Source organism: Candidatus Ryanbacteria bacterium CG10_big_fil_rev_8_21_14_0_10_43_42 (assembly GCA_002793915.1).
Lineage (GTDB): Bacteria > Patescibacteriota > Minisyncoccia > Ryanbacterales > 2-02-FULL-48-12 > 1-14-0-10-43-42.
On record PFEF01000003.1, the window covers coordinates 57,672 to 104,636 of the forward strand.

The following is a 46,965-nucleotide window of genomic DNA, read 5'->3' on the forward strand; positions in this document are numbered from 1 at the left end:
GAAGGCGCTCCGCATATTTCGTTATCTTAAAAAACCACTGCTCCAATTCCTTTTTAATGACAATGGTATCACACCGCTCACACTCACCGGCAATAACCTGTTCATCAGCAAGCACTGTTTTGCACGACGGGCACCAATTTACCACAGCTTTTTTTCTATACGCGAGTCCTTTTTTGAACATAACGGTAAAAAGCCACTGCGTCCATCGATAATAATCCGGATCATATGTTTCCAACCGTTCTTTCCAGGCAAAGCCGTTTCCAATCATTTCAAGCTGTTTATAAAAACGCTTTTCCGAAATTTTCGCCTGTGTTATGGGATGTGTTCCCACCTTAAGCGCGTAATTTTCCGAATGAATACCAAAACCATCCAAACCAATTGGCTCAAACACATCATATCCCTGCATACGCTTAAACCGTCCGTATACATCCGCTCCGGTAAATGCATACATATTCCCGACATGTAATCCTTCTGCCGAAGGATACGGGAACATCATCAAATTATAAAAAGGATTTTTTGCCGTTTTTAGATTTGGTTCATATATGCCGGATGATGCCCATTTCTTCTGCCATTTCTTTTCTGTACGCGCATGATTATATGCCACTACTCGCTTTACCGAAGACCGTTTTTTAAGAGTTTTTTTTGGCAAGGATTTTACGCTCTTTTTTGACATATATCAACGGTACCCAAAAATAAGAGTTTTGGGTACTTGACTTTATATAATAAATATGGTTTTAATACATATCATATTAATTATTCAGGAGGTGTGTTATGAAAATAAAACTACTGGCGGTAGTTTTATCGTTGACAACGTGTTTCCTTTTTTCGCACGCTTATGCCGAAGGGAAAAACAGGGCTGAAGAAATTTCTCGGGTTATAATACAGGTAAATGACCTTCAAAAAAAGAAGGATACGTTCATGAAAACAAGTCCTTCTTCTTCAGCTAAGGAGCTTGTTGCTGACATACACGAAAGAATGCTGAAGGCGAAAGATCTTACCCTAACGGCTTGTGCCAATGAAAAAACATATCATGAATGCACAAGTCGCCTAAGTACACTCGAAAGGCTCATAGCGCTGGAGAAGCGAATACTAGACGATCAGTCTCCGGCAATATAAGCCGTTAACCTAAGTCCTTCGGGACTTTTTTAGTTGTAATATTTCGGATTACATGCCAAACACCGTACGGGTATTTCTTACAAGTTGTATAAACACATCTTCTTCGGGAAGCTCTTTTATCTCCGCAATACGGCGCGCGGTGTGCTCCACATATAACGGTTCATTGCGTTTTCCACGGTACGGCACGGGAGATACATATGGCGCATCGGTCTCTACCATGATCCGTTCAAGCGGCGTTTTTTTCACTACTTCATCGTAATCATGCGTAAAGGTAAGTACGCCCGTAAAAGAAAGGTGAAAATTTAAATCCAAAAATTGCCTTGCAACATTCCACGATCCCGCAAAAAAATGGACATCCCCGCCGATTTCTTCTCCCCTTTCTTCCTTAAGTATGGCAATTAAATCTTCGTATGCATCTCGGCAATGGATCATAAGCGGTTTACCTACATCACGCGCAAGCCCCACCTGCGCCCGAAATACTTCCTTCTGCTTTTGTTTTAAATCTTCATCCATACTGTTCGATTCCTGATTTTTGCCTCTAAAATAATCAAGTCCGCATTCCCCGATGGCTACCGTTTTTGGGTTCATGGCAATTTTTTTATAAGCATTATAGTCAAATTCTTCTACGCGCGATGTAAAGCCGGGCACGGCATCTCCCGCATCGATCTCATTCTTATCAACATATGTTTCCGATAAATGAATGGGATGAAGCCCTACGGATGCATAAATTCCCTCTTCGTATTTAACCGCATATTCCACCGCGCGTTGCGAAGTGTCAATTTGTGAGCCCACTAAAATAGTCCAAACGCCTCCGTCCAACGTGCGCTTAATAACCTCATTGCCGTCGTTTTTATAGGCGTTAAAGTTTATATGAGAATGGATATCGATAAATCTTGGATTCGACATGCTGTGTTTTTACTGTTTCCCTTGTGCCACCCCCGTCCAGCGTGCCACGAGCGGCGTGAGTGGCGGCTCAATAATAAGCGTAAGTAAGATAACCCACATGCCGATAGCTATCACGAAATCAGACTGAATAGCACCGGCAGTGGATGCAATAATTAACAACACGGCGGCTATAATACCCGTTTCCCGAACGAAGCTAAGAAACAACAGATCTCCCACATAAAACACATTACTCCGAAACCATGGAATGAGAGATATAAAAACAACTAAAGGACGTACTATGAACATAAAGAGAAGTGCTGAAATAATACCCAGGGGAGCCAAGTCGATAAGAATAGCAAACGGCACCAGGGCACCTAAAATAATAAAGACAAAAGGTTTTACCAGATGATCAAGAAAATTCTCATAAAAATGGGATGCTTTTTCAGCTTCTCCGGATACGTCAGTAAGAAGTCCGCTTACAAATGCCGCAAGAAATCCCGCACCGCCCAAGCTATTTCCCACCACAAACGTAATTACGGGAACCGCCAACAAAAGAGCCGGGTCCCCTTCCCCCGTATCACGGTAGAACTTTTTAAGAATACGGAACCCCGCATACCCTATAAAAATACCGGATATAATTTGAAGTGAAAGAGCATCATACGCCGCCTTATTAAGAAGAGGTGAAAATAAGGAAAACACGGTAGTACCCGCCGTAAGGGGTACAGATACAAATGCAATTAAAAGAAATCGCGTTAAAATACTCCCGCTAATGTCGGTAAGCGCGCTTTCCGCAATAGCGATTTGCTTTATGAATGCCCGCTTAAACCGAAGGACTTTTAACGTAGGGATAATGGCTGTCGGATCGGTGGATGAAAGCGCCGCTCCTAAAATAACAATGGAAGGAAGAAGAGCATGTTCGACATATCCAAAGGATGATACGAGAAAAAACAGAAGAAAAGAAAACCCAACGGCAGAAACTGCCACTCCGACAAGAGACAGTGATGCAATCGGAAAGAACCATTTACGAAAATTTTTAAATGGAATTTCCAATCCTCCCGCAAAAAGAACAATAGCGGCAAATAACTCAACGGCAATCTGTAAGCTTGATGTCCCATTCGTAAACGGACTCAATAGCTGTTGCATGGCCATACCCGCACAAATTGCCCAAACAAACGACGGTATTGCCGTTTCTGGAGCAATACGATTTACGATATAACTTACAAAAAGCGCAATACCGAGAACAAGCGCTTGAAACTCCGTACCATCCGTAATATGAGAATCTCCACCAAGTAAAATACCTGCTCCCCAAGAAAGAAGGGTAAGAAAGACGATGAGAGTAAGGTACGGAACAAAACGCTTCATAAATTAACGTAAATGCCTGTTATGAGACATATATTATCCGATACGAGGGAACATCTGTTCCCGTTCCTTGATTGTATACTCATTTTGATCTGAAGGAATGCCTTCCTTATCCACACCAAGCATGGCACGGATAGACGCGCTCGTTTGCGGCATAAATGGAAGTAATGCATATGCCACCGTATCAATACCTCTAAGAAGCTGCCATAATACCACCTGTGTTTTTTCCTTGTCCGTCTTAATAAGCTTAAACGGTTCGTATGTTTGAATATATTTATCCATCATATGAATGATCCCCCAAACGATGTTCATCGCCTCGTTAAGACGATATGTTTGCATGTGTTCATGATACAATGGCAGTATACTGCGCTCCACCTCGTACAATAAACTTGTTCCTTCCACCGAAAGATGCTCTCCCTTTGCATGAATAAACGCAATATCAGAAACAAGAGGTGCTGTAGTAAGAAGATCATCTGCCGGCTTTGCGAGATATCCTTCAAAATACGCTTCAACCATCTTTGTAACACGACTCACCACATTCCCCAGCCCGTTTGCCAAATGAGCATTATATGCTTCCGTAAAACGATCTTCCGTAAAATCACCATCTTCAAATGTGGGAATTTCCCGCAACAAAAAATACCGGAGCGAATCAACGCCATACTTATCGATGAACGAAAAGGGATCTATGACGTTCCCCAAAGACTTGGACATTTTTTTTCCTCCCGAATTAATAAACCCATGCGCCATTACACGCTTCGGAAGCGCAATGCCCGCGGACAAAAGCATACCCGGCCATATAAGTGCGTGAAAGCGCAGAATATCTTTTCCGATTACATGCATGTCGCACGGCCAATACGTTTCGAGTTGTTTCGTATTGTTTTCGCCAAATCCCAGAGCGGTTATGTAATTTGAAAGCGCATCACACCACACATACATTGTTTGCGTATTATCTCCCGGCACCGGCACTCCCCATGATATGTCTTTGGCAGGACGCGAAAAACTTACATCTTCAAGTCCTTCATTTAAAAAGGTGAGCATTTCATTTTTACGAAAACTCGGTATAATTTCAAGCTCCCCCGATTTGATACGTTTTTTTATTTCTCCGGTATACCGAGAAAGCCGAAAAAAATAATTTTCTTCCTCCACATCTTCGGGCTCCTTTCCATGATCCTGACACACACCATCCACTAGATCTTTTTCCGTAATAAATGCCTCGTGTCCCACACAATACAATCCCCGATAAGACGCCTTATATATATCTCCCGCCTTTTCAAGACGGCGCCATAATTCCTGTGCTCCTGGCCAATGACGCTCCTGATCGGACGTACGGATATATGCCGTATGCGACGCATGCACCTTATCCGCCAATGCGGTAAATAAAGAAGCGTGCTCATCAACAAATTCTTTTGGAGACTTGCCAGCTGATTCCGCGGCACGGGCGATTTTTGCTCCATGTTCATCCGTTCCTGTAAGAAAAAAAACATCGTCCCCCTGAAGACGCCGGTAACGCGCGATTGTATCCGCCTGTAAAAGCTCCATTGCATATCCCACGTGCGGAGGTGCATTTACATATGCAATGGATGTTGTTATGTAAAATTTACTCATTATATTTTTAACGCTTTGTCGAAAAATATTTTTTATCGAGCGTATTTCCTCTAATTCTCAAATATATGCTTATCGCGAGCAACATCGTTAACGTACTCAACTATGGCGGCCGCTATAGGAACAGCAAGCACAAAACCCACCACTCCTCCCAATTTTCCTCCTATAAGAAGAGCAATAATAACCAAAAGCGGTGGTACTCCCACGGCTCTTCGCACTACGAGAGGATAAATCAAATGATTTTCCATTTGCTGAACGATAACGTAAAGAACAATAACCCACAACCCCAAAATAGGTGCTTGTATGACGGCTAGCAAAACGCTCGGGATAGCGGCCATAATAGGTCCGAAAATAGGAATAAGCTCAAATATTGCGGCAATGACCGCAAGCACAAGGGCATATTTTACTCCCAAAAGCGCGAGTCCGATATATACCAACACCCCCACCATCACGCCCAGTAAGAGTTGTCCCTGAAGCCACTTCCCTATTTTATGCTGTGATCTGCGCCATAAATCAATAACGTACGCCTCATGTTCCTTTGGTGCAATAATTTTAAGCACATTAGCAATACCATTTTCCTGTACCGCAAAATAAAAAGATAACACAATAACAAGCACAAAAGAAAGAGCGCCTCCGAACAAAGAAGATCCTAATGAAGATGTCAGCGAGAAAAATGATCCGATATTCTCATTAACGAATGTATTTAAGTTATCAGTTACGCTTTCCGCCGGCACCGATATATATTCGGGCGCATACGAAAAAATAAAACTTGCCCGCCCACGCAATTCTTCCAGAGTATCTTCAAGGGATACCGGAAAAGCCAAAGAAAAATTCTGTACCTCGTTTACTAAAGGCGGCACAATAAGATAAAAGGCAAATGCGAGCAAGGATGCCGTAAGAAAATAAACAGCAAGAACCGCAAGTACCCGCGGAAAACGAAATCTGCTTATAAAGGAATGGATGCCCGGCTCAATAGCGGATGCAATAACAATAGATAAAAGCAAAATAACAACAATATCGCGCACAACATACAAAAGCGCCAATCCCAATAAAATAAGAACTGTCTTAAAAATAGTCCATGTGGACACTTCTATTAATTTTCGCTCAATCATATCGTAAGTATAGTAGAGAAAAGGAAAAGAAGAAAGTATTGCGGATATACGTAAATTATGCCAGTAATTTCTCCATTCCTCGTACATCTGCATGCGGACCAATAAGTACTGCATTCAAATTACGCGGGTGAAATATATGAGTGGCAACAGCATTAATATCCCGCTCCGTTACACGCTCGATGCGTGCCATAACCTCTTCCGGGGTTTGCACCCGCCCATAGAACAACTCTTGCTCGGCAAAGAACGATGCCACTTCATCGGATGACTCCAGGCTAATGGCAAAATGTCCGCGATAAAAATCTTTTGCACGCCTAACCTCATCCGGCGTAACGCCTTCTTTTTCAGCCACACGAAAGGCATCCCTAATACGACGCACCACCTCTTTTGCTTTTTCATGGGGTACGCCCGCATACACGGAAACATATCCCGAATCGGTATAGGTTTGCGTGCCAGCACCAATAGTATAAGCAAGTCCCAATCGTTCACGGATGTCCATATATAGGCGCGAACTTGCTTTTCCTCCTAAAATAGATGCCAGAAGAGATGTCGCATAACGTTCTTCATCATACATGCCATATGCCCGTGCGCCCACAATCATATGTGTTTGATCCGTTTTTTTTCGCATAATTTGTACGGCCGGTGTTTTTTGTCCCTCACGTACGGGCTTTTTCTTTTTTGGCATTCCAGCGGGAAGAGACGAAAACGCTTTTTTTATCTGCTGTACAGCCGTATGCTCATCGATGTTTCCCGCCACAACCACAATAGCATTGGATCCCACATAGTAATTTTTTCTGTAATTCACAATATCTTTACGCACGAGAGAATTAAGTGACTCCTTCGTGCCGATAATATCCCATCCTGCCGGCTGATCACCATACAAAAGTCCCTCAAACAAATCATGAATATGTTGCCGCGGCGTATCGAGGTACATATTCATCTCCTGAAATATAACGCCCCGCTCCTTTTCTATTTCATCCGTATTAAACAAAGGTTCCAACAAAATATCGGAAACAATATCAAGTGCCAGCGGAAATTGCTTGGATGCGGTTTTTACCCAATACCCCGTCACTTCTTTTGACGTAAAAGCATTATGCTCCGCACCAACATCATCCAGTACACGACTTATATCGCCCGGCTCGGGACGGGACACGGTGCCTTTAAAAAACAAATGCTCTAAAAAGTGAGAAACGCCATTAATGCGTTTTGCTTCATATTTCGATCCTGTGCCAAAAAGTACCAACAGAGTAAGACTTTTTGTATCCTTCATGGGAACCGTAATTACCCGAAGGCCATTTTTAAGAGTTGTTTTTGTATATTTCATTTCGTCATGCTACCATACATTGCCAATAAAAAAAGCGGCCGGGCCGCAGAGATCACCCCCGTTTATACAACTTTCCGATAGTGACGTCATAACCGCAGTATCCGGAGATTCCAAATATTGCCGCAAGAAAAAGTAAGGGAATTACCGCCAGCCATTCGTATCCAGGCATGGTAGACCTCTTGGCAATTGGAAAACAAAGTTGTTATTTAAAAAAACAATCTCTCTTTTATCAGGTTACATAATACGGTTCAAAACTGCAACGAATACAAAACTATCTTTCTCCCTGTATTCCCTCCCTTATATATGCCGACAGTTCATCGATAGACACACGATCTTGTTCTCCCGTGTCACGATCCCGTACAGTAACGGTATCATTTTCAAGCGTATCGAAATCCACTGTAATACACCAAGGAGTGCCAATTTCATCCTGCGCATAATAACGCTTCCCGATATTTCCTCGGTCATCCCATGCCACCGCATAATTCTCGCGAAGTAAATCGTATATATCCCGCGCCCTCCCCACAAGCTCCGCTCTATTCGCCATAAGAGGAAATACCGCCACCGTGTACGGTGCTATGATGGGTGGCAATTTCAAATACACGCGCTTTTTGCCATCAGCAGATTCGTCTTCCTGATATGCTTCCAGAAGAGCTACTAGCACTGAACGGTCAACTCCCCACGTCGGTTCAATAACATGCGGAAGAAATTCCTCCTGCGTTTCCGGATCACGATATTGCAGATTCTCGCCGGAATGCTTCTGATGAGTGGATAAATCAAAATCGCCACGATACGCAAGTCCGTAAAGTTCTTTTTGTCCAAACGGAAATGCATATTCAAAATCTACTGTACGTTTTGAATAGTGCGCTCGTTCCCCGTCCGGAATTTCTACTTCCGTTATATGATTAGGATTAACGCCTAATGCCGCAAGCCACGCACGCATCTCTTTAAGCCAATGCTCAAAATGCTGTTCCCATTCCTCCTCACGGACAAAATATTCGATTTCCATTTGCTCAAACTCCCGTGTACGAAAAATAAAATTACCGGGCGTTATTTCATTTCGAAATGCCTTCCCAATCTGTGCAATACCAAACGGCACCCGCATACGCGTTGTATCCAAAACATTTTTAAAATTTACAAACATTGCCTGCGCCGTTTCGGGACGGAAAAACACCTCATTAGCTTTTTCTTCCGCCGGACCAAGAAACGTTTTAAGCATAAGATTAAATTGTTTTGCTTCCGTAAGTTCTCCTTTGCAATCCGGACACGTACCCGTATTCTCCAATTGATCCGCCCGAAATCGATGATGGCATTTTTTGCATTCAACTAATGGATCAGTAAACTCTTCCAAGTGCCCGGATGCTTCCCATACTTTCGGGTTCATAATAAGCGCGGCATCCAATCCCACCATGTCGCTTCGCTTGTGTACAAACCTATTCCACCACAGTTGTTTAATATTATTTTTAAGCTCTACACCCAACGGACCGTAATCCCATGAATTCGCAAGACCACCGTAAATATCCGATCCGGGAAAAATAAACCCGCGCCGTTTTGCCAAGCTAATAATAGTATCCATCTTATCCATACTTCAAATAGTTAACCTCTGCATCTAACATATGAGTTCCCTCAATTACTGCACAACTTTATATTCGGTACCGTCGACTAAGGGATCATCCCGAAGAGTTGTACTTACTTCGCCGCGGTTTTCCGCAATAGGCGTATCCGTAAATATATCATGTCCTTCAAAGCGTGCTTCCGTTATAAGCGCCGGTTGAGATCCGACATGATTTTGATTAGGAACAAGTCCTACCTGAAAGGAAACTTCGCGTGCCGGCCTTGTGAACCCGGTTCCGGCAACGAGAAATCCGACATCCCACATAATGCGTCCCGTATTGGAATTATATGTTATTTTTTCATTTGCCGGATTGACAACATTCTTCCATCGCACGTAAGCCGGCAAGCTCGATTCTACAACCCCGTTTTCGACATCGTTTGATACATTGGTAAGCGACCAGGTGATGGTATATGTCGTTTCCTCTCCTACGCGTGGGGGCATAGGTCCTCCGTTCGGAATAACACCGCTACGATGCAGTCCTTTACTGACAAAATCCACACGCGTTATAAATGAAGCGGAAAGACTATCGGTACCGGTAATATCAACTCCTTCGTATCCCTCGGGAACAAAGTTGGAATAAATACGTGCACGGGCAGAAACGGTAAAGTTTTTGTCTCGAATAGATTGAACACTTGGATTTTCAACCGTACCCACCGAAAACGTAAATGACCCTGACTCTCCGGGATCCAAAAACTCAAGCCGCGGATCGGTGGATGCATTAACTAAAACACGCTTATTCACGCCATCATATGAACCTCCCTCCACACTTACATTTCCGTAGTTAAACTGCTCCCCCTCCAGAATAACTTCAATCAAAGCATTTTGGACACTCACCGGCAAGTTATTCCGCCACGGTACACTAAAAACAATAATACCACCCGGCGTTATCTTCACGTTATTCTCGCCCCCCACCAACAAATCGACTGAAAGAAGTGCTTCGCGTATGTGCACATTATGTGATGCGCGGGCGTAAGTGTTCCATGCTTTTGTTTCTTCGTCAAAAATACCTATTTGTGCTTCAAAAAAATGAGAATCAAGCGGATTTCCTGTAAGAATCCCGCGCACCGTTATAGTACCCTCCGCATCAGGTTCTAGCGCTCCTATATGCCAAATGGAGTTATCGATACCGGGCGCAGGCACAGCAGAAATCATTGAAAAATTATCGGGATAACGTATTTCAAGCGATACATCCTCAAACGCGCTTTCCCCCGTGGAAACATAATCGATCGTAAGCTCAACTTCCTGCCCGTTATTTATCTCTTCTGGTACGGAAATCGTGATGCCGATCGGAGACTTATTAACCATAACGAGAGCACTCGTATCTTTTCCGAAACGAGCACTTGTGTTTTCCGGACGATACTCAAGCGTAGCATCCGCCTTTACGGAAACACCTTCGTCACCAAACACAAATGCTTCAAAACGCTCCTCTCCCTCCCCACCAGGCAAGAGCCGCCCAATGGGTATGCGTTCGCGAAAGCGACCGCGGCGCGGCGCTTCTCCAAACACCGGACGTGCGCCATCCGGATATTCAAAAATAAGCTCCACGCTTTCAAGTGCCACTTCGTTGCGGTTAGCATACCGTACTTCAAACGTAACGTGCTCACCCGCGGCAATTGTCTCGGGCGAGAGTATGGTAAGTTCAATATTGTCTGCTGATATATTCCCTTCATTATTAAGAAAAATAAACGTCGCCACACCACCAGCAAGCACAAACACAAGAAGAGTCATCATGCTCCAAAAGATTGTGCGCGTGTGACGACGCTTCTTTTGTTCTCTTCGCTCCTCTATGACGCGCGGATCACTGTCCCCTCCCCACGTACGTACTCCTCCCGAATATGCCGGACTTAAGTCCGGTTCTCCTCTTCGTTCGGGAAATGTTTCATTTGGCTTAAATAATCGTTTTTTTAAATCATCAAGTGCCATGCGAAAAATTACGTTATGTTTATGTTACTACTCAATCACTATGTATAGTATACCTTCCTTTCTTTCTTCTTTCTACTACGCGTAATCTTCCGGACGCCATACTCCCGCATATGCATATATGTCGCGCAAAAATAAACGCGTAGTTATTTCTTCCTGCCTGGTAAGAACATCTGAAGAAATGAGCGTGGGAGCATTATATAATCTGTCGACTGCTTCAGTACGGTCATCAGGCATATACCCCAAAAGTGCCACCATCTTTACCTGGAACGCATATAACAACAATGATCCCTCGCGTGTTTCGTATTTATCGCTATTTATAACCCGAAACGCTTCTTTTATAAGTTGCCATATACGCGCGTCTTGTTCCTCATCCACCATAAGATGCATCGCGATGCGAGCTACTGCCGTTGCCGCACGAAACCGGCTCATGGTATTTCGTATAGACCCGAAAGGTGTTCGCGTTTCCGCCGAAACTAACCGGTATTGTTCACGGCCCGCAATAAACGACAATGCCACATGCGTAAATAATTCCACATGACCCCGAAGTTTTGATTTTTCAAGTCGAATACCTTTAGCATATATGGAGAGCATTCCATATTTTTCCGTATATACACGCATACGGATATCAGCTTCGCCACGTGGATATACGGCAAGTACAAGAGCGTCCGTTTGATGTATATCATAAGACATTTTATGAATGAGAAATTATCTTATTCCTTCTCAATACGCACATATACACCTTTCGTCCGCAACTCTTGCATACCATCGGCATGCTCTGCAAATGAAACCGTATGCGCTCCCACAGCTTTCGCAATATCATCCACCCCTCTCGTTAAAGCCTCCATTTCTGCATCCGCATACAATACGATATGTATTGCGTCATTCGGTTGCATGCCCTCCCTTTTTCGTAAATCTTGTATGTCGCGCATAACCTCACGCCAAAGTCCTTTCATGCGAAGATTATCCGTTAACTCCGTATCCAAAACACAATCTTCCGTCATTTCGATATGTTCCGCGAGTGATTCTATATTCGTCCGCTCACGAATAATGGCTCGGAATGATTCTTCTTCCGGAAGCTCTCTTACTGTTGCCTTTGAGAGTGGCTGTCGCACTGAAATACCCGCCATGCTTCTGCTAGCAAGAATGTGCTCTATGGCTGACCGCGTTATTTTCATTTCCTGATTTGTCTTTTCATATTTCTCTCCCGGAACAGCGGAGGGCCACTCTTCCAAGTGCACCGACTCTTTTCCGTTTTCATCTTTGATATCCTGATATATATATTCAGCCGCGAAGGGCGCGAAGGGCGCCAGTATTTTTGCAAATACAAGGAGTGCATAGTGAAAATACTCCAAAGCGCACACTCTTTCTTCCGCCCCCTCCCGAAACCTATCCCGTGAATACTGCAAATATATCGTTGAAAACATATCCACAAAATCGGCAAGGAGACGCACGGCGCGATCAAGGCGGTACTGCTCCATAGCATGCATCACGTTTTTCTCTGTTTGCATGAGATTATACACAAGATACTGATCCAGTACATGAGCATTCATATCAAAAAGCGGCTCTTTTACGGTATGGGTCCGATACAGATTATAAAAGGAAACCATATTAACGAGACGTGCGATAACTTTTTTAGCCGTTTCGTCCACCCCTTTTTCCGAAAAATGAAGATCTTCGGCACTAACTGCCGGTGACATAAGAAAATATAAGCGAAGCGCATCGGCTCCGTACCGGGAAATCACCTCCATCGGATCCGGATAGTTCTTGAGGCGCTTGGACATTTTCTGTCCATCCTCCGCTAAAATCGTTCCATTTACCAATACCTGTTTATATGCCGGTTTTTCGAAAAGCGCGGTTGCCAAAACGTGTAACGAATAAAACCATCCGCGTGTCTGGTCCAGTCCCTCGGCAATATAATGAGCCGGATATCCCTTATTATTCTTCGGATCGAATATATCCGTATTTTCAAACGGATAATGTTGCTGTCCGTAAGGCATAGATCCCGATTCAAACCAACAATCAAATACTTCAGGAATACGCTTCATCACACCCCCGCACGAACACGCAAGCACAATATCATCCACGAACGGTCTATGCATATTAAGCCAACCACGCTCATCGTAGGGGAAATTCCGCACATGAAGCGGACGCAATTCTCCCTGCTTAATATAATGCCGTCTCTCGCCAAGCCATTTATCAAGAGCGCGTTCCGGCAAAACATAATCCATAGACGCCTCAAGAACCCACAATGGATCTCCGTGACTCACAATAAGAATACGCTTTCCCTCATGTTTTTTATCAATATCCCGTACTGCGTTTACCATACGCTCTTGCACATCATGTAAAGACTCCCCTCCCTTTGGCGCATTCGCAATACGGTTATGATGATCATTACCGAAATATGCCAGATATTCACGTACTTCCTTCCCCTCAAATTCCGTACCATGCCTTAGTTCCCTTAGACGTTCGTCATATACAATTTTTGCTCCCGTTATATGCGCTACAATTTCCGCCGTCTCGCGCGTGCGCACGAAGTCGGATGCGTAAATAACATCCACTCCTCCATCTTTCAGTAATTGCCGGGCTATGTTACTAATATCGTTTTTTCCTTTGTCCGTCATATGAATGGGAGCCTCGGGATCATGCGTAATTTTTACATACTTCACGTCCGAAATACCATTACCTGAGCCATCCAAATCATTACGCTCTCCGTGACGCAAAACAAAAAAAGTATTGGCTTTTGTAATACGCCTCTCTTCCAGTTCGACAAGCGAACCTACCACGTGTATGTCTTTACACTTCTCGCATCGCCATACCGGCAAGGGCGCTCCCCAATAACGACTCCGCGAAATAGACCAGTCTGGCGCCGTTTCAAGACCTCTGCCAAACCTCCCCTCCTTTAAGTGTTCCGGTGACCATACAATATCTTTATTTGCCGCAATAAGATTTTCCCGAATGGACGGTACATTCACAAACCATGAGTTTGCGGCATAATTAAGAAGCGGTGTATCACATCTCCAGCAAAACGGATACGAGTGAGTAATTTTCTTTTTTGCAAACAATACTCCTGTATGTGCCAAGTGCTTTATAATTTCTATATCAGTTTTTTGATGATCATCTTTCGGTTTCACCGGTAAACCCGCAAAGTCCCGTATATCATCCACAAAGCTACCATCTCCCTTTACATGCTGAACGAACGGTAAATGATGTTTCTTGCCCAACTGCATATCTTCATCTCCAAATGCGGGTGCAATGTGCACAACACCAGTACCTTCGTTGGTTGTTACAAAATCACCCGCATATATTTTCCAACCGTTTTCCCCATCCGGCAAATCTTTTTGTTTAATGTAATAATCAAATACCGGCTTATATGCACGACCTACTAATTGTGCTCCCGGCACTTCGTCGATAATTTCATATTCCCCTTCAATAACATCTTTTATGAGATCCTTAGCAAGATAAAACACCGGATCATCATTAGCATGATCCGTCCCGTATTCCGATGTTGCCACATCGGCGCGCCTTTGTACCTTTGCGTAGATAATATCAGGATGTACCGCAAGCGCCACATTTCCGGGCAATGTCCAGGGCGTCGTTGTCCATGCAAGCACAAAAGCGCCCTTTTCATCCGCGAGTTCAAATTGCACGGTGACAGAAATATCCGTAATGTCTTTATATCCCTGACTTACTTCAAAATTTGCAAGTGTTGTTTCGCATCGCGGACAGAGATGCATCGACTTATATCCCTCATAAATAAGTTGTTTATCGTAGAGCGTTTTAAAAATCCACCATACCGATTCCGTATACGTTGGATCCATTGTCCGATAATCGTTTTCCATATCCACCCAGCGACCAATACGAGGAATAATACGTCGCCAATCATCGGCATACCGAAGAACCGTTTCTTCGGCACGGCGGTTAAACTTAGCAATACCGTATTCTTCAATTTCCTTCTTATGCGTAAATCCTAATTCCTGTTCAATAATATTCTCGAGCGGAAGACCATGACAGTCCCATCCCCATCTTCGCGGCACATAACGTCCGCGCATGGTCTGATAACGCGGAATAACATCTTTAAGGACGCTCGCCAAAATATGCCCGTAATGCGGAAGGCCGGTAGCAAACGGCGGACCGTCATAAAATACAAATTCTTCTTTATTTTTCGTCTGTTCCAAGCTTTTCTCAAAAATCTTATGCTCACGCCAAAAAGCGAGAATTTCCTCTTCTCGCTCCGCTATCGTTTTTTTCGCCTGTTCGTCTGCCATATACGCCCTATACTACGGGAAATATCGTATTTATTAAACTTGACAATATAATAATATAATACCACGGTATATTCGGTAAAATATTCAGTAACCTCCCGAAATACCGTTACCGTAAAAAACACCAGGTAAAAAACCGTGTTTTTACCTGGTGTTTTTTATTTCTCACAATATACAAAGATCCTCAAATTGAACAACTTTTATTACATTTCTTCAGGGGCATCTATTCCTAAAAGATATAATCCTTTTTTAAGAGTAGTTGCCGCCGCATCCACCAATGCCAAACGAAACTGCCTGATCTCTTCATGTTCTTCCGTCAGAACAGGACATGCATGATAAAAATCATTTGTAGTCTTAGCAAGCACAAATACATATCCGGCAATGATGTGTGGTGCGTAATCGGCGAGCGCATCCGTAATCGCCTCCGGGAAACGTAAAATCCGCACCACGAGCGCACGTTCTTTTTCTTCCATCTTTACCGTGTTCGGAAGTGAGATTTTCGAAGATTTTGCTTTGCGTAAGATGCTTTTTAACCGCGCATGCGTGTACTGAATATATGGTCCGGTATCTCCATCGAATGATAGAGCGTTATCCCATGTAAATACGATATCGGATTTTCTGTTATGCGAAAGATCAAAATACTTTATTGCTCCTATACCCACCTGATGCGCAATCGTATCGGCCTGCGAAAGATCCGGATTTTTTTCATCAATAATGGCGCGCGCCCGATCATACGCCTCGTCAAACAGTGCATCCAGCGCAATAACCGTTCCCTTTCGCGTACTCATAGATCCTTCCGGAAGGCGCATCTCGCCGTAAGAAACATGCTCTGAAACCCCCGCGTCATTATATCCCAACAAATCCGCCACCCGAAACACCTGCCGAAAATGATATTCCTGACGCACATCCACTACATATATATTTTTCCAAAAACGCCATTGTTTCTTCCTATATGCAATAGTGGCAAGATCACGCAATAAATAAGTGGATGCGCCATCCGACTTACGAAGTACCGCTTCTCCCAACCGTTCCCCTGTAAGATCAACCAAAACAGCCCCTTCCACATTTTTTGCAACACCTTTCGTAATTGCTTCATCAACAATCCGCGCCATATCATTTTCATATGCCGACTCTCCCTTATGCTCATCAAAGGGAAGAAGATCTAATCGATGCGCCCCCTCCTCCAGTTTTTTCATGGAAACGGCTACCATCCATTGCCAAATGTCCCTGTTTTCCTTATCCCCTCTTTCCAGCTTCGCAAATTCCGCTTTCGCGCGTTCCCGCCGTTCGGGCTCCTCTTCTATTTTTTTATTCTCTTTTTTGTATATATCCTCAAGAAATGCGAACGGATCTTCCGCAATGCGCGGCTTTATATCATCCGTTATATTCTCTTTATATGCAAGGAGCAATATACCAAATTGCGTTCCCCAATCTCCCACATGCGTATCCGACACCGCATGATATCCCCCTGCGGCAAACATGCGCTTCAACGCATCGCCAATAATACCGGTACGCATGTGTCCTATATGTGGGCGCTTTGCGATATTAAGCTGAAAATATTCAACGACAACTGTTTTTCCAGCTCCCGCCGTACTGGTACCCCATGTTTCTTTTTTCTCCAAAACACCCTCCGCAAGCTCTCGCATTAAGAAAGCATCCGCAAGAAAGAAATTTACAAATCCCGGAGCCGCCGCCTCTGCACACCACATATCATTTGTCAGTTTGCTCGCAAGCTCATTTGCAATATCCATCGGACTTTTTCTCAAGGAATCCGCAAGAAGAAGTGCTACATTTGTGGCATAATTTCCGTGAGACACATCGTCCGGCTCCGACACAGAAAAAACCGGCATATCTCTTTCCGGCGCATCTACTATCATGGTGTGTACGGCCTCTTCAAGACATGCCCGAATTTGATCGCGTATCGTCATACCTCCACTTTAGCGAAGAACGGTAAAAAGTGAAAGCGCGAGAAACATCACCGTTCCTCACCGCGCACTACGTCCATCGCCGTAAGACCACCTTCATCTTCGCAAACAACGACTGCATCTTTCTCTTTTGTGCCGGAAGATGAATCAGATATAACCACTTCCTCCACCCATGCATGCGTACCAAGATCCGCCCCTTCATTAAGAGAGCACCTATCAGCATTAAGTGCGGTGTATAATGTAAAAAATGTACAAAGACCGTTCTCACGGCATGCTATAGTTCCCGTTGTATCCGAAAATACCTGCGTTGTACGCACAAAAGACGTGCATCCCGCACAAGGAGCGGGTACGGACAGCACGGATCCACCCGATACCGCCGTTTTAATATCCACCCGTGGCACCCCTGATCCGCCAAGGCGTTCAATAATATAATACCCGCGTCTTTGTAAATTTTCTCGATCCGGCTCAAGTACAACACCTGCCAAGTCCAGCGTTACCGCAATCTGCTCACTTACACCGGTAAGAGAAGCTGATTCATCCGCACATCGTATAGTGTAAACGGTGGGTACCGCATCAAGTGCTACCAATTCCCGTGCCGTATCCGAAGTTGTGTATACTTCTCTCATAGGAAGCAGTACATGTGCATGTCCGGAACCCGGCAAAGCGGAAAATACAAATGTCGTATCATTGAACGGTCGATAGGGAACGGGTATAAAATCGGGTGGAGGATTTTTTACTAAATTTGGTTCCGAAAGCCATGTATATTCATCCTCAAAAGCCGAACGTGCGGTTAACAAGCACGAATCGGCAGACGATCGCCACTCGAGAGATGCAACCATTCCCGTAAACGAACTGCGACTCACTGTGCGCGTAAGGGTAAACGGCTCCCCCACATCATATGTGCGGATAATATGCTTTTGATCTGATGGTCCTCTATAAAGAAGCTTGGAAACAACGCGACCGGTTCGTATAGGCAAAGGTGCATCGCGCCCGTCCGGATCCATTCCGAACTCAAGCGGATGAGCGCGTTCATCCGTACGGTTATCCAATCCAAATGATTGGAGTATGTAATTATTTCCCGTACATGATGTGTCCGTGCACCCGCATTTCCACTCTCCGCCAAACCAACTACATGCGTACACCGCCAGATAATTAACACCTTCCCTTATCATGTCTGCCGGAATGTCCCCCGCGGCGCGTCCTGTGATCCATTCCGAATCCTTATCGTCTTTTTCACCGGTAAGCGTAATTTCTTCCCATTCTTTCACATTCTCTTCATCTACTGATGCACGTTCCGTTAATATAAATGCCTTCTCCCACACGGCAACAGGCGTAGTGCTTTCACCCGCAATTATCACCTCTACCGTTTGGTCCGTATTACATAAAATGGTAATTAAAAGCTCCTGCACCTGTGAAAACATATGCACCACCGGCGCAAAATCTTCTTCCGTATCAAGGAAAGATGTTTTATGGTGGCAAGCCGCCGAAGATTGTGCGTTCGTAAAAGCGCCCCCCCATCCCATTACTACGCTCACCGCAAAAGCAAAAAAGAGCATATACTTCATGTATATAGTATACGGTACGATCAAAAAATAATCACCTAATAAAATAACATACTCTATTTTATATTTGTCAATATTATGATATACTGTTTCGTATGATTACTCTTGCTGTAAATCGGAGAGCGCGATTCGACTTTGATATCCTGGAAACATTCGAAGCGGGATTGTCTTTGCATGGATATGAAGTAAAGTCTGTAAAAATGGGGCGTGCGAGTATTGGAGGAGCGCATGCCATTATTCGCGGCGAAGAAGCCTATATTATAGGCATGCAAATACCGCCCTACCAGCCGGATAATACCCCTGATACATACGATCCGTCTCGTACGAAGAAGCTTATTCTAAAAAAAGCGGAAATTCGTTCTCTTATAGGAAAAATTATCCAAAAAGGCTTGACTTTAACCCCCATTCGAGTGTATACTAAGCGTGGTCTTGTAAAGATGGAGCTCGGTCTTGCACGCGGAAAAAAGAAAGAAGATAAACGCCAAAAAATCAAAGAACGAGATGCGAAACGCAAAATTGAGCGGACTCTTAAAACAAGAATGCAGATAACAGGGGGACGTCGGGATTCGACGTAGTATCCCGGTACATATACTAATCAGGCAGAGCGCAACCTCTTAAAACTACGAAATAGATAAGTGCAAACTTATTCAAAAAAGCGTTCGCACAGCCAGCAATGGCGTTGGCGTAACGCTTTCCGGGGTTCGATCTTGCTCTTTAGCAAGACATCCCGGACATCGATAAGATTCACGTCCGTACGATCTTATTTCGGTGTTATATCATCGGACTCGATGATTCCGACTGCTTGATACGAATCATGACATAAATCAGGCACCCCTTTTGTGCTTCGGCACAGAATAATACCTGTAACAGTTAGATATGTGCCCTCTACGGACGGGAGTTCAACTCTCCCCGTCTCCACAAGTTTTGCCACCTTTTGCCAAGAGCAAAATAGTTGCAAAACTTAATACACTACACCCGCAAAGTTTAGTGTATACATTGTTTAAGTTTTGTTTCGTATTTCAGCGAAACGCCGTAATGTTTACAATAGTTATAGATTCAAACCTATCCAAAATCCTCGCATCAACAATCAAATACGCGTACCGGAAGTTCGTGTTGTGGGAAAAGATGGCGATAACCTTGGCGTTATGGAAACGGCAAAGGCGCTTATGCAAGCCCAGAGCGACGGACTCGATCTTATCGAGGTAGCCGCCAAGGCAAAACCGCCTGTTGTTCGTATTATGGATTATGGAAAGTACCAGTATCAGAAAGAAAAGGAGGCGCGCGATTCAGCGAAAAAACAAAAAAGCACCGAGGTAAAAGGCATACGCATCGGATTTAACGCATCCCGTCACGATATGGAGCTGAAAGCGAAAAAAGTAGAGGAATTTCTTGCCGAAGGAGATAAGGTAAAAGTGGACTTCATCCTTAAGGGACGCGCAAAATACTTGGACAGAAACTTTATTCGAGAGCGATTTAACACCTTTTTAAGCTTTATAGCAACACCTTACAAAACCGAAGGCGAACCGAAACGGGCGCCGCGAGGACTATCTCTTATCGTTGAGCCCGATAAAAAAGCATAACGTACCGATACCAAAAAATAAAACCATTATGGCGAAAACAAATAAATCCATCACGAAACGACTAAAAGTTACCCGTACCGGCAAAGTTATGAGCCGTACGCCGGGACATAATCATTTTAATGCAAAGGCACGCCGCTCCAAACAATTGGATAAAAAAGGTCTTACCGAAATAAGTTTTGGGAAAGCAATTATTAAAAAGGGTATTAAAAATTAACCCGTATGACACGCGTAAAACGAGGAACAATAGCAAATAAACGCCGTCGCAACATCCTTAAGCAAACTAAGGGATTTCGTTGGGGTCGAAAATCAAAAGAACGCGCCGCGCGAGAGGCACTCCTGCATGCGGGACTACATGCTTTTCAAGATCGCCGCAAGAAGAAGCGGGTATTCCGCAAACTTTGGAACGTACAGGTTAATGCGGCCTCCCGTCTTGCCGGTACTACTTATTCAAAACTCATCGGCGGAATGAAAAAAGCAAATATCGCCCTTGATCGTAAAGTGCTTTCCCTTCTTGCTCAACATCATGTATCGGCGTTTGAAGCCGTAGTAAAAAAAGCAGAAGGTAAATAAAAAAAGCCGATAAGGATCCTTATCGGCTTTTTTGTTGCCATTCAAAGGATATACTTACATGTTTGCTCTTGATTTTTTCCAATTACGTGGTATAGTACCGCCACGGTTTTCTAAGCATAAAACCCTTTATTTTTTCTGTACCGTGTCTTGCGAGCACTGCAATTTATTTGTAGTGCTCTCGTGGGGATGGTACCCAAATCAAAAATTCCGAAGGATGAGGCGATATTGCTGTAACGATAGCCCTTTGAAAACATTTGTAATCCAAGGAGATTTTGAATGGCAGAAGATCCCGTCACGTACATATATCTGATCGTTGTGTTGATTATCGGTCTCCGCTCACTGTACACGTTCGCAACATTCAGCAGTACTTTTTGGTGGCTCAAACGCCAACGCGTCAAAACTGTGGAAAATACAGATAAACATTTTGTTGTCGTGATCCCGGTGTTGCGCGAACAACGGGTGCTTCGGGAAACTGTCGAGTGGTTTTTAAGTCTCGACTATCCACGCGATAAGCTCACCATTGCCATAGTTACAACAGAACAAGAGTACACGACCAGAGCAGACGGACAGACAACCGTTGAGCTAGCGGCATTGCTTCATGATGAATACGGACATGCTGTCTGGCACATACACTATCCTGAAACGAGAGGAGAGAAAGTCCATCAACTAAATTATGCGATCAGCGTGATCTTGGAAGAAGACGCGCTGGCAGACAGTGAGATGTTCATTGCACTGTATGACGCAGATTCCAGACCGCATCCGCAAACGTTAAAATGGGTGTCTACGTTATCAGTTGCCAATCGTCGTCAGCAGATTTTGCAGCAATCGGCCATTTTTCTGCAAAACTTCAGCGACATGAAGTCAAGAAATGGTTTTATTGTTGCGAAGCTGTTGCAGGCGAACGCCATTCTGCAAACGCGATGGACGTTAGCGCATGAAATTCCCCGTATCCTTCGACAAGGTTACGCATTACGCAGGTGGAATCGACGATTGTTTCTGTCTCACTGTGTAGGACATGGTCTTTTTCTTCGGAAAGATGTCATGCGAGAGTTGCGGCGACTACCAACAGAAACATTGACCGAAGACCTCTTTATGGGATTCGTCTTGTCGCTCTTAAGAGAGCCGATTCAGCTTGTGCCTGTGTTTGAATCTGCCGACATGCCGTATTCTTTGAAATCTGCATTGTTGCAGAAATACGTATGGTTCTATGGCCCGATGGAGCACAGAACCTATGCGAGCGTTTTTCTGCAAACCAATCCGGAAAGAGCGCCGAAGTGGCTAGTAAATTTGTTTGCCGTGAGGGGGTTAATACCCGCGGCAGCTTGGCTCACTTCAGGGTGGATGGTGCTCTTTGTGATTGGATTTACGGCATTTTCCGGAACAACAGGGACGATAATACTTTCAGCGAGTACGCTCATCGCGTATCTAAGCACCTTTGGGCTTACGATACAGCGGTATGCACTACTCAATGAGATCACTGGAAGACGTGAGGTAGTACGGACAGGAGAAGGGATATTGGTTTTTCTTTTCCTTATCCCGATTTTTGTTCTGCATAGTTTGCCTCCGCTTCTATCGGTGACAACCAAGATCCGGTCACTCGTGACCAGCATCAGACCATTTAAACCCAAAACTGAGAGGTGACGGATGGAAGAACGACTGCATCGAACATTGAGAGAGGTGATGCTAAATCACAATAATGACTACGGGTTCGACGTACACGCGACGCTTCTTCAAAGCCCTGATGTTCCAAACCTTAGCATCGTCATTCCGTATTATGAGAGCAAGCACATCACCCTTGTAATACGCTACCTCTACACGGGGATAGTAAAGGTTCAGCAAGAACACCCCGAGTGGCAGTTTGAGGTTATCGTGATCGACGACGGATCGATGAATCGCGCGGATAGAATTTTTAACCCTCAAGAGTACCACAATCTTGCTGTGACAACGCTCCAAAGTAATCGCGGCAGAACCGAGGCTCGCAACGTAGGTTTGCGACAAGCTCGGTTTCCTGTGGTGCTGTTCATGGATGCTGATATTATCGTGAGCGATGACGTAATCCTTAACCATTTGAAGGTGCAGGTAGCCGAAGGGATTGCGGGGCGATGCATTACAGTGGGTTTTTTTGCCACTGTTGCGCCGGCCGACCCATTCCTTACTCAACCACTTACGAATAATGCGATACGGAGCAAGCTCAACGATTTCAGACTCTCCTGCGTATACCAGTCATCATGGATTGGTTGTGAGGAAGATAAACAATTCATAGGAAGGATGTTTGAGATAGTTCGGGAGACTAACGGCTTTAGAAACTGGCCAATTGGCTCATTTTTTGGCCCGTGGATACTGTCGAATATGGTTCTCGGCGGATTCTTTATGGTAGACAGAGAAGCCGCGTTCGAGGTGAACGGCTTCGACCGTTCTTTTGTGGGCTACGGCTTCACGGAAACGAGTTTGCCGACCAAGCTCATTGCGCGATACAGTCATTACGTCGTGCCAGTTATCGAAGGTGTATGTCTGCACATCGACGACGAAAGTGAGTGGCCGTCCCGAAGTGAGAAAAATGCGCTGTTTCGGGAGAAGCACGCGCAATACTTCAACCGCTATCTTGAACTAACCTGTGAGGAGGCCATTCATGGATAGATTAAATCTTGTGTTCCACCAAATATTGGACATTGAAGAGAAGCGCAGATCAGTGTACGACATGGTCGAAGAATCGGCGATTAAGATCCTCGAAACCGTCTTAGTTTTGTTGCACGGTCGCGGAATCGCGCTACGCGTATTCCTCGATGATGGCTATAGCAGACAATTCGGTTTTGCGCGCGTGCTTCAAGAACGGCTCGGCTTGCTCGCCGTCATAGGGATCGCCACGGATGATGTCGGCGTAAAAGGATACCTCACGCGGAATCAAGTTCACGTATTATCCTCAAGCGGACAACGTATTGCTTCGCATGGGGTATCTCACGCGGCGCTTGGCAAGTATGACAATGATACGGTAATGGAAACACCATCGGGAGGAATATATCGCAATATGCCAAAAGGAAGGATTGAGCTTTTGTCCGAAGCGGAAGTGCGCTATCAGGTTGTTGAGTCGCACCGTGAATTACAACGGTACGGCGTGTCAGTATCGGATTTCATTTATCCGTATGGCGTATATAATCGAACTATACGGAATATCGTTGAGAACTCGAATCTGTACACTACCGCACATACGTGCGACATAGTACTTGAAACGGAACATTCTGACCTATTTCTCATTCCTCGGCTAGTGATAGACAATTCCTTGCCGGCGGATCAGTGGATCGAAAAGATACGCACATTACTAGGGGGATAGATGCATCAGGAAATCTTTACTATCGAAGGCATTGTACATGCAGGGAAAACGACTGTACTCGATAACGTGCGTAGGGCAGGTCTGGCCATTATATGCATTGACGAGTATACGAGATACCGAGGCACAGAGCCGTTTCCAGAACATCCGACAACACTGGAAGAAGCGTTGCATGCAAACCAATTCTTTGTCGATTTGGACACTCGACGCTTTACTGACATTCATGACATGGCGAAAGCCGTGCTCTTGGATAGAAGTTGCCTTTCCGTTCTTGCGTATCACTATGCGACGGAGGGGATCACACACGGAGAGATTGCCTGCTTCGAACCAAGCGTTCGTCTCTATCGAGAGCACTTTCCGCAGTATATTCCGCATGCAATGCTATACCTCGAAATTACCCTTAGTGAGCTAACCAGACGCCATGAAGGAGATACTACTGTATATAAATCTGTTCTTTTGGAGGAGGAATTCAACCGACATCTCACATATTTCTATGAAAATGCACAGCTCTTTTTCCCAGAGCTGGAAGTGCATAGGATAGATGGTACATTGCCAGCGGGAGAGATACTACAAGCAGTAATTAGGATTTTAGGTTTCGCCTAAAAATGGGGGCAGCATTCCAACAATGGAACGCTGCCCTTTTTCATGTTTGCGTGCAGTTCTGTTATGATGAGTGCAATGCTACATAGTCATAAAACCATATTTTTTGATTGGAATAAGACCCTGTCCCATTCACAATTCTGGGAACATCTTGAAGATCCCGACCATCCCAACAGCCGTGAAGGTGCGGTGATTTCCAATTTTCTTTTCAATGAGAACCGCGAACTCTTAAACCCGTGGATGCGGGGAGAAATGAGTACTGATGATGTCCTCATCAAGATCTCTGAAAAAACGGGTATCTCTTTTCAATTCATACGCCAAGAATTAGAGCACAGTTGTCGCAACATGCGCCTTGTGGCGGACGAAATAGTCGATCTTATACAAAAAGTACGAAGCGCGGGTATTCAATGCGTCATTGCAACCGACAATATGGATACATTCCGCACATATACTATCCCGCACATGCGGCTTGATGATATTTTTGATGATTTTCTCATATCTTGTGAACTCGGCGTATTGAAATTTGACATAGATAAAGGACACAAGAGAATTCCTTTTTTTGATACCTATTTGAGCGAGCATAATTTGAATTATAGCGACGTTGTATTACTAGATGACTGCACAGACGATGGCTTTTACCATGCTATGGGTTTTCAAATTGTCCAAATCAGGCAACCAGCCGATTTAATTGCATGTTTGTTGCAATAAAAAAGAGAGGCACATGGTCTCTCTTTTAAAGTTTTCACGACACCTCCTCCTGTGCATGGTCGAGCACGCCGCCATGCGTATAAACTCCCGATGGCTCAAAGACAAGAAAGGAATATCAAATGCCGTAAAGGAACTTAAGGATATGCTTGCCGAAACCGTTCCGGGCACTGCCATATCGCCGAACAGAGTGGTAGAACGCTTAATAAGGAATAACTTTGAAGAAGTTATATACCTGGAACACGCCAAAAGCCGTTTACGATTTGTCATTACAAACAGCGCGGAATATAATTTTCTTTGCATGGTAGAGCAGATTCAATAAATACCGTTAGAGATTCAACCTTGCCGTACTTACAAGCCGCTCGGTACGCACAACAACCGGCGGCTTTTTATATTGTGTACTACGCGCCGAAAGCGGAAACAGAGGAAAAAATATTTACCGCGGATTGCTTATATGAATTGACAGAGAAATAAAAATCTGTATAATTCTCAATAAATACGGAGGAATATATGGAGAAAACATATTATCTGTTTACCGCGTACAACCTCAAAACCGATGTTATTATTCTTCTTTCAACGAACGATCATCCCAACTTTGTACCGAAGCCGGGAGCCCGCGTTCCCGATAGCACACCCGCAAAGGAAGCGGATGATTATTACGAAGTAATAACGGTTCTTGACGGCTCAATTGTCGAACGATTTACCGCCCTGGAAAAAATGGAAAGAGAGCTGGGAAAAATACAGGAATCAGGCATATCGTCCCTCATAAAGGAAATAGGTACACTACTTCTTCATGAAGGGCGCACCTTTCAGCAAATGCAAATTAGGGAAACTTTTTTAAACATATAACTAAGCGGCAGTATTTCTGTCGTTTTTTATTTTCTAAATTATTGTTTTAAGTTCCAAAAAAGCACCGATAATTAATGCTGTTATCAATAGCCACGGAATTACCTTTTTAAACGACAACGGTCCCCATTCACATTTCGGATCATTTTTACAAACACGAAGAGCAAGAAGGAGAATAATAACACCCTCAAGAGCAATTGCTACCGCTCCCACAAGGCCAATCGTTCCGATAAAACTACTTATACCCAACAAAAAAAGTCCGAGCGGCAAACTTATAACGACCGCCCAGGCAAGGACATACGGCACATTATAATCATACCGAAATATATTGCGAAGATTTGCTCCCAATGCAAGAAATGAAGTAAATACGGCAATGAGACCTATAAGAGAGCCTATAGATACGGCGCGCTGACTTACCGCACCTACAAGTCCGGCAAGCGCCTCTTCCGTTGTTCCCGTTCCGGAAATCCCCACTACAGAAAAGGCAAACAAACCGTATACGACAACTGGGATAATGCCTGATATGATAATAACCCCCCGCAATAAAGATCTATTTCTTTTTTTCAATATATCAGCGACCTCCGGAATAGTGGAAGCGCCTCCCATAGCAAACAGGAAAATACCATACGGAAGAAACCAGTATGTATTATCCGCAAGTATGAATTGCATTTTTTCCACATGCGAATAAGTGATATACAAAAGGATAACAACAAATAGAACGAGTAATGACGTTAAAAGAAAATTGACGGTACCGATACGCGCTATAGGGAAAAGAAGAATACCGCCTGCTACTGCAAAAAATACCAAACTCCAGACAAAGGGAGGTAAGGAAGAAAATGACATAATCTGGGAAAGAAATAATCCTCCCAAAATACCATAAGCAAGAAGGGATCCGTATAGCTCAAATACCGATGCTCCAAATGCAAGATGGCGTGCAAAGGATCCAAAATAACGCTTTGCGTATCCGGGTAATCGATGTATTCCTTCTGTCTGCAAGGCAACTTCTCCGTAGAGCATGTGTACGCATATGGTAATTGCGAAAGCAATCACTATATGAAAAAATCCCCAAAATACCCCCGCCCGTGAAATGGCGTATGGGATAGCAAACATGCCGGCACCGATAATAACGCCCGCCAAAAGACCGATTGCCGAAATAACCCTCCAAAAATTTTTCATTATTTCTTGCTTCTTCCCACACTTCGGTCCACGCGCGGCACCTTTTCCTCTACAAACCGAAATGCCCAAACGACTAAAAGCGTAAGTATGGTAGCAAAAACGGAAACCATATACATTTGAAGCCCTACTGCAATACCGATAGCGGCCGCCACCCAAAGAGCCGCTGCTGTGGTGAGTCCCATAACTTTATCGCCCTGCAAGACAATTAGTCCCCCGCCGATAAACCCAATCCCCACCACAACTTGAGAAATGATACGCGTGGGATCGGGCGTGCCGAACGACGCTAAAGGAGAAAATTCCGCCACCGACATAATGGTAAAAAGCGCCGCTCCCATACTAACAAGCGCATAGGTACGCATGCCCGCCGCCTTTCGCCGGTGTTCCCGCTCAACACCAATCATCATACCAAGGAATACCGCCAGTATAAGTTGCAGAAATATATGCCCCGTCATAGAATCAAACACCATAAATTATACTTTAGTTATTTTTTCTTCCTTAATAATTGTTATAAGATTTTCTACAAGCCGTTTAGGATCCGTGTCGTAAATAATTTTTCCTTCTCTATGCGATACTTTAACAATCTCCTGAATCATATCGGTCGTACCACCGGAGTCGGTAAGTATCCCCACCGGTTTTCCGTCTTCGAATGCAATAGTAAATTCATTTAGGGTACCGATACGTCCGCACCCCACCACTACCGCATCAGATGCACGCGTAAGCATAAGGTTGCGTCCCGAAAATCCCCATCCCGTGTATATAATCATATCCATATAATCAAGCGGGAGATTATAGTGTTCTACATGCTCACGTTCCGTTTCTGCGGGAGAAAGGCCAATAGAAATACCTCCCTCTTCTTTAGCCCCCATAGCGGCCCACAACGGAAACCCGGTTGTTGCTCCCGTTGTAAGAATAGCTCCTTGGCGTACAATCTCACGCCCCACCTCTTTTCCTTTATCTATCGAATCCATGGCACAATGTCCCGTTTCAGCAGCACCCGATACGCAAATTTTATATTTAAGATGATAATGAGATGATTCTTTCATTTTTATAAATTAAATGTATCTTCTTGTTTAGGTGCTTTAGCATCTATACCTAAATTATCCTTTATACGTTGAGCGAGGAATAATGCCGACTTTGGTTCCCCTTGAACCACAAATACGGTTTTTAAGGTACTTGCCGTATGCTCAACATATTCGAATAACGCATCGCTATCGGCATGCGCCGAATATCCACCAATGGCTTTTATATGAGCACGTATCGGCACCGTCTCTCCATGAATCATAATATCCTTTGCTCCGTCATAAATACGGCGCCCCATAGAACCGGCCGCTTGATATCCTATAAAAAGGAGCGTGCTTTTCGGATCAGGTAGATATCGTTTCGCATGATGAGCAATACGTCCACCATGCATCATACCAGAGCCGGCAATGATAATTTTAGGCGGTGGAACATTTGCAATAGCTTTTGATTCTTCTGTTTCCTCCGTAAGCTTAAGTCCGGGAAATTTAAATAAATCGTCTCCTTCTTTAATAAGTTTTTGCGCTTCCTTACTGAAATACGTAGTGTACGCGGCATAAATACGGGTTGCCTTAATGGCTAGCGGTGAATCGATAAAAATCGGCACACGCGGAATACGCTTATGTTCGACAAGTTCATTAATTTCATAGAGAAGCTCTTGCGTGCGCTCCAGACTGAATGCCGGAATCATGAGCGTCCCCCCGGCAGAAAATGTATCTTCAATAACTCGTTCTAGTTTTGTTTTCCTCTCGCCAGTCGTCTCATGAACACGATCACCGTATACCGATTCGATAACAAGGTAATCCACGTCCGTTATAAGTTTCGTGGGAGTAATAAGGGGAGCCGGTGAATTACCCAAATCCCCAGTGAAAGCAATTTTTTTGGTTCCGATTTCGGTAGGAAAAGCAAATATATAAGCGGCCGATCCCAAAATATGCCCCGCATCATGTACTGTAGCTGTAATATCACCTACGGTAATTTCTTCACCGTAATCGCATCCCTTCCATAAAGAAAGCGCTTTATCAATATCCTCCCTTGAATAAAATACTTTTTCATCATCACTCCGTGCTTCTTTTTCCAAAATACCCAGACTATCCTCTAGCATAAGCGCCCCGAAATCTTTAGTGGGATGTGTTGAGTAGATTACACCCCGAAAGCCATCCCGCACTAACTTTGGAATGCGGCCGATATGGTCTATGTGTCCGTGTGTTACAAATAACGCATCGATGGAAGACGGATCATATGCAAAGTCTTCTCTGTTCTTCGCCTCGCAAAAACGCGGACATTGCGAAAGTCCGCAATCTACCAATATACGTGTTTTTTCAGTTTCTAATAAATGATTAGCCCCCGTTACCGCCTGTGCACCCCCATAAAATGTTACCTGTGTCATATACCCAGTATACCGTAATGATCGTTCTCGGCAAATAAGTATATTGTTTACGATAAGGTATCATGTTTTCGTTCGCGTACAAGCATACTTATTGCTACAAAAAGGGCGCCTACCGTATCGGCAACAAGATCCCCTAGCGTATCTGCCAATCCCAACTGCTGGCGAAGTCCGAATCTTTCCGTAAAAAAAACAGCATCAAGAATATACTCAAACCACTCCCATGCAACGCCTACAAGCATCACAAACCCAAGTGCGAAGGAAAGATACAGCAACCAGGGTATCTCCGTATGTATGCGCGGCACGTAATGGTTTTTTAAAAAAAAGAAAATCTGCGCCACCCACACACCCCCTAACACATGCAGTACGACATCAATCCACCATATTGTATATGCCCACCCATACCAAAGGGTAAGCGCATAAAGCACAAAAATAACGAACAGAACACATCCTATCCATTTCCTGGAAGCAAAATTTATATTCATATAAAAATACTACAAAGTATGGACTTCATGAACGGTTTTATAATCAAACAGTTCATCTTCGTTAAACCACACAAACACCTCCCGTTCGGCATCCGCCGCATCAGAAGAAGCATGGATAAGATTCATTACCGCCTTTCCTTTTGCATCGGCATATTTAAATGCTACATGCGAATAATCGCCGCGAATGGTACCGGGTTGTGCTGATTTCGGTTCGGTAGAACCTATTATTTTTCGCACGTTTTCAATAGCATCAACACCTTCCACAACAAATGCCACTACCGGACCGCTTTTCATAAATTCCACCATAATATCACGTACATGCTGTCCCCGTCTTTTAGCAAGATCTTCCGTATAATGTTCCATTGCCTGCGTTTTGTCCGCCCACCGCATTTTCATACCGATAATCTTTAATCCTGCATTTTCAAAGCGCTGGATAATAGAGCCTACAATCCCACGCTGAACACCATCCGGTTTTATAATAACGAGCGTGCGCTCAAGATGTATTTGTTCGGTTTTTTCCATAGTCACCCTATGATAGCGAAAAATATCTATACACACAAGACCGCCCGTTGAACGCATCCATAACACCCGGCATTACTATATAATGCCTCTAATACCCATTTATACTGTATGTTCCATCCTCATACATGCGAAGAAGAAGCGTTCCTTCCATGTCGGTGCGATGGACTTCCACATGCTCTCTTTTAAGAGCATTCAAAACTTCCTGATGAGGATGTCCATACCGGCTATTTCTCCCCACAGATACCAAAGCAACCATCGGAGAAATTTTTTCCAAAAATATATCGGATGATGAGGTTTTTGATCCATGATGCCCCACTTTCAGTATGTCCGTATCAAGGCTTTCCGAAAGAATAACCAGCTTACGCTCCTCCGAAGACTCTATATCTCCCGTAAGCAGTAAGGATGACTCTCCGTAATCTAGCCGTGCAACAACACTCGTGTTATTGATTTTTTTTACTTCCTTCCCTGCTTGCTCATAAAAAGGCGCCAGAATTTTTAGCGTTACATGCTTGTCTAATAAAAACTCTTGCCCGGCATGTGCATATATAACGGGTATTTCTTTTTCACCGATACGCTCGTGCCACACCTTATACTCTTCCGTTTCGTGCAAAACACCTGTTTCCACAACCGTACCAATTTCATATCTTCCGATTACATCCACAAGACCGTTTAAATGATCCGCGTCCGGATGCGTAAGGATAAGCATATCTATAGAACGATCATATGAAGACATAACGCGTCCCAATTGCGCAAGAACTGCATCTGTCGGACCGCCATCTATAAGAATCTGATTTCCCGATACCGTTTCTATAAAAATACTGTCCCCCTGTCCTACATCAAATACATATACGGAAAGGCCTTCGCTTGCGGACGGAACGGAAAACGCGCCATACCATACGCTCACTGTAAGCACCGTAAGAATAACCAGTATCCATTTTTTACGTAAAAGCATATGCCATTCGTACACCAAAATTGACCGAAAAAAAAGCCTGCCTACGTACGCCGCTTTTTTCCTTGAAGGATGCTCGATTTATACAAAGCAGGCTCATGGGCATCAATGTAAATAAACCGATGCTTGGTTTTAAAATCGGGTAATGCGCGCGCAATACTGTCATAAAGCATATTCTGATCATATCCCAGCGCAATACTATCCGGCTTCTTTTCTCTGATTATATTCCATGATCCTTCTTGCGCGTCTGATGGGTATACATAATCGGCAAGACCGCCTTCTTTTATGCTTTTTATGCGGACGGCAAGATTGTGTTTTGGTATGCGCTTTTTTGTGCGTTCAACATATTCATCCCGCGCAACTACAACGATAAGGCATTCTCCCCCCTTGCGCGCAGAACGCAAAAAGTACCGATGTCCCTCATGATATCCATCGAATACACCAAACACCATTATCGTTTTGATATGACTTTTATCCATGGCTTATATATACCACACCATAATATACCATATAGAACTATAACAATTGCAAATGGTATTGTGCCCATATGTATATCCGCGAACGGTACCGCAGATAATACTTTCACCACTCTTATCTGATACTCAAGAAATATGTATGAGATACTTCCCACAGCCATACTTGCGATCGTACTTATAAACCCCGTAAGCGCGCCCAAGAATCCTAATGCCATCGTAAGAGGTACGGCAATCAAAATAAGAATATTAGCAATCGGGCTTATGAGAGAAACTGTTCCAAAATAATACATGATGAGAGGAAGTACAGTAATCTGTGCCGCGAACGTGGATAAAAGTATATCACGCATACCATACAAAGACGGTACCCGATTGGCATATGCTTCGAGTGTGGGAGAAACATACATAAGTCCCACAGTCGCCATAAAAGAAAGCTGAAACGCAATATCAAATCGGAGAATGGCGGGATTATGAAATATCATAAGGGCCCCGGTAAATATCAAGGCGTTCGGCGCCTTATAACGTCTTCCTTCCATACGGGCAAGAAGAACAATTACACCCATTAAAGCCGCACGCACTATGGATGCAGATGCTCCCACCATAATGGTGAAAAAAGCAATACACACAAGCGATACCCAAAACGTTACTGATGAACGTATGAAAAAAAGACGAATAAATCGCGTAAGAGCGGAAGAAATAATCGTAATATTAAATCCGGAAAGAGCAATAATATGAATAACACCCACGGAGCGAAATCCGTCCAAAAGCCATTCAGGCATACTTGCTCGCGATCCCAATAAAAGTCCCTTCATGAAAGCGGCATGCGGTTCCGGAAGCATGCGCTCTATATTATGTTCTAACTCTTTTTTTGCCAAAAAGAGATATCTTTTTATGTTTTCCTCTATTCCTTTTTTTGCACTCTCTCCGGTACGCTCTATGTCAGGATAATACATAAGCGTATAAATATCATTTCGCGCAAGATATGCGGGATAATCAAAGTCATCGAATGACTCCGGTTGTTGAAGTTCCCCCGTAATACGAATACTGTCCCCGTATGTATAATCACCGTATCTATTTGCAAAAATAAGTATATTACCCGTAACATTAGTAGAGTTTTTTATTTCTTCCGATTCTATGATTTCGGCCCTTAACAAAAAACGTGTATTCTTCTCGCGCACTTCCGGCTCGTCTATTATAGTTCCGACTATGCTTTTCTTTCCTGGAGAAATATATACATGTATTCCCGATTCATTTTTGTGTGATACATTATCCTGAAAACGATATATGCCGATCCCAATGGAAAGAAGCACTAATCCTGCAAAAATCCATACTGATAATATTCTTTTCGCAAAACCAATTTCTTTTCCAATACCATACACAAAAATACCCGATCCCGCCGAAAAAAGCCCATAGAGAATATTCTTCGGTACACTCAAAAAAGACGCAATAGCAACGCCGCCCATAAAACAAAAGAGCAGGTAAAGAAATACGCGCGCCTTGGACATTCTCTATCCGTAGCAGATCTCCTCACCTTTTTTGAGACCTTTACTAAAGGTAAAATATGTGCTACTATTTTCGCAAGTTCAACCTTAAAAGGGGGTGCGCTATGAAGAAAAAAGAACCAAAGCGCGAGGATGTGTACTCCACATATAAAAACTATGTGGAGTACATAGCAAGCACGTTTTACTTGTCTGTTGAAAAACAAGATCAAGCCATGCTTGCGCAGGCGGGTTTTATCGGCGTCATGGAAGCATTACGCGACTATGACCCGGAAAAAAATTTGCCTCTACAAGACTACATCGGCATGTGCGTAAAAAGACAAATTATAGATTGTATACGTTCGATGGATATTGCGTCCCGATACTTTAGAAAAGCAAGACGAGATCTTAATACAGCAATACAAGATCTTACCACACTTTATGGAAGACCGCCTTCAAAGAGGGAGCTCCAAATACGACTTGGATGGGACAAAGAGTATCTTGATGAAATAATGTCCGGTATAAACTATATTTCTCTTGAAGTGCCTATACGAGACGATAAAATGAGTCTTGTTGTCTTGGGGGATATTCTTCCCGACTCGGCACAAACAGAGGAAACAGTTTCTCGTAATCTTTATAGGGAAAAATTATGGAAAGCTCTTCTGTGTTTGGATGAGAGAAAACGCAACATACTTATACAATATTATATAGAGGAACAAACACTTGAAGAAATAGGTTGTCAGTACGACTTATCACCCGGACGTATATCTCAACTACGCGGGGAAGCCATTACACACGTTCGAAAAGAACTGGGAATAAGCGGGCAGAAAGAAAAGATCATATTCATGAACCGCTACTTGAAAATAGGGAAATAAACTTAACGATCGATAGATAATTCTATCGGTCATTTTTTATGATTACACTAAAAACTACTTTGTTGTTTTTGATCAAGAGCCATGTTTACCATTCGATCCGCTTCTGTGTTTTGCTCGCGCGGTACGTGAGTAAACGAGATATCCCCCCCCAACTCCACTCGCATATTCCATAGTTCCATAAATTTTTTTTGAAGATTCTCATTTTCTATTTTATATCTCCCGGAAAGCTGTTCCACGACAAGTTGGGAATCCATATATACCTCAATAGCCATGGCTTTCAATTTTTCTTTTCCGAGCATACTTTTCGCCTTCTTTAATGCCGCCACTACGGCCTGATACTCGGCCTCATTATTAGTTGCTCTCCCCATCACTTCTCCTTCCTGTTTAAGTACCTCGCCCGCACCATTTTTAAGGACAAATCCGTATGCGGCCGGTCCCGGATTTCCCCTACTCCCCCCGTCGGTAAATATTACTAACGTTTCTTTTTTCATCTATTCTTTTTTATGGTTAATTCTTTATTTGCCCAGATATCCCACCTGCCGAAGCCAATACGAATGCTCCCATTCCCAGAGTGCTTTTGCCGCTAAAAATGCTTTTATGTCGTAAAAAAAATAGGGGAACTCCTTTAACTCAATATCTCCCGCCATATCCCCCCACTCATGTTCCGTATCCGCACAGATATTCTCCGGCTTGCGCCCCGATCGAATTTTCTTTCGTCCTCCTTTTTCGCGAAGTGTGGCTCTGCATATCGTGCATGCTTTCTGTTGATTAATCCGGAGTATCCATCTGGTTTCTATATCTTTTGGAAGATTAAGTTTTTGCTTCATTTCCTCCTCCTGAAGGGCCAGCACATACGCTGCTGTTTGTAAATTATATTCCCGAAAAAATCCGGTGGACGTTTTAATATCCAATACACCAAATTTTCCCCCTATGGTGGCAAGTGCATCTACCGTGCCGGTAAAGCGGTTTCGTTCCGATATAACGGCGCTTTCAATATATTCCGGATGAAAATGAATCTTCCTTTCTTCGGCAAACTCCTGAAACGAATGTACCGATGCTTTTATCGTTTCGGGAATTTCTACCTTTTCTCCGATAGCCACCTTTTGCACCACTTCATGGATAAGGGTCCCTTCCTCGGCCGATTTATTTTTTACCTCCTCGGCCGATTCATAACTTCCCATTTCTTTAAAAAACATATCAAGCGCCGGTTTTGATTTTACATCAAGAATTTTTGTAACGCGCGGAAACCATCGTCCATCACGATCATGCCCCATTGTTTCTTTAAATTGTTCGGGATTTGAATACCACATATTTCGTATCGTGAAAGTATAACGTATATTACATTGTACCACGCCGAATCCCCAGTAAACAAAAAGACCGTATACGGTCTTATAATAAAGAGTATCTTGTGGGGTACTTTTGGTCAGCCAAGAATGTTCAGAAAAGATATCCAAAAGATCTAGGGAAAAATCTCTCTTTGTACAAAAAAGACAGAGAGGCCCGGCCGTAGCCTGCCCATATCTTCTTCGGGATACATCCCCCACAAGATTCTGCTATTCTACATCTTTCTCAAAAAAAGTCAATATCGCTCCTCGCTTCGAATATTACTGATGGATGAGTAATGGATGGGGATATATTTCGCTTCTCGTAAGATTGTGGCTCGCCATAGCTACCCTCCCTCTTACGCAGTGTGAAAGATCCCCATCCATCAGCTTGTGGCTGCAAGGATTATCCCTGCACTCTAAGTGTAGTAAATACATTTAACTTGTCAATTGCCCCACATGCATCGGGAACATTTATTTTTCCAGAGCGGTGATACCAGGCAACGTTCCCGTTGCTAAAAACTCAAGCATAGCTCCTCCACCGGTTGAAACATGATAAAATTTATTTTCCCAGTCATGTCCGCGAAGTATCGCAATTGTATCTCCTCCTCCTATAATAACATGCGCCTTACATGCAAGAAGCACCGTTAATAAATCCTCCGTCCCCTTTGAAAACCCTTTTTCAACAAATCCCAAAGGTCCGTTCCACAATACCATACCCATGGCGTTTACCTGTTCTTTAAGATATGAAAGCGTATCCGGACCGATATCATAAATAAAATCATCGTCATCCACTCCGTCGAGAGAAACAATTTCATGGGAATCCACCTCCACATCACACGGGAATACTATATTATTTTTATTTAGATATTTCTTCTGAATATCAGGTATCGCATCCGTCTCTATGGGAGATGCTCCCGTGGAATGTCCGGCGGCCGCTAAAAACGTATTTGCAAGAGCTCCGCCGATAAAAATAAGGTCGGCTTTTTCTATAAACTGATCTAGTACGTTTACCTTTGTTTTAAATTTTACGCCACCCATAATAACCATGAAAGGACGTGCCGGTTCGAATACTTCTTTTAATTTTGTAACTTCCTCATTAAATAAGGGCCCCGCATATGAAGGAATACGGTGCGGGAGCGTTACAATAGATGCATACGGCCTATGAGACTGAGAAAAATCTTCATTGATATATATATCCGCCAAAGTGGCAAGATCATCCGCAAATGCTTCACTGTTATCCATTTCGCCCGGAAACGAACGTAAATTTTCGAGAAGAACAACATGTTTCGGATTTGCTTTTTCAAACGCAAGAGCTTCGGTAACCGTATAGGCAAGTACTATGTCAAACCCCGTAACACGCTTTAACTCCTTTATTAAAACATCGAAACTGCGATGTTCTTTTTTTTCAGTAAGATGACTTAAAAGCACCACATGCCCGGCTCTCTTTACCACATCACGCAAGAGAGGTAATGTGCGCATAATCCGAAAATCATCACTAATCATGCCATCCTCCGTAAGCGGCACATTAAAATCCACCCGCACGATAACGCGCTTTCCTACAGCAAGATGGGATTTAAATAATGGCAAGACCATATTATTATAATAACGCAGCTTCATCCACTATCTTTGCAAATTCTTTTGCGGTTAAACTTGCTCGTCCCACAAGAACGCCGTCTACGCCACCATCAGTGAGAAGGGTGTGTGTATTTTTACTTGTAACGGATCCGCCGTACAAAATGGGTATACGCACGGCTACCGCCTGTCCATACATATCGACAAGAAGACGGCGTATAAAAATACTCATCTCCTTTGTTGTCTCCGGAGAATCCAGTTCTTTTGGCTTTTGCGAACTTATGGCCCATACCGGTTCATACGTTATGATAAGTTTTCCGGCACGGCGGGCTGATATGCCGTGAAGTCCTTCCTTTACCTGATCGCGCACGAATCCGATATAATCATCATCTTCTCTTGTTTTTTCTCCCACACAAAGAACCGCAAAAAGACCGGCCGCAAGAGCTGATTTTATTTTTTTCTGCGTCATGTCATTTGTCTCCCCCGCATATTCTCTTCTTTCCGAATGACCTATAATGGCATATGCGGCACCGGCGCTTTTTGCCATACCCGCACCTATCATGCCGGTATACGATCCGCTTTCCCGCCAAAAAATATCCTGCACACCGCACTCTGCTTTTTTAAGTGCGGCACGTGTCTCCGTGAGGTAAAGAGACGGCACACATACTACCGGTACTACGTTTTTATATGCGGAAAGCGCGCTCTCCAATTCCCGAATCATTTTTTTAGCCTCCACGAGAGTTGCGGGATGTTCTTTCCAATTTGCGATAATATATTTTTTCATAGTTAAAATACCCATGTTATTACAAAAAACCCTCCTACAAGAAGCATGACAAACATAATAGAAAGAATATCGAAATGCCGTTCTATTGCTACTTTCATGCGTTCTCCCCAAATACCGATAAGACCCGCCACCAAAAGAAAGCGCAGTCCTCGTCCTATAAATGAGGCTGAAATAAGGGTGATAATCGGCACGTGGAAAAGACCGGACGCAATTGTAATTACCTTATAGGGAATGGGTGTGAATCCTGCTGTAAATATCGTAAAAAACGCATGCATCTGATACTGAAGCTCTATTGCATGCATAACATCTCCCAAATGATAAAATTCCACAATAGCAACACCGATGGATTCCCATAATCCCAGACCTATGTAGTATCCCGCTATCCCTCCTAATACCGAACCTATTGTTGTGATGACAGCATATCTAAGCCATTCCGTCGGACGCGCAAGTACCATTGGAATTAAGAGAACGTCCGGCGGTATAAGAAAAAAAGAACTTTCTATAAATGCAATGCCAAAAAGCGCCCACGCCGCATATGAATGTCCCGCCCAGGAAAGTGTCCAGTGATATAATGTATGAATCCATCTTAGTCGAGACATAATTATATAGTATCATTCAGTAATCCCGGCACCTGTTCCGGCGCAACCGCAATAACATCAAGACCCGTACCAAGCTCCAAGCCCGCCGGTGTTGATATTTTCGGTAATAACTCAAAATGCCAATGATAATGATCCGTATTCTCCTCATTTTCCGGCGTAGTATGGATAAAAAAATTATATGCCGGATCCTTAAGTGTACGGTGTAACATTCCGAGTGCCTTAGAAAGCGCGTCACCTAATTGCTCTATCGATTCTTCGGGTATGTATTTAAAATGTGACGCATGTTCCTTTGGATAGATACGAAGTTCAAACGAGCCATGCGGAGCATATGGCGTAATAACCAAAAAAGTATCATTCTCATACACAATGCGACTTTTTTGCTTTCTTTCCCAGTGAATAATCTGGCAATGGATACACGTTTTAAATTTTTTATAAAACATTGCGGAACCATGAAAACTTCTCTGTACGTCTGGTGGAACAATAGGAAGCGCTACAAGCTGTGAATGCGGATGGCTGATGGACGCACCCGCTTCGTGTCCATGATTATGAAATACTAAAATATATGCCACACACTCATCGTCACCTAATGCCATATAACGCTCCCGATAACTTCGTACCACCAAGGCTGCTTCCTGCGGCGTCATCTCCCCCAAACTTCGCTCATGAGGGCGCGTTATAATAAGCTCATGATACCCAATTCCCGACATGGTATTGTAAAGCCCATCCTGTTTTGCAATAGCGCAAGTCTTTTTTTCATGAGGCGTTACTGCAGGATATAAATTCTCCACCACCTGTACAAACCAATCATCAAAATTATCTTTAGCATTGCTCTCCGGATGAGGGTACCATAAAATCGGCTCTTTATCGTTAATACGCGGACCTTCAAAAGGACAATGTGTCTCCGACGCTGGTTTTTGACGGCTTCGACTCGCATACTGATCCGGCCGCTTCGCACGTCCCGTCGCGATCAAGACCCACTCCCCGGACACAATATCCTGACGAAGTTCCGAGTACCGATGTGTTTTTTCTTTTTTTTCGGGAAGCATAATGCTTATTTATAAATTCCACGTATAATATTCCATCGAACCTGTATTGTTTGCATTAATACATTTATATAATTAGAAAGTCCTACCGTACTTCGATCATCATTTTGCCATTCTATCGGAATAATACCAATGGTATACCTAAAATGCCGTGCCATAGCAAGGATCTCAATATCAAAACCAAATCCCTTAATCCGTGTTTGTCCGAATATACGAGTTGCGGCCTCACTTGTAAACGCCTTAAATCCGTTTTGCGTATCCCATATTCCCGGTACCGCTACTATTTGTATAAATATATTACCACTCATACCCAATATACGCCGATACCACGGTTGGGATATTTTTTGCGTGGCACCTTCCTTATCCCATGAATGCCGCGTTGATATTACGAGATCACGCCCCTCATCAAACAACGGCCTCATATCTTCAAAATAATGAATATCCGTTGAATTATCCGCATCAGTAAACAGTCGTATGCGTCCATGCGTCTGCCGCATGCCATTCGTCACCGCACCCCCCTTTCCAGTATTCTCCTGCTCGATAAGTCGGAGATGCGCGATGCGTCCCGTTAACTGACGCACAACATCTGCCGTGTGATCCTTTGCACCATCAACCACGACCACTATTTCGTAGGTGTAATTCTGCGCACTCAAATACTCCCCCATACGCTGCAAAGATGGCACAATGCGATCCTCCTCATTATATGCGGGAACAATTACGGAAAGATATATATCACTATCTGCCATACATACATGCTACCACATAGAACTTCGCGGAAAAATGTATTTCTCATATTCTATCCAGATACGTCTGTAAGATGAGAGCCGCCGAAGCGGCGTCAATATCCGTTTTTTTCACCGTACCCGGCCGCACAGCTTTTGTAGAAAAACGCTCCTCTTCAAAATAAATGGGGAGCGTTGATTCTTGCTCGAGTTTTTTTGCAAATGTATACACTTCATCCGTCATATCAGATTCTTTTCCGGAAAGCATTTTAGGAAGTCCTAACACAATACATTCTATAGATTCTTTTTGTATAAATTCTCTAAACACCTGCATTATGACTTCATCATTTTTCAAAACCACACGCGGAAATGCGATACGCTCCTCCGTGTTTCCTATTGCAATACCAATACGTTTAGTGCCGTAATCTATACCAAGAACATTCATACAGCGCATTCTACTATACGTACAAAAAAAATGCACCTCGAATGAGATGCAACGAAACATACCCGCTGATAATCTTATCTTGCCCAACGAGATGCCATAAATAGAAAAGGAGCAACAAACGCTATGCCCCCGATAAACTGGGACATCTCGGAAGATAGTCCCCAAAACCCGTCTATTGGTATAAGAAAACTTACACTACTTGCCAGCGTAAAAAAAAGGATAAGACAAAAAAGTGCAAATGCTATGCGTTCGAGCATGATTCCCCCCCAAAAAAAATTTGACTTCCGTAACAGTATAACTTTTTTTACTCTTTTGTCAATATCTCTGCCCCTTCCTTCGTCACTAAAATCGTATGTTCGAAATGCGCCGAAAGCGATCCGTCGCGTGTAGACCATGTCCAATGATCTTTTGCTATCATAACGCCCGCCGCGCCAAGCGTGAGCATAGGTTCTAATGCAAGCACCATTCCGGGAACAAGACTGGGCCCGCGCCCTTTCGTTCTATAATTGGGAATAGGCGGATCCTCATGTACAGCATGTCCTACGCCATGCCCCACGAGATCCTTTACAATACCGTACATTCCTTTACTGCGTACGTATGTTTCGATAGCATTTCCGATATCTCCCACATGTGCCCCGGCACAAATAGCCCGAATACCCTCTGTTAACGCGCTGTTCGTAACAAAAATAAGCTCTCTTGCCGCACTGTCGATAGTCCCCACCGGAACTGTAACGGCCGTGTCGGTATACAAACCACCATATTTCATACCGATATCAAGCCCGATAATATCTCCCTCGGCGAGGATACGTGTTTTTGAAGGAATACCATGAACAACTTCCTCATTTATGGACGTACAAACCGTTCCCGGATATGCTGTCTTGGCACCAAATGCCTTATATCCCTTAAACGCCGACTCTCCTCCTTCTTTACGTATAAGATCCTCTGCTAATGTATCAAGATCCGCTGTGGAAATACCGGGTCGTACGGCGTCCGCAATGCGCGATAAAACAGAAGCAAGCTTATGCCCGCCCTCCCTTAATACTTTTATTTCTTCCGGCGTTTTTATAAGGGACATTCCGTACGTTAACGTTTATGCAAGATTGAGGGCTTTTATAATATGTGCATGAATAGCGTCTACATCTCCTGAACCGTCAATCTCGATAAGCATCTTCTCTTTACGAAAATACTCGATTGCCGGAATAACATGCTCCCTGAAGAATGCTATACGCCCCTTAATAGCTTCCTCGTTATCATCATGCCGTCGCCGCTTTAAAAGACGTTCTTTTATATCTTCCTCGGGAACAAAAAGGTATATTGCTCTTGTTTCTGTTCGACGCTCCAAAAATGTCATCATCTCAACAGCCGCTTCCGCTTCCCACGCACTTCGGGGAGAACTCTCAAAAAGAATACCCTCTCCCTCTTTTACATCCTCACATACTTTATACACCCAAAGAGAAAGTGCTACCGCACTCGGCATAAGCCCTCCCTTATCCAATACTTTTTTCGTGTTAATGGCGGCAACGGTATCTTTTGTAAGAAGACTACGCAATAAGTCTCCCGTAGATATCATGTGTACCGGATATTTTTTCTCGAGAACACTCTTTAACATAGCTACCTGCGTTCCCTTACCGGAACCGGATAAACCTAAGAAAAATACATTTAATGGTTTTTGATTAGGCATTAAGTCTTAGATATTAGCTTCTAGAAAAAACAGGGTTTCGCTATTATTCATACTCGCGCATAACAAGCTTGCCTTCAATTTGTTTTATAAATTCCAAAACAACCGATACCACGATAAGAAGAGCGGTACCACCAAGTGTAAGCGTAACAATTCCTGTTGCCGCCTGTACCACAAAAGGAAGGACAGCAATAACACCAAGAAAGAGTGCTCCGGCAAGCGTTATACGGTTGATGATATGACTTAAATAATCCGCCGTAGGGCGTCCGGGACGAATACCGGGAACAAATCCGCCGCTCTTTTGAAGATTCTCGGCTATATTGTCCGGATCGAATGTCACCGCCGTATAAAAGTAGGTGAAAAAGAATACTAAAATAAAGTAAAATGATCCAAATGCAAGGAGATTGTTTGAAAAATTAAGGAAAAAGTTTCCAATTGACTGCAGTACCGTATTGGAAGATACTGTAAGAAATCCGGCAAACATCTGTGGAAACAATATAATGGAAAGAGCAAAAATAATAGGAATAACACCAGCCTGGTTTACTCGAAGCGGCAAATATGTAGAAAATCCGCCGTACATCTTCATACCGCGCACCCGTTTTGCATATGAAACGGGAATAGGACGCTCTCCTTCCGTTATAAATACGATAGCGGCAATAACCGCAAGCGCAAGAATGATAAAAATAATAAAGATGGGAATTTGAGAACGGTCAAATACAAAAAATGTTTGCTGTAAACTGGTAGGAACACCCGCCACTATACCGGCAAATATCATAAGAGAAACACCGTTACCAATGCCATATTCCGATATAAGTTCTCCTAACCACATAAGAAATAGAGCTCCTCCCGTTATAATAATAACGTTCGTCACAGTACCCAAAAACGTTATATCTGCCAAAATACCTTGGCGCCCCAATAAAGTGAGTAATCCGTATCCCTGAACAAAAGCAAGAGGAACCGTAAGAAGACGAGAATATTGATTAAACTTTTGACGTCCCGCTTCACCGTCTTCCTGATACATTTCTTTTAGCTTGGGAAATACGATCGTCATAAGCTGCATAATAATAGACCCCGTGATGTAGGGGCCCAGACCCAACATGGCAATGGAAAGATTATCTAAAGCACCTCCTGAAAAAATATTAAGAAGCCCCAGTAATTGATTACCATCAAGAAATGACCGAAGTTGTGCGATATTTACACCGGGAATAGGAATAGCGGCCGTAATACGAAATACCGTAAGCACGCCCAGCACAAAAAGAATGCGTCCACGCAATTCAGGATCTCGGAAAATATGTTTTATTTTTTCCACCATAATCTGGATTTTACGTATTGGCAGGCAAAATGGTTCCTCCCGCTTTTTCAATCTTTTCCACCGCTCCTTTTGATGCCTCACATCCCTCAACGGTGATTTTTTTCGTCAACTCGCCGTATCCTAAAATTTTTACAAAAGGAATTTTGCCACCCAATTTTTGAATAAGTCCCTTTTCGATAAGAAAGACTGGTGTTACTACATCTCCCGCCGAAACAACTAACTCTAACACTCCCACATTAACATCTGTAGGCTTAATGCGAAATGCGGGAAACTTATAACCACGTTTTTTCGGAATTTTTTTTATAATATCACGCAATTGCGGACGCACACGCCTTCCCGCACGTGCCTTCTGCCCCTTAATGCCGCGCCCTGAATACGTACCGCGCTTTCCGCCGCGTCCTACGCGTTTCGCTGTCTTGGATTCAGTATCCGGTTGTAATATATGTAACTGCATAATTTCGGTATTATTTCTTAGGAGGCGAGTTTCTGAAGAGCCGTTATTGTTGCTTTTGCATTATTGAGCTTATTTGTCGAACGCGAAATAATTTTTCCAGTGATGTTATTTATACCGGCGAGATCACAAACGATACGCACCGGACCACCCGCCATAATACCCCGTCCGGCATGCGCAGGTCGTAATAAAAGCCGGGATCCTGCAAATTTTGCCGAGACCTCATATGGGATTGTTCCATCTTTCGTAAGAGGTACGGTGAATAATTCCTTTCGTGCTTTTTTAAACGCCTTATCAATGGCAATTGCCGTATCACTCCCTTTTGCGGTTCCTAACCCGACCATACCCTTTTTGTTGCCAATAATTAACGTAGCGCGAAAAGAGAATCGTCGTCCTCCCGCCATCACACGTGCAACCCGCCGTAAATCAACCAGTTTCTGGTCGTATTCCGGCTTTTCCCGCCTAGGGCGTGCTCCCCGGCGATTTCCTCCCTGATTTTTTCCGCTTTTTGGTCCCATTATTCTAATGAATTACATATTAGGTTTCCGTCTTATATTATAGCTACGGCATTTAATGTAGCACTCCCATCTTCTAAAAAACAAGTCCTGCGGCGCGCGCCGCATCCGCTACCGCCTTTATCCGTCCATGGTACCTGTATCCTCCTCTATCAAATACCACGTGCGTAATGTTATGCTTTTTTGCCTTTTCCGCAATTATGCGTCCAACCTCCCCGGCGCGATCCGTTTTTGTTTTTGCTGATACACCATCCCTGCTGTGCGCCGCCATAAGCGTTTTTCCGGCACCATCATCAATAAGCTGAACATACAATGAGCGATTTGATCGATACACCGAAAGACGCGGGCGCGAAGATATGCCTCGCACCGTTGCCCGTACTCGCTTATGTCTATGTATACGCTTGTTTGTTTGATTATTCATGATATGTTATTATCCTACTCCCGTCTTTTTACCGGCTTTGCGGCGAATATATTCGCCCCTGTATCGCACACCCTTCCCCTTATACGGTTCCGGCGGACGATAACTACGAATAATGGCCGCTACCTGACCTACCGTTTCCTTGTTAATACCTTTTACTTCAATGGAATTTTTTTCCGCCGTTATATCAATACCCTCGGGTGGAACAAACCGAACGGGATGAGAAAAGCCCAGCGCCAAAACGAGGTCGCTACCTTCCATGGCGGCACGGTATCCGACACCCTCAATATCCAATATTTTTGAAAATCCGTCTTTTACCCCATATATCATATTGCGTACAAGCATATATATAGTACCTACTAGGCTTCGTCCCTGCTTTGTGTTTTCCACCAACACCACAGAAAGCTCACGTGTGTCATCCATAATATCCACACGCACTTCCGACGGAATGGCGCGCGTAAGCTCTCCTTTAGGTCCTTTCACCAAAAGGACGCCCTCACTTAGAGAGATTGTTATTCCTTCCGGAATTTTAATGGGTTTTACTGCTAATCGTGGCATAATAACATTTAATCTATTACCATACTTCGCAAATAACCTCCCCTCCGATACTCATCTGCCTGGCCACCCGCGAAGACATAACGCCTCGGGATGTTGATACGATAAACGTACCGGCAATACCTTTCCGTGATGGATGCATATCCTCCGCCTTCCAATACATACGCTGACTTTGCTTACTAACGCGAGTTGCTCCATTTATTTTTCCGCGCCCCTGAGCATCATACGAAAGCAATACTTCGGCAACACGCTTTGTTTTTCGTCCGCGCTTTACGATATCCTCCACAAAACCAATTTCTTTCATCACACGCAAAACTTCTCCCTTAAACTTGGAAAACGGAATGGTTACTGTTTTTTTCTGCACCGCTTGAGCATTGCGTATGCGTACTAACATGTCTGCAATAGGGTCTATTACCATGATGATTTTTTAACGCCTGGTATTTCACCGCGCGAGGCAAGTTCGCGGAAACAAATGCGACAAAGATCAAATTCGCGCATGTATCCATGTTTACGACCACAACGAAAACATCTTCGTACGATTCGTGTTACAAACTTGGGTCTTTTTTCCGATCGTGCTATGACTGATGTCTTTGCCATGATAATAAATTAGATTATATACTACTTTTCCTCAACTTTCTTAAGCGGAAATCCTAATAATCGAATCAACTTGTCAGCTTTCTCACGTGTTTCCGCGCTTGTTACTATCGTAATTTCAAGTCCGAAAATTGTTTTGGTTTCTTCTCCTATAACTTCTGGAAATATAATATGTTCTTTGATTCCCAATGTTATATTTCCCCCCGCATCAACGGCTTTTGGATCAAGTCCGCGAAAATCTCGCGTACGCGGTATGGCGGAAGATACAAGACGTTCCAAAAAATC

Annotated in this window: 51 protein-coding genes, 1 other RNA gene and 2 pseudogenes (2 of these 54 running past the window's edge); 14 read left to right on the forward strand and 40 right to left on the reverse strand. The window is 43.7% G+C overall.

Annotation, left to right across the window (positions count from 1 at the left end):
- Positions 1-673, reverse strand: the beginning of a protein-coding gene (locus COU90_00590) for a leucine--tRNA ligase (protein PJE64753.1). The gene continues 1,865 nt to the left of window position 1, outside the view; only the first 673 of its 2,538 coding nucleotides appear in the window; it begins with the start codon at positions 671-673; its stop codon lies off the left edge, out of view.
- Positions 674-771: 98 nt separating this feature from the next.
- Here COU90_00590 and COU90_00595 point away from each other — a divergent pair, with 98 nt between their 5' ends.
- Positions 772-1,116 (forward strand): hypothetical protein, encoded by a 345-nt coding sequence (locus COU90_00595; protein ID PJE64754.1) that lies wholly within the window; start codon positions 772-774, stop codon positions 1,114-1,116.
- 48 nt (positions 1,117-1,164) lie between these two features.
- On the opposite strand, the gene COU90_00600 is transcribed toward COU90_00595, so the two are convergent.
- The 11 genes from COU90_00600 to COU90_00650 form a co-directional block, all read right to left on the reverse strand.
- Positions 1,165-2,022 carry a hydrolase TatD gene (locus tag COU90_00600; protein ID PJE64755.1) on the reverse strand — a complete coding sequence of 286 codons (858 nt, stop codon included), beginning with the start codon at positions 2,020-2,022 and terminating at the stop codon, positions 1,165-1,167.
- Positions 2,023-2,031: 9 nt separating this feature from the next.
- Positions 2,032-3,363, reverse strand: coding sequence for a hypothetical protein (locus COU90_00605; GenBank protein PJE64756.1), 1,332 nt, complete (start codon positions 3,361-3,363; stop codon positions 2,032-2,034).
- Between the two features lie 33 nt (positions 3,364-3,396).
- Entirely contained in the window at positions 3,397-4,965 is a 1,569-nt protein-coding gene (locus COU90_00610; GenBank protein PJE64757.1) for a methionine--tRNA ligase, read from the reverse strand.
- Between the two features lie 50 nt (positions 4,966-5,015).
- Positions 5,016-6,188, reverse strand: a complete 1,173-nt coding sequence (locus COU90_00615) for a hypothetical protein (protein PJE64758.1) — start codon at positions 6,186-6,188, stop codon at positions 5,016-5,018.
- A complete protein-coding gene (locus COU90_00620) occupies positions 6,130-7,395 on the reverse strand; it encodes a hypothetical protein (GenBank protein PJE64759.1) in 1,266 nt (421 codons plus the stop codon). The genes COU90_00615 and COU90_00620 overlap by 59 nt, the downstream gene beginning before the upstream one ends.
- Positions 7,396-7,666: 271 nt before the next feature.
- Positions 7,667-8,977 (reverse strand): glycine--tRNA ligase, encoded by a 1,311-nt coding sequence (locus tag COU90_00625; protein PJE64760.1) that lies wholly within the window; start codon positions 8,975-8,977, stop codon positions 7,667-7,669.
- A gap of 45 nt (positions 8,978-9,022) precedes the next feature.
- The gene (locus tag COU90_00630) at positions 9,023-10,930 is read right to left on the reverse strand and encodes a hypothetical protein (GenBank protein PJE64761.1); all 1,908 of its coding nucleotides are present in this window, start codon (positions 10,928-10,930) and stop codon (positions 9,023-9,025) included.
- A gap of 75 nt (positions 10,931-11,005) precedes the next feature.
- A complete protein-coding gene (recO, locus tag COU90_00635; GenBank protein ID PJE64762.1) occupies positions 11,006-11,620 on the reverse strand; it encodes a DNA repair protein RecO in 615 nt (204 codons plus the stop codon).
- 20 nt (positions 11,621-11,640) lie between these two features.
- Positions 11,641-15,195: a hypothetical protein gene (locus COU90_00640; GenBank protein ID PJE64763.1), complete on the reverse strand. Its 3,555-nt coding sequence runs from the start codon at positions 15,193-15,195 to the stop codon at positions 11,641-11,643.
- A 200-nt stretch (positions 15,196-15,395) separates the two neighbouring features.
- Positions 15,396-17,120 (reverse strand): arginine--tRNA ligase, encoded by a 1,725-nt coding sequence (locus COU90_00645; GenBank protein PJE64764.1) that lies wholly within the window; start codon positions 17,118-17,120, stop codon positions 15,396-15,398.
- A gap of 47 nt (positions 17,121-17,167) precedes the next feature.
- Entirely contained in the window at positions 17,168-18,682 is a 1,515-nt protein-coding gene (locus COU90_00650; GenBank protein PJE64765.1) for a hypothetical protein, read from the reverse strand.
- A 92-nt stretch (positions 18,683-18,774) separates the two neighbouring features.
- Here COU90_00650 and COU90_00655 point away from each other — a divergent pair.
- The 12 genes and pseudogenes from COU90_00655 (at position 18,775) to COU90_00710 (ending at position 26,308) form a co-directional block, all read left to right on the forward strand.
- Positions 18,775-19,212 (forward strand): annotated as a pseudogene (locus COU90_00655) (SsrA-binding protein).
- A gap of 19 nt (positions 19,213-19,231) precedes the next feature.
- Positions 19,232-19,600, forward strand: a transfer-messenger RNA (tmRNA) gene (ssrA, locus tag COU90_00660).
- Between the two features lie 86 nt (positions 19,601-19,686).
- Entirely contained in the window at positions 19,687-20,259 is a 573-nt protein-coding gene (locus tag COU90_00665; GenBank protein ID PJE64766.1) for a translation initiation factor IF-3, read from the forward strand.
- A gap of 28 nt (positions 20,260-20,287) precedes the next feature.
- Entirely contained in the window at positions 20,288-20,473 is a 186-nt protein-coding gene (locus COU90_00670; GenBank protein PJE64767.1) for a hypothetical protein, read from the forward strand.
- Between the two features lie 5 nt (positions 20,474-20,478).
- Entirely contained in the window at positions 20,479-20,829 is a 351-nt protein-coding gene (locus tag COU90_00675) for a 50S ribosomal protein L20 (protein PJE64768.1), read from the forward strand.
- A 276-nt stretch (positions 20,830-21,105) separates the two neighbouring features.
- A complete protein-coding gene (locus COU90_00680) occupies positions 21,106-22,470 on the forward strand; it encodes a hypothetical protein (GenBank protein ID PJE64769.1) in 1,365 nt (454 codons plus the stop codon).
- A 3-nt stretch (positions 22,471-22,473) separates the two neighbouring features.
- Entirely contained in the window at positions 22,474-23,466 is a 993-nt protein-coding gene (locus tag COU90_00685) for a hypothetical protein (GenBank protein PJE64770.1), read from the forward strand.
- Positions 23,459-24,157: a hypothetical protein gene (locus COU90_00690; protein ID PJE64771.1), complete on the forward strand. Its 699-nt coding sequence runs from the start codon at positions 23,459-23,461 to the stop codon at positions 24,155-24,157. The genes COU90_00685 and COU90_00690 overlap by 8 nt, the downstream gene beginning before the upstream one ends.
- The gene (locus tag COU90_00695) at positions 24,158-24,757 is read left to right on the forward strand and encodes a hypothetical protein (GenBank protein PJE64772.1); all 600 of its coding nucleotides are present in this window, start codon (positions 24,158-24,160) and stop codon (positions 24,755-24,757) included.
- Between the two features lie 75 nt (positions 24,758-24,832).
- Positions 24,833-25,462: a hypothetical protein gene (locus COU90_00700; protein PJE64773.1), complete on the forward strand. Its 630-nt coding sequence runs from the start codon at positions 24,833-24,835 to the stop codon at positions 25,460-25,462.
- Positions 25,463-25,517: 55 nt separating this feature from the next.
- Positions 25,518-25,781 (forward strand): hypothetical protein, encoded by a 264-nt coding sequence (locus COU90_00705; protein PJE64774.1) that lies wholly within the window; start codon positions 25,518-25,520, stop codon positions 25,779-25,781.
- Between the two features lie 188 nt (positions 25,782-25,969).
- Positions 25,970-26,308 carry a hypothetical protein gene (locus COU90_00710; GenBank protein ID PJE64775.1) on the forward strand — a complete coding sequence of 113 codons (339 nt, stop codon included), beginning with the start codon at positions 25,970-25,972 and terminating at the stop codon, positions 26,306-26,308.
- 33 nt (positions 26,309-26,341) lie between these two features.
- Here COU90_00710 and COU90_00715 read toward each other — a convergent pair whose 3' ends face one another.
- The 9 genes from COU90_00715 to COU90_00755 form a co-directional block, all read right to left on the reverse strand.
- Positions 26,342-27,481 (reverse strand): hypothetical protein, encoded by a 1,140-nt coding sequence (locus tag COU90_00715; GenBank protein ID PJE64776.1) that lies wholly within the window; start codon positions 27,479-27,481, stop codon positions 26,342-26,344.
- On the reverse strand, positions 27,481-27,933 hold the full coding sequence (locus COU90_00720; protein PJE64875.1) for a magnesium transporter MgtC: 453 nt from the start codon (positions 27,931-27,933) through the stop codon (positions 27,481-27,483). Before COU90_00720 ends, COU90_00715 begins: the two co-directional genes overlap by 1 nt.
- 18 nt (positions 27,934-27,951) lie before the next feature.
- Positions 27,952-28,524, reverse strand: coding sequence for a hypothetical protein (locus COU90_00725; GenBank protein PJE64777.1), 573 nt, complete (start codon positions 28,522-28,524; stop codon positions 27,952-27,954).
- Positions 28,525-28,526: 2 nt separating this feature from the next.
- Entirely contained in the window at positions 28,527-29,888 is a 1,362-nt protein-coding gene (locus COU90_00730) for an MBL fold hydrolase (GenBank protein ID PJE64778.1), read from the reverse strand.
- A gap of 47 nt (positions 29,889-29,935) precedes the next feature.
- Positions 29,936-30,370 carry a hypothetical protein gene (locus tag COU90_00735; protein ID PJE64779.1) on the reverse strand — a complete coding sequence of 145 codons (435 nt, stop codon included), beginning with the start codon at positions 30,368-30,370 and terminating at the stop codon, positions 29,936-29,938.
- A 9-nt stretch (positions 30,371-30,379) separates the two neighbouring features.
- The gene (locus COU90_00740; protein PJE64876.1) at positions 30,380-30,892 is read right to left on the reverse strand and encodes a nucleoside-diphosphate kinase; all 513 of its coding nucleotides are present in this window, start codon (positions 30,890-30,892) and stop codon (positions 30,380-30,382) included.
- A gap of 88 nt (positions 30,893-30,980) precedes the next feature.
- Positions 30,981-31,844 carry a hypothetical protein gene (locus COU90_00745; GenBank protein ID PJE64780.1) on the reverse strand — a complete coding sequence of 288 codons (864 nt, stop codon included), beginning with the start codon at positions 31,842-31,844 and terminating at the stop codon, positions 30,981-30,983.
- A 41-nt stretch (positions 31,845-31,885) separates the two neighbouring features.
- Complete coding sequence (locus tag COU90_00750) at positions 31,886-32,320, reverse strand: hypothetical protein (protein ID PJE64781.1); 435 nt, start codon at positions 32,318-32,320, stop codon at positions 31,886-31,888.
- Positions 32,293-33,819, reverse strand: coding sequence for a hypothetical protein (locus tag COU90_00755; protein ID PJE64782.1), 1,527 nt, complete (start codon positions 33,817-33,819; stop codon positions 32,293-32,295). The genes COU90_00750 and COU90_00755 overlap by 28 nt, the downstream gene beginning before the upstream one ends.
- A 56-nt stretch (positions 33,820-33,875) precedes the next feature.
- Between COU90_00755 and COU90_00760 the strand changes: the two genes are divergently transcribed.
- Positions 33,876-34,667, forward strand: coding sequence for a hypothetical protein (locus COU90_00760; GenBank protein PJE64783.1), 792 nt, complete (start codon positions 33,876-33,878; stop codon positions 34,665-34,667).
- Positions 34,668-34,714: 47 nt separating this feature from the next.
- Here the strand turns inward: COU90_00760 and COU90_00765 are convergent, their stop codons facing one another.
- The 19 genes and pseudogenes from COU90_00765 to rplE all read right to left on the reverse strand — a co-directional run.
- The gene (locus COU90_00765; GenBank protein PJE64784.1) at positions 34,715-35,158 is read right to left on the reverse strand and encodes a hypothetical protein; all 444 of its coding nucleotides are present in this window, start codon (positions 35,156-35,158) and stop codon (positions 34,715-34,717) included.
- 24 nt (positions 35,159-35,182) lie between these two features.
- Positions 35,183-35,977, reverse strand: coding sequence for a hypothetical protein (locus COU90_00770; GenBank protein ID PJE64785.1), 795 nt, complete (start codon positions 35,975-35,977; stop codon positions 35,183-35,185).
- Between the two features lie 486 nt (positions 35,978-36,463).
- Positions 36,464-37,609: a phosphoglycerate kinase gene (gene pgk / locus COU90_00775; GenBank protein PJE64786.1), complete on the reverse strand. Its 1,146-nt coding sequence runs from the start codon at positions 37,607-37,609 to the stop codon at positions 36,464-36,466.
- Complete coding sequence (gene tpiA / locus COU90_00780; GenBank protein ID PJE64787.1) at positions 37,590-38,363, reverse strand: triose-phosphate isomerase; 774 nt, start codon at positions 38,361-38,363, stop codon at positions 37,590-37,592. The genes pgk and tpiA overlap by 20 nt, the downstream gene beginning before the upstream one ends.
- Complete coding sequence (locus tag COU90_00785) at positions 38,351-38,947, reverse strand: cytochrome B (protein ID PJE64788.1); 597 nt, start codon at positions 38,945-38,947, stop codon at positions 38,351-38,353. The genes tpiA and COU90_00785 overlap by 13 nt, the downstream gene beginning before the upstream one ends.
- Before the next feature lie 2 nt (positions 38,948-38,949).
- Positions 38,950-39,993, reverse strand: coding sequence for a hypothetical protein (locus COU90_00790; GenBank protein PJE64789.1), 1,044 nt, complete (start codon positions 39,991-39,993; stop codon positions 38,950-38,952).
- Positions 39,994-39,998: 5 nt separating this feature from the next.
- Positions 39,999-40,721, reverse strand: a complete 723-nt coding sequence (locus COU90_00795) for a hypothetical protein (GenBank protein PJE64877.1) — start codon at positions 40,719-40,721, stop codon at positions 39,999-40,001.
- A gap of 58 nt (positions 40,722-40,779) precedes the next feature.
- On the reverse strand, positions 40,780-41,217 hold the full coding sequence (locus COU90_00800) for a Holliday junction resolvase RuvX (protein ID PJE64790.1): 438 nt from the start codon (positions 41,215-41,217) through the stop codon (positions 40,780-40,782).
- Positions 41,218-41,231: 14 nt separating this feature from the next.
- Complete coding sequence (locus COU90_00805) at positions 41,232-41,414, reverse strand: hypothetical protein (GenBank protein PJE64791.1); 183 nt, start codon at positions 41,412-41,414, stop codon at positions 41,232-41,234.
- Positions 41,415-41,461: 47 nt separating this feature from the next.
- Positions 41,462-42,232 carry a type I methionyl aminopeptidase gene (map, locus tag COU90_00810; GenBank protein PJE64792.1) on the reverse strand — a complete coding sequence of 257 codons (771 nt, stop codon included), beginning with the start codon at positions 42,230-42,232 and terminating at the stop codon, positions 41,462-41,464.
- Positions 42,233-42,247: 15 nt separating this feature from the next.
- The gene (locus COU90_00815; protein PJE64793.1) at positions 42,248-42,838 is read right to left on the reverse strand and encodes a hypothetical protein; all 591 of its coding nucleotides are present in this window, start codon (positions 42,836-42,838) and stop codon (positions 42,248-42,250) included.
- A 43-nt stretch (positions 42,839-42,881) separates the two neighbouring features.
- Positions 42,882-44,147, reverse strand: a complete 1,266-nt coding sequence (locus tag COU90_00820) for a preprotein translocase subunit SecY (protein PJE64794.1) — start codon at positions 44,145-44,147, stop codon at positions 42,882-42,884.
- Positions 44,148-44,157: 10 nt separating this feature from the next.
- Entirely contained in the window at positions 44,158-44,601 is a 444-nt protein-coding gene (gene rplO / locus COU90_00825) for a 50S ribosomal protein L15 (GenBank protein ID PJE64795.1), read from the reverse strand.
- 17 nt (positions 44,602-44,618) lie between these two features.
- A complete protein-coding gene (locus COU90_00830; protein ID PJE64796.1) occupies positions 44,619-45,116 on the reverse strand; it encodes a 30S ribosomal protein S5 in 498 nt (165 codons plus the stop codon).
- Between the two features lie 73 nt (positions 45,117-45,189).
- On the reverse strand, positions 45,190-45,534 hold the full coding sequence (locus COU90_00835) for a 50S ribosomal protein L18 (GenBank protein ID PJE64797.1): 345 nt from the start codon (positions 45,532-45,534) through the stop codon (positions 45,190-45,192).
- A 9-nt stretch (positions 45,535-45,543) separates the two neighbouring features.
- Complete coding sequence (locus COU90_00840; protein PJE64798.1) at positions 45,544-46,089, reverse strand: 50S ribosomal protein L6; 546 nt, start codon at positions 46,087-46,089, stop codon at positions 45,544-45,546.
- A gap of 16 nt (positions 46,090-46,105) precedes the next feature.
- Entirely contained in the window at positions 46,106-46,507 is a 402-nt protein-coding gene (locus COU90_00845; protein PJE64799.1) for a 30S ribosomal protein S8, read from the reverse strand.
- A complete protein-coding gene (locus COU90_00850; protein PJE64800.1) occupies positions 46,498-46,683 on the reverse strand; it encodes a type Z 30S ribosomal protein S14 in 186 nt (61 codons plus the stop codon). Before COU90_00850 ends, COU90_00845 begins: the two co-directional genes overlap by 10 nt.
- 21 nt (positions 46,684-46,704) lie before the next feature.
- A pseudogene (rplE, locus tag COU90_00855) lies at positions 46,705-46,965 on the reverse strand (50S ribosomal protein L5) (it continues 272 nt past the right edge of the window).

What these genes read in the sequence shown, in the direction of transcription:
- pgk (PJE64786.1), bottom strand. Translation starts at nt 37,609, where the DNA reads ATGAAGCTGCGTTATTATAATAATATGGTCTTGCCATTATTTAAATCC.
- COU90_00605 (PJE64756.1), bottom strand. Translation starts at nt 3,363, where the DNA reads ATGAAGCGTTTTGTTCCGTACCTTACTCTCATCGTCTTTCTTACCCTT.
- COU90_00675 (PJE64768.1), top strand. Translation starts at nt 20,479, where the DNA reads ATGACACGCGTAAAACGAGGAACAATAGCAAATAAACGCCGTCGCAAC.
- COU90_00720 (PJE64875.1), bottom strand. Translation starts at nt 27,933, where the DNA reads ATGACGGGGCATATATTTCTGCAACTTATACTGGCGGTATTCCTTGGT.
- COU90_00725 (PJE64777.1), bottom strand. Translation starts at nt 28,524, where the DNA reads ATGAAAGAATCATCTCATTATCATCTTAAATATAAAATTTGCGTATCG.
- COU90_00700 (PJE64773.1), top strand. Translation starts at nt 24,833, where the DNA reads ATGCTACATAGTCATAAAACCATATTTTTTGATTGGAATAAGACCCTG.
- recO (PJE64762.1), bottom strand. Translation starts at nt 11,620, where the DNA reads ATGTCTTATGATATACATCAAACGGACGCTCTTGTACTTGCCGTATAT.
- COU90_00620 (PJE64759.1), bottom strand. Translation starts at nt 7,395, where the DNA reads ATGAAATATACAAAAACAACTCTTAAAAATGGCCTTCGGGTAATTACG.
- COU90_00645 (PJE64764.1), bottom strand. Translation starts at nt 17,120, where the DNA reads ATGACGATACGCGATCAAATTCGGGCATGTCTTGAAGAGGCCGTACAC.
- COU90_00840 (PJE64798.1), bottom strand. Translation starts at nt 46,089, where the DNA reads ATGCCACGATTAGCAGTAAAACCCATTAAAATTCCGGAAGGAATAACA.
- rplO (PJE64795.1), bottom strand. Translation starts at nt 44,601, where the DNA reads ATGCAGTTACATATATTACAACCGGATACTGAATCCAAGACAGCGAAA.
- map (PJE64792.1), bottom strand. Translation starts at nt 42,232, where the DNA reads ATGTCCCTTATAAAAACGCCGGAAGAAATAAAAGTATTAAGGGAGGGC.
- COU90_00710 (PJE64775.1), top strand. Translation starts at nt 25,970, where the DNA reads ATGGAGAAAACATATTATCTGTTTACCGCGTACAACCTCAAAACCGAT.
- COU90_00750 (PJE64781.1), bottom strand. Translation starts at nt 32,320, where the DNA reads ATGGATAAAAGTCATATCAAAACGATAATGGTGTTTGGTGTATTCGAT.
- COU90_00805 (PJE64791.1), bottom strand. Translation starts at nt 41,414, where the DNA reads ATGCTCGAACGCATAGCATTTGCACTTTTTTGTCTTATCCTTTTTTTT.
- COU90_00850 (PJE64800.1), bottom strand. Translation starts at nt 46,683, where the DNA reads ATGGCAAAGACATCAGTCATAGCACGATCGGAAAAAAGACCCAAGTTT.
- COU90_00685 (PJE64770.1), top strand. Translation starts at nt 22,474, where the DNA reads ATGGAAGAACGACTGCATCGAACATTGAGAGAGGTGATGCTAAATCAC.
- COU90_00695 (PJE64772.1), top strand. Translation starts at nt 24,158, where the DNA reads ATGCATCAGGAAATCTTTACTATCGAAGGCATTGTACATGCAGGGAAA.
- COU90_00745 (PJE64780.1), bottom strand. Translation starts at nt 31,844, where the DNA reads ATGCTTTTACGTAAAAAATGGATACTGGTTATTCTTACGGTGCTTACA.
- COU90_00640 (PJE64763.1), bottom strand. Translation starts at nt 15,195, where the DNA reads ATGGCAGACGAACAGGCGAAAAAAACGATAGCGGAGCGAGAAGAGGAA.
- COU90_00625 (PJE64760.1), bottom strand. Translation starts at nt 8,977, where the DNA reads ATGGATAAGATGGATACTATTATTAGCTTGGCAAAACGGCGCGGGTTT.
- COU90_00730 (PJE64778.1), bottom strand. Translation starts at nt 29,888, where the DNA reads ATGACACAGGTAACATTTTATGGGGGTGCACAGGCGGTAACGGGGGCT.
- COU90_00755 (PJE64782.1), bottom strand. Translation starts at nt 33,819, where the DNA reads ATGTCCAAGGCGCGCGTATTTCTTTACCTGCTCTTTTGTTTTATGGGC.
- tpiA (PJE64787.1), bottom strand. Translation starts at nt 38,363, where the DNA reads ATGGGTATTTTAACTATGAAAAAATATATTATCGCAAATTGGAAAGAA.
- COU90_00715 (PJE64776.1), bottom strand. Translation starts at nt 27,481, where the DNA reads ATGAAAAATTTTTGGAGGGTTATTTCGGCAATCGGTCTTTTGGCGGGC.
- COU90_00770 (PJE64785.1), bottom strand. Translation starts at nt 35,977, where the DNA reads ATGTGGTATTCAAATCCCGAACAATTTAAAGAAACAATGGGGCATGAT.
- COU90_00595 (PJE64754.1), top strand. Translation starts at nt 772, where the DNA reads ATGAAAATAAAACTACTGGCGGTAGTTTTATCGTTGACAACGTGTTTC.
- COU90_00760 (PJE64783.1), top strand. Translation starts at nt 33,876, where the DNA reads ATGTGCTACTATTTTCGCAAGTTCAACCTTAAAAGGGGGTGCGCTATG.
- COU90_00600 (PJE64755.1), bottom strand. Translation starts at nt 2,022, where the DNA reads ATGTCGAATCCAAGATTTATCGATATCCATTCTCATATAAACTTTAAC.
- COU90_00790 (PJE64789.1), bottom strand. Translation starts at nt 39,993, where the DNA reads ATGCTTCCCGAAAAAAAAGAAAAAACACATCGGTACTCGGAACTTCGT.
- COU90_00735 (PJE64779.1), bottom strand. Translation starts at nt 30,370, where the DNA reads ATGAATATAAATTTTGCTTCCAGGAAATGGATAGGATGTGTTCTGTTC.
- COU90_00650 (PJE64765.1), bottom strand. Translation starts at nt 18,682, where the DNA reads ATGAAGTATATGCTCTTTTTTGCTTTTGCGGTGAGCGTAGTAATGGGA.
- COU90_00815 (PJE64793.1), bottom strand. Translation starts at nt 42,838, where the DNA reads ATGCCTAATCAAAAACCATTAAATGTATTTTTCTTAGGTTTATCCGGT.
- COU90_00835 (PJE64797.1), bottom strand. Translation starts at nt 45,534, where the DNA reads ATGAATAATCAAACAAACAAGCGTATACATAGACATAAGCGAGTACGG.
- COU90_00680 (PJE64769.1), top strand. Translation starts at nt 21,106, where the DNA reads ATGGCAGAAGATCCCGTCACGTACATATATCTGATCGTTGTGTTGATT.
- COU90_00820 (PJE64794.1), bottom strand. Translation starts at nt 44,147, where the DNA reads ATGGTGGAAAAAATAAAACATATTTTCCGAGATCCTGAATTGCGTGGA.
- COU90_00830 (PJE64796.1), bottom strand. Translation starts at nt 45,116, where the DNA reads ATGGGACCAAAAAGCGGAAAAAATCAGGGAGGAAATCGCCGGGGAGCA.
- COU90_00670 (PJE64767.1), top strand. Translation starts at nt 20,288, where the DNA reads ATGGCGAAAACAAATAAATCCATCACGAAACGACTAAAAGTTACCCGT.
- COU90_00740 (PJE64876.1), bottom strand. Translation starts at nt 30,892, where the DNA reads ATGGAAAAAACCGAACAAATACATCTTGAGCGCACGCTCGTTATTATA.
- COU90_00785 (PJE64788.1), bottom strand. Translation starts at nt 38,947, where the DNA reads ATGTCTCGACTAAGATGGATTCATACATTATATCACTGGACACTTTCC.
- COU90_00765 (PJE64784.1), bottom strand. Translation starts at nt 35,158, where the DNA reads ATGAAAAAAGAAACGTTAGTAATATTTACCGACGGGGGGAGTAGGGGA.
- COU90_00630 (PJE64761.1), bottom strand. Translation starts at nt 10,930, where the DNA reads ATGGCACTTGATGATTTAAAAAAACGATTATTTAAGCCAAATGAAACA.
- COU90_00800 (PJE64790.1), bottom strand. Translation starts at nt 41,217, where the DNA reads ATGTTTCGTTGCATCTCATTCGAGGTGCATTTTTTTTGTACGTATAGT.
- COU90_00615 (PJE64758.1), bottom strand. Translation starts at nt 6,188, where the DNA reads ATGCAGTACTTATTGGTCCGCATGCAGATGTACGAGGAATGGAGAAAT.
- COU90_00610 (PJE64757.1), bottom strand. Translation starts at nt 4,965, where the DNA reads ATGAGTAAATTTTACATAACAACATCCATTGCATATGTAAATGCACCT.
- COU90_00690 (PJE64771.1), top strand. Translation starts at nt 23,459, where the DNA reads ATGGATAGATTAAATCTTGTGTTCCACCAAATATTGGACATTGAAGAG.
- COU90_00705 (PJE64774.1), top strand. Translation starts at nt 25,518, where the DNA reads ATGGTCGAGCACGCCGCCATGCGTATAAACTCCCGATGGCTCAAAGAC.